We start from the raw sequence: 57,055 nt of genomic DNA, 5'->3' as shown, positions 1-57,055 counted from the left end.
CGGATGATTTTTTAGTAACTGGTGATACCTTGTTTAACGGGACCATAGGCAATTGTTTTTCTGGTGATCTTAATGCTTTTTTTCAATCCTTGAAACGGCTGATTTCTTTGCCGAAAGATACCAAAGTTTATGGCGGACATGATTATGTGATTGAATCCATGAAAATGGCAAAAATCATTGAAAAAGAGAACCCGCACATTGAGGGGTATATTAAAAAATATAATCCCGGGTTAATTGTGACAACTTTGGACGATGAATTACGGGCTAATCCCTATGTAAGATTTAATGCCCAAAGTATGATACATAATTTACAGAAAAGGAAGATGCTGACAAATACAGAGTTTGCCAGATTTAAATCAATAATGGAAATATATTGATTTAAAGTTTTACATAGATTGTTGCCCTTGATCATTCATTGTTTCGGTCTTATCATTAGGGCCAACATTTTTTTTTGAGAGTCCTGTGGGTTTGCAGGATGTGCCGGATATTTTTTTATTCATTATTGGAGACAGCATTAATGCTTGGTAAAAATATTAAATTTGTTGGTGATTCTAATCAGGATGCATGTTTTGCTCTGGGAAGACAGCTAACTATTGAGTATTATGAATGCGGGAGGAAAGCCCTGTTAGACAAGGACTGGGTTGAAAAAGCGTTGTTGAAAGCTGCAAAAGAGAGTGGCGCAAAGATTATCAGCTCTTCATTTCATAAATTTGAACCCCAGGGAATCAGCGGTGTTGTTGTTATAGCAGAGTCACATTTTACAGTCCACGCATGGCCTGAACATGACTATGCTGCCGTCGATATATTTACTTGCGGAGACAAGATAGACCTGGAAATTGCCATCAATTCCATGAAAGATTCTTTTGAATCTGAAAATGTTGTCATCTCTTCCGATCAAAATAGGGGAATTATTTCCAAACCGTTTGAGCAAAAAAAAGTTGGCCAGATTATTAAAAATTCAAAGATCTATCCGATCTCCTGGAAAAAAGAATATAAAGAAAAAAATCCATGGGGGGTTTTAACCTCTGTTGATATTTATAAAAGTGATCCGAAAATTATCAGGGATGCAAAAAGCATCGAACGATTTGTATGCCAATTGTGTGATTTGATCGGTATGAAGCGGTTTGGGGAATGCCAGATAGTCCATTTTGGAGAAGATGAAAAAGTTGAAGGGTTCAGCATGATGCAGTTCATTGAAACCTCCTTGATTTCAGGCCATTTTGCCAATGCCTCAAATTCAATATACCTGGATATATTCAGTTGCAAATTTTATGAACCCCGTGAGGTTGCAGAATTTGCTATGTCGTTTTTCAAGGGCGATCATTATAAAATGCAGATTGCTTTGAGACAATAAAGTATAGATGGAAAATTATAGTAAAATAAATGATGGCTGGTTTTCGGAAATTTGTCCCATGTGGCCCGGGATATCCTTATCCCTTGAGATAGAAGAGGTCCTTTACAGCAAAAAAAGTAAATTTCAGCAGATCGACATGTATCAGACCAAAAATCATGGGAAAATGCTTGTTCTGGATGGAATTATTCAGTTGACCCAATCAGATGAATTTGTATATCAGGAGATGCTTGCCCATGTCCCCTTATTTGCACACCCCAATCCTGAAAATATTCTGGTTATCGGGGGGGGTGATGGGGGTATATTAAGGGAGGTTGGTCGCCACGACTGTGTAAAGAATATTGATTTTTGTGAAGTTGATGAAGATGTTATCAAGGTATCAAAAGAATTCCTGCCCGATCTTGCCTGCGGATTTAATGATCCCAGGCTCAAGGTTTATATAGCAGATGGCAATGCCTGGGTTCAGGAACAAAAAAATAAATATGATGTGATTATTGTGGATTCATCCGATCCCATCGGCCCGGGTGAAGTTTTGTTTGAACGACCGTTTTACGAAGGATTAAAAGCGGCCCTCCGAAAAAACGGTATTATTGCTACCCAGGGTGAATCTTTTTTCCTCCATAAGGAGTGTGTTACCAATCTTGTGAAGATCACAAAAGATCTGTTTCAGGTTCAGGCATATTCATATTTTTTGGTGCCCACGTATCCGGGTGGTCATCTCGGTATTTGCCTGGGATCTCTGGGGCCGGAACTAAAAAAGCCGTGTCGAGCTATTTCTGAAAATTTTCAAAAAAAATTAAAATATTATTGCCCCGAAATACATGAAGCCTCTTTTGTTTTGCCTTATTTTGCCCAGAAGATGTTTAAATTCATAAAATCGAAAAAAGTGTTTAAAAATGTCGGATGATCCTTCAACACAACTTATCATAAAAACGATTAAATCCGTTTCAATGAACGATTTGATCCTTCTCTACAAGGAAGCTGGATGGTGGGAGTCTTCTTACGACAGCCAGCCTGAATTCTTAAATCATATTGTGAAAAATTCAGCTCTTTTCGTGGGGGCTTTTTTGGGAAAAAAGCTTATCGGGATGGGTCGGGCCCTTTCCGATCTTGCAAGTGATGCTTATATTCAGGATGTTACGGTGTTAAAGGAATTCAGGGGTAAAGGGATCGGTAAAAAAATTATTCAAACGTTAATAGAAAAATTAAAGGAAAGCAATGTTGACTGGATCGGCCTTATCGCCCAGCCGGGAACATCTTCTTTTTATAAAGAACTTGGATTTGAACACCTTAAAGGTCATGTTCCGTTAAGATATAAGGATTGATAAAATGGTTGCGGTAGGAGCGGTTTTACAAGAACCGCAAAAAATAAAATTTTCAAAATTTAATCGATTTGCATTAAAAGACCAGGAACTCATTCAAACATATATTGATACGTTCAAGCCCTTTTCCTGTGAGTATAATTTTTCAAATCTTTATGCCTGGCAGGATGCTTACAAACTGTCATGGACCCTGTACCAGGAACGGCTTTTGATTTATGATGCGATTTCTCAATGTGCATTTATGCCTTTGGGCGAAGACCTTTGTCCTGAAGAACTTGTCATTTTATCATTAAACTTGAAAAATGTGGGCCTTACGCCCGGATTCAGTCTTTTAACATCAGATTATTTAAAAAAATTTCCTGAAATTGGAAATTATTATATCGTCAAAGAAGAACGTGATCATTCAGAATACATTTATGATGTTGACAGTCTGTGTGAACTTACCGGGATAAAACTCCACAAAAAAAGGAACCTGATCTCTCAGTTCAAACGAGACAATCCTGATTTTGAAGTACACTTGTTAAAGGGTGAGTACAGGCAAAAAGCCCTGGAGTTAGCACAGGTTCAACTGAACAGGCGCGAAAGACGATCCAGAACACTCGATCGGGAGTCCCGGGCCATAGAGATATCATTTGATCATTTTGAGGAATTGAGGCTGGAGGGACTTGTCATAACAGTGGGGAACAAGGTGGTTTCTTTTTCTGTTTTCAGTGAGTTGAACCACTCAACTTATGATATCCAGTTTGAGAAATCTGATATGGATTTTAAGGGGGCGGCTCAGGTGATCAACCATGAGACAGCCAAATATCTTAAATATAAATGTCAATATCTGAACCGGGAGCAGGACCTTGGAGTTAAAGGCCTTCGCCAGGCTAAAATGTCATATGATCCTGTGGAATTGATCACCCCGTACAGCCTTACTTTTACCCCGATGAATTAATTTGAAAAGGAGAACCATGTTACAAACCAGTGTTACACGACTACTTGGCATAAAATACCCCATCATCGGCGGCGCTATGATGTCTATTTCAAAGGCTGATTTTGTCGCAGCCATATCCAATGCCGGCGGGCTTGGTATCCTGGCATCGGCCATTTACCAGACAAAAGAGGAATTTGCCCGGGCCATTGACAGGGTCAAGCAACTGACGGACAAGCCGTTTGCAGTGAACCTCAATCTTTTTCCTTCCATGCGGCCTATTGATAACAATGACTATTTGGATGTTCTGATTGAAAAAGGGGTTAAGATTGTTGAGACCTCCGGGCATTCCGCACCCGATGAGTTATGCAGACGGTTCAAGGATGCAGGCATGATCTGGATTCATAAATGTGTGGGCATCCGGTATGCCAGAAAAGTGGAAAAAATGGGAGCAGATATTGTTACTGTGGTGGGATATGAAAATGGAGGTGCCACAGGCAAGCTGGATATCGGAACACTGGTTTTGGTCCCAAGTGTTGTAGATGCGGTCAAGCTTCCGGTGATCGGCGGCGGTGGCATATCAGATGGCAGAGGAATTGTCGCTGTCTTATCCCTTGGTGCAGGCGCTGTGATAATAGGGACCCGTCTCTTGTTGACCAAAGAATGCCCCATTCATGACAATTTAAAACAGGCCCTGTTTGACGCATCTGAGTTGGATACCATGCTTATCATGCGATCTATCGGGGCGACCCACAGGGTCTGGAACAATGCTGCCGCTCAAAAATGTTTTGAAATTGAACAAAATAATGGCAGCTTTGATGAAGTGCTTTCCATAGTGACAGGCGACAAGGCAAGATTGATGTTCAATGAGGGGAAAACGGATGTGGGGGTGATTTCCTGCGGCCAGGGCATTGGCCTGATCCATGATATTCCCAGTGTAAAAGATCTGTTTGATACCCTGATGAAGAATGCAGAACAACAATTGTCAGGGTTGCTGAACCGATGACAATGGAAAATAGAGTATGAACAAAATTAACCTTTTGTGAATTTTTATGAAATCCTCCACAAATAGTTATGATAAGTTAACTCTGTTCCTGAACCCACTTTATTCCAGGTTTTTTTCTTGATGCTGTATTGGCGTGTTTATATGCTGGATACCCCATAATAATGCAGGCATAAATCATACGGCCTTTAGGCAGTTTAACAAGATTTCGGAGTTTTTTATTGTACTTTAACGACAGGTTTAAAAAACCGATATAGCAGGTTCCAAGCCCTAATGAATATGCATAATTCATTATATTGCCTGCTGAAATATTGCAGTTTTCATTAGAGAATACAGCTCCTTTCGGGGCATGGACAAGAAGTAAAGCAGGTGCATTATGAAGGATAAAGTCTCTGCCTTTTTTTGTTTCGTCAATATAATACTGCATTGGGTCTATATATCTTGTGATGGTATCTGATATCGGGAACAGTTTTATTGTTTTATATATGAGGTTGCCGGGGAATTTTTTTGTAAGGTAAAAGATTTTTGTGCTGAAGACAAAAATCGCTTTTGAAATTTTACGTAAAATTTTTTTATCGGAGATAACCAGATACCCAACATTTTGAGAATTGCTTGCAGTGGGCGCATGGTTGACAAGACGGATTATTTTTTCAATTAATTCATTTGGAACATTTTTGTCTTTATACCGTCTTATACTTCTTCTTCCCCTGGCTATGGTTTCATAAATTTCTGGATTAATAAGATTGACGTCTGTTTTTTTTATTTGCATGTGATCAAGACCGTCATGCTCGATAGCCCCCTGAGGGCATACGGCAAGGCAATGACTACAGCGGTTGCAATCATCAGGTGCAACTATTTCAGGAATACCGTCTATGTCTCTCCACACGGCAGAAACGCAGTCTTTTGCACATAACATGCAGTTTGTACAGTTCTCTTGGATTCGTCGTATTTTCATTATTCTGACTGTTAAAAAAGATTTACTCTGTGAATTGACGGGCTATTTTCAATAGCTTCTTTAGTTTTTCTTGTTTCATATCTGCTTCCAAGTCAACCCCGATAATTCCCTCATTGCCTTATAATCTGTGATATCGCATTGAATTGGCGTTATGGAAATATAGTTTTGCGATAATGCATTGACATCTGTATCTGGCTCACCATCCACCTGGTTTATGCTGTCATACCAGTAATAAGACCTGTCCTTTGGATCAATCCGTTTTTCAAATTGTTTTGAAAGGTTATTGGAAGCCTGCCGGGTAATTTTGACGCCACGAACGTCATCCAATGAAATATCCGGCGCATTGATGTTTAAAAATGTGCCGGCCGGAAGTCCATAATCACATACTTTGTCCACCAAGTCACCTATGAATCGGGACATACCCTGAAAATCTACTGTCTTTCCTCGTTTTACCGAAACGGCCATACTTGATAAACCATTTAATGCTGCTTCCCTGGCAGCTCCCACGGTACCCGAATAGTTGATATTGACTCCAGTGTTACTGCCCGGATTAATCCCTGAAATAACCAGATCTGGTGGTGTGGTGCAAAGTTTAAACAGGCCCAGTTTAACACAGTCTGCCGGAGTTCCTGTAACCGCATATCCCTCACCGCCACCATTTAAGTTTATTTTGTCAATCCTTATGGGTTCATTAAGGGTAATACCGTGCCCCACGGCACTTTTCTCTCTATCGGGTGCTGCCAGAATAATTTCATGATACGATCGAAGTGTTTCGTACAATATTTGAATTCCCGGAGCACGGTATCCATCATCGTTTGTAAGAAGGATTTTCATTTAGTAAGAATTTTCCAAATTTTTTTTAAGCCTTTAAAATTTAATGGGATATTTACTTTTATTGCGGTAGATTGTCAAGAACTATGCAATACAGGTAAGTCACATAAAACAATTCTCTTTTAAATATTAAGTTGACATTAAAATTTTTTCAAGATACTTTTTGCCTTGATTCAATTTGTTTTTACAATGGCGTAAAAATAGGTTTTTCCATGACAAAGGTGTCTGCTCCGGGTTCTAACCGGGGAGGATGCCTTTTTGTATTTTTAGGGATTCATTTCAATGAGGAAATGTAAAAAATAACAAGATTTAAAAAAGGAGAGTAAGTTATGGAAATGAGATTTTCAAAAGGAAATGATGCCCTGGGAACAAAAAACCGTGGGAATGTCTGTGAATCTAGCCTTTGTACATTATGCCGTGCAGATTGTAATGGGAAGTGTGAAACATGGCTGTCCAGCATGGTTGGAAGAAAATTATTATATCCAAGAAGCTTTGGACTGGTCACCGCCGGTGCAAACAATACCAACCACGTGGGGGTATCCTATAATTCTCTGAGAATTCAAGGGTATGCATATGGCTCTGCCGGGCTTACGAAAGACATGACCAACAGCCCGGATGACTGTGTTTTTCCAAATGTCAGCCTCGAAACCGAGTTTGGGAGCAAAATTAAGACAAAAAGCAGCATGCCCATGATGACAGGCGCTTTGGGGTCAACTCTTATCGCAGAGAAATATTGGGATTCCTTTGCCATTGGTGGTGCTTTGATTGGTATCCCCGTGGTGATCGGTGAGAATGTGGTGGGCGTGGATAGAAATTCTGAAATCGGCCCACAGGCAGATAAAAAAGGTAAAATTGTTAAAGCACCTGAACTTGACCGGAGAATAGAGACCTATTTAAGGTATTTCCATGGGATGGGTGCCATCATTGTCCAGCTCAATGTTGAGGATACCCGAAATGGTGTGGCAGAGTATGTTGTGGATAAATATGGCAACAAGTGTATCATTGAATTAAAATGGGGTCAGGGTGCAAAGAATATTGGCGGGGAAATACAGGTCAGAAGCCTTGAATATGCCCTGTTTCTGAAAAAACGAGGGTATGTGGTTGATCCGGACCCGTCTCTGCCTGAAGTACAGCAGGGATTTGAGCAGGGTGCAATTAAGTCTTTTGCCCGACACAGCCGTTTGGGTGCCACCAATCTCAATACGGTCAGCAAGGTTCAGGAAGATTTCATGAACACAGTGGAATATCTTCGCGGTATCGGGTTTGAGAGGATTACTTTAAAAACAGGTTCCTATGGCATGGAAGAGCTGGCAATGGCCATTAAGTTTGCAACAGATGCCGAGCTTGATCTTTTAACAATTGACGGTTCCGGCGGGGGGACGGGTATGAGTCCGTGGAATATGATGCAAAGCTGGGGTGTCCCTTCTATTATTCTTCATTCAAAAGCCCATGAATATGCCAGTATTTTATCGGCAAAAGGGAAAAATGTTGTGGACATGTCCTTTGCCGGCGGATTCGCCCTTGAAGATCATCTTTTTAAATCACTTGCATTAGGTGCTCCCTATACAAAACTAATTTGTATGGGAAGAGCGATTATGATTCCTGGATTTTTAGGGGCAAACATAGAGGGAGCCATCAATCCTGAGCAGCGGGCGGCAGTGAGCGGTAACTGGAATGAATTGCCGAAAACGGTTTTGGAAGTTGGGAAAACTGCGGATGAAATTTTTGTAGGGTACCATGATCTTGAGAAAAAAATGGGCAAGGAGGAAATGAAGAATATTCCTTATGGTGCCATTGCATTCTATACACTGGCGGATAAGCTGGGATGTGGCCTGCAGCAGCTCATGGCCGGAGCGAGAAAATTTTCTCTGAATCAAATCACACGCCAGGAGATTTTTTCAGGTAATCGGGAAACAGCAATTGAAACCGGCATTCCTCATGTGTCTGATGTAAATAACGAAAGTGCAAAAAAGATATTGAACGCATAAAAGGGATATTTGTTTGAATTAAAAAGGGCTCATGCACTTATGTGCGAGAGCCCTTTTTAAATTCATCATAGACTGATCCTGACATAGGATTTGAAGCCTAAATCATTTTTTCAATGGTCTCCATTGCAATCAGATAGACTTTTTCATTGAAACGGGACTTTAACGCATACGTTAGCATTGCTTTATTAATAGCTTTTTCTTTTTTTGCCATTACACCAAGGGAAGCCAAAGCCCAATCCTGTTTTTTGATTTTAAATTTCCGGAAGTCGATTTCAACAACATCCGCGTTGGTTTCCGGAATGGTAACGCTTCTTTCTTTTAAGACAAACGTGTCCGGTTTAAGGGTTGCAAATATTTTTTTTCTTCGCTGCACGCCTTCATCACTCAATGCCAGAACAACGGAAGGAGATTCAATGCCGGGATAGCCTATTTTTTCGGGTGAAATCAAGATTTCACTAACAGACTGTCCCCTGAGAACGGTAATATTATAGTCATTTTTCATTGACACATTCATGCCCGCGCAAAGGCCTGCATAACAGACAATGTCACCAGCTGTTACGATTCTCATTCCCGCACTGCCTAAGATAACCACCTCTTGCTGTTGGTAATTTTTAAGATCGGTTTGTTTTTCTATGGTAACCGCTTCGGGGAAGGTCTTTCTCTCTTTGGCAAGTGCCCTGTAACGGTCACCGTATTCAGGCCTTTTGTTTTTTTCTATGATACCGTTTTTGGCAGGAAGATCGGTTATCATTTGATCAAGGGCTTTTGGGGTCAGCGGGTTTTTTTTGGTATAACGACCAGTGCACATACCAAGGGTTTCAATGATTGAAAACCCTTTATGCTCAATGGCGCTGGCAATTTTTCCGGGCAGGCGCTCATCATGGCCTGAGCATCGATCAATATAAGTAGCACCGGCACTTTGGGCAATGGCGCAGATATCAAGGGGAATTTCAGCATGATTGAGAAATTCCGATCCCACTATTGCATCTGTTGGTGTAGTGGCAGAGTATTGTCCGCCGGTCATGCCAAAGTTGAAATTATTGAGAATAATCAGTGTAAGATCAAGATTCTTTCTGCAGGAAGCCAATACATGGGCGCCACCGATACCCAAGCCCCCGTCTCCCATTGTAACAATCACGTTCAGTTCGGGATTAGCAAGTTTGAGACCCGATGCATAGGTCAGAGCCCGGCCGTGAATTCCATGGAGAGCGTGTACGTTGAAGAAGGTGTCAAAAAGGCCGGAGCATCCAATATCAGTAACAATGACGGTTTTGTCCGCCGGAAGGTTCAATTTGACGAGGGCTTTATCAAGGCCTTTGGTGATTTTTTCATGGGTGCATCCGGGGCAATAGACAGAGGGCCTGGTTTTATTCAAATAACTATTCATTTTCAATGACCTCCATAATCTTTGCAGGCGTGATCAACACACCGTTCATCTGTCCATAAAACATTATTTTTTTATCACAAAGCACCCGCTTTATTTCATTGACGTATTGACCCAGGTTCATTTCGATGACAACAATGCGCTTAAAAGGTTTTGCTGTTTCTATCAAAAGTTCTTCCGGTACCGGCCACAGGGTTTTAAGGGTTAAGGTGGAGACCGGTTTCCCTTTACTTTCAAGTGTTTTGCCGGCATCTTCAACTGCACGGGCGGTGACACCATAACTGATGATCAGTGTATCACTATTCTCTTTGATATCTTTTTCAAAAAGTGTAATTCTTTTCCGGGCACTATGGATTTTTTCTCTCAGCCTTGCCTGGTTTTGCGCAATTACGTCAGGATCAATGGTGATATAGCCGTCCGGTCCATGGGTTGATGATGTCTGTCTGACAAGGGTTTCTCCGCCAATGGGAAGAAATGGCGGGGCTGCATTTGGCTCTGCTTCAAACGGAAGATACGAATCTCCTGAAAACATTTTCCTTTCAACAATCGGGGGAAGGGTGACAGAATCAAGATCAAAGCTTTCCCTGGTCATCCCGATTTCTTTATTGGAAGCAATAAAAACGGGGCACCTGAATTCTTCAGCATAGTTAAAGGCATGGACAGCAAGGACATAGCAGTCAAGAGCATCTTTAGGGGCAAGCACGATCACCGGAACACCGCTTGTGCTGCCCCATCTTAAAAATTGGATATCACTGTCAGCGCCTCTGGTTGCTGAACCGGTTGAAGGCCCCAGGCGTTGCACATCTGCAATCACCAGAGGGATTTCACTGCCTATGGCAAAGGAAAGCTGTTCGCTGTAAAGACTGATGCCGGGGCCGGATGTTGCGGTTAGTGCTTTTTTGCCTGCCATGGATGCCCCGATGCAATATCCCATGGATGCAATTTCATCTTCTCCCTGAATACAAATACCGCCTTTGGGTGGCAGCATATTTAGCATATTGTTAAAAATAGTTGTTGCCGGTGTGATGGGATAGCCTGCAAAAAAATCACAGCCCGCAGCAATTGCCCCCCTGGCAAGTGCCTCATTCCCTTCCATAAATGACAAAGCCATCTCGTTTTCTCCTTGGGTTTAATAAAAGCTTTTGTTAACTTAAATTATAAATCTGATCAAATATTTGATCAGATTTATAATTATATAACTCTTTTCGGTTTGTATGTCAAGAATAAAATGACCGATATTCAAGTAGATAGAGCGATTATTAGATTTTGAAATTATCTGTTTTTATAATTGATTTTATAAAAGGCTTGGTATATTTATTTTGTTTATGGAGAAAAAAATAAAAAAGAAGAAAAAGAGCAAAGATGATTTTACTCAGGAAGCCTATATGGGTATTCGCCGGATGTTTTTTTTGAATGAAATTATACCGGGGCAGAAAATATCCTATGGAGATCTTGCAAAGCGCCTTGAAATGAGTACGACACCGGTTATCCAGGCATTGAAACGGCTGGAGTATCAAGGTCTTGTCCGGCATGAACCCAATCGCGGGTATTATACTGAAAACATCAGTCTAAAAGAAATTACAGAGATATATGAATTCAGGGAATTAATCGAAACCTCACTTTTACCAAAAACCATATCCCAAATTGATAAAAAAGGGCTGAAAATACTGAAAAAAGCCCTGGACTGCCATCTTGACGCTGTTCGAGACATTTATTTAAAAGAACGACTTTTAAAGGATATGGAATTTCACCTTATCCTTGCAAAGCTTTCAGGATGCACGATACAAATCAATACCTTAAAATCGCTTTTTGATCTTTTATACCTTAAATACCGGGGCAATATCCTTTTTGTAACACCTATGGATACCGTTGATTCGGAACACATTAAATTATATGAATATGTTACTGATTCTGATCTTGATGGTGCGGTCAGAATTTTAAAACAACATATTTCAAATGTCAAAGAGCATGCCATCATCAGTATTGAGAAAATTAATAAGGAAAAAAGTATTAAAACGATTTAACAATTTTAATTCAAGAGTGTTGCCAATATTCATTATATAAATTTTCGAGGGAGTAAAAAAATGCAAAAAGAAAACAGACCGGAATCCTTTGAAGCGTTCATCAAGTCTTTTTTTTACGGTAAACGCTCGGATCTGTCTTTTAAATTTATATCCGAGCTGACTCCGGAAAATGCCTCAATATTTATTCAAGGCCTGTTCAAAGACCTGATGGACTCGTTTGATGACGATGACCTGGAACGAGTGAGGCAAAGACTGCTGCAGGGCCAGGTAGAGGGATATAAAGAGCAAAAAAATTTTGAATACGATGACGGACCGTTCCATCCTTTACAAAAACCATTGTCTTCCATAAAACTAACTCTTCTGACATCAAGCGGTCATTTTTTAAAAGGGCGTGATTCAAAACCACTGGGGGTTGAGAATATGACTCAGGAAGAAGCAGAACGTCGAATTTTTGATTCTTTAAAGGAGGCGCCTCAGCTTTCTGAGATTCCATTTGATTCAAAGTCCGAAGATTTGGTGGTTCGCCACGGTGGATATGATATCAGAGCAGCACTGAAAGATCCTAATGTTTCTTTCCCATATCAGAGGATGGTAAATTTAAAAGATCAGGGGGTATTCGCTGATTTAACGGTTAATGCATATTCATTTGTTGGTGCGTGTTCTCAGAAAAGACTGCTGAAAAAAACACTGCCGGATTGGGTGGATAAATTTGTAAACCTGGGAGTTGACGCCGCGGTACTGGTTCCGGTCTGACCTGTTTGTCACATGTCCGTGGGACATGTCGCAAGGGTATTGGAAGAAGCTAAAATCGCCACGATTGTTATTGCGGTCAAATCTTTTGAAACCCGGATGAGAATGATGTCTTTGCCAAGAGTATTACTCACGCCACAACTTTTGGGACGGCCTTTGGGAAATCCGTTTAACGAAAAATTACAGATAACTATTTTAAACAGAGCAATACAATTACTTGAAAGAGCAGACCGGAACGGAACCATCCAGGATTATTATTGATCCAGAAAAACCACAGCCGTACTGGTTTTTATATCCGGATGAAATTGATTTTTAACCGCACACCCATTCATGGCTTTTATAATCGGTTTGATATATTTTTCAGGGAAGTGTTGATTGACATGGAGAGTGATATTCACCTGATCCATGAGCTTTTTTCCTTCGTTGAACAAGACGTCAACAAAAATATGCATATTGCTTGTAGGAAGTTTCCTTACATCACAAAATGATTTTGCATAGATTCCGGCGCAGGCTCCCAGGGAAGAGATGAAAACATCAAATGGCTCGGGTGCAGTCTCATCCCCTCCATTCTCTTTGGACTGGTCGGTTTTAATTTTAAAATTGTTAAATTCGACATCTATCTTTTTATTGTTGGGAAATGTTACTTTAAATCCACCCATTTTTTCTCCATTCTTTGTTAAGTTCAAGCCATTCAACCCCGATGGGATAATTTTTCTTATACCACGTCAGGATGTTTCGCAACCCATCTTTTCAAATATCGTTTTTTATGACCGTTATTATTCACAGTAATCAAGTTGGGTGATTTATATGATAAAAATTGAAAATGACAGTCATAACCTCTTGCTTTTATAAATCAAAAAGATTATTTCAAATTAAAGACCGGGTTAAAAATTTATCCTGGAGGTTCATCATGCGATATATCCTTTTAATATGTATCCTGTTTTATCCTTTAACAGTATCAGGGTTTGATACTGATTTTTCAAAAGAAGAAAAGGTGGTAATGACAAATATTGCAGGATTGGCTGCTGTTACAGCCTGGGGTGTCGCAAACTGGGATTATTTTGGGAATTCGCCTTCCAAAGCAAATGAAGGTTGGTTTTCTGAGAACACTAAAGAAGGGGGTGCAGATAAACTGGCTCATTTTTATCTTAGCTACACATTGTCACATGCTCTTGGCAGTCTCTATGAAAATTGGGGGTATTCCCATAAGAAAGGGGCATTATTAGGCTCATGGTCTTCTTTTGGCCTTATGAGCTTTATGGAGATGGGGGATTCATTTTCCAGTTATGGTTTTTCTTCAGAAGATTTTATTATGAATTGTATCGGCAGTATTGCCGGCTATGTTCTTTACACAAATCCTGAATTATCAAGAAAAATTGACTTCAGGGTTGAATATATTCCAAACTTTGATTCTGTGGATTTTTTTACAGATTATGAGCATTCAAAATATCTTATGGCATTGAAGCTTGACGGGTTTGATTGTGTTAAAAAAAAGTATTTAAAATATCTTGAATTGCATGTTGGATATTACACACGGGGATATTCAAATGGTATAAATAAAAAAAGAAATATATATGTTGGAGTTGGCATAAACCTCTCGAAAATTTTTAATGACCTTTCAATGAAAAAAACATCAAAAATCGCAAACTATATTCAATTACCCTATACATATCTAAGCGTTAAAAAAGATTTGAATTAACCGGAAGCCTTTATTAGGAGAAATACATGACCCCATTCAATATTCTTCTTGTCGATGGCGAAAAGCTGTTTATTGAAACTCTGGCGCAACGACTTCGTCAGAGAGGGTTTACGGTGGATTGTTCTTTTTCCGGGATACCGTCTTCCTGGGATATCTGAGGAATGCTCTTATTGTTTGGGGGCATCATTTTTTTTAAAACAGTTTCTTTCGTTTTTTACTGTAGTGCATTTGGTCCTCCATTTCCGCCGTGTTTCGATGATTAAAACATTTTTGCGGCTAATGGACAACTATCCTGACACATAGGGAGGTCAAAGACCCGTTGGCCAAAAGACTTGCTAAAACAAATAATTGATGAGATCCGGAAATACTCTGACTGTAAAATTATTCTTTTTAAAGAATTTGATAGAGTTTGGAACGATACAGGGCTTGAGCTTTCAAAGTGTAGCTGTGTTTGCCAACTTGATTATGCTGATATGAGTGCTTAATATAAATTTTTAATTTCAACTTGGAATTGGTATATTGATATACTTTTTTAATTCTTAAAAAATTAGCGGTTTTTTATTCAGGAGGATAAAATATTTTAATGGAATATTTAGATACAGCTAATCTTGAAAAAATACATAATCGAAATTTGGATATATCCAGCTATATTGTTGATGGCGAGCACATATTAATTACAGGTGAGTTCAAAGAAAAAAATCTCATAACAGTTTATGAGAGATCTGGTGAACCTATTGAACCTAATGTATTTCATCATATGCAAATTCAATTACTTGTCAAAATTTCTGAATTAAAAATAGTGGATATTCATGCGAAAATTCCATGCGCTCCCCATGATAATGTTTGCAGAGAAATGGAAAACAGTCTTGATAAAATAAAGGGACTTAACATTGCCCCGGGATTCACATCCAAAGTCAAAAAGATTGCGGGTGGTATAAAAGGATGTGTCCATTTGACAACATTGCTTTTATCTATGGCGCCAGCAGCACTTCAGGGGTACTGGATATTCGGAGCACGTGATAAGGACAGAATAGAGAATTCTGAGTTTGACATAGGGAAATACTTAATAGATACCTGTTGGGCATGGCGTAGGAGTGGTCCAATAGCCGAAAGTTTTATTAAACAGAATAATAAAGAATAGCAAACAATAAAAATGACAAATCAAAGAACCGCAGAACACTTTAAGGGTTGCATCCTTGGTGGTGCCATAGGCGATGCTTTAGGCGCACCCATTGAATTCATGTCAATTGATCAGATCAGATCCGAATTTGGAGAAATGGGTTTGACTGATTATTCGGAAGCTTATGGTCGAAACGGTGCCATTACCGATGATACTCAGATGACCCTATTCACAGCAGAAGGATTGATTTTATCAAAAGTACGACAAGAATATGAACGAGATAAAGGTGTCATCTCTGCTGGGTATCATGCTCTTTTGAGATGGTTATATACTCAAGAAATAAATCTCCAGGATAATCTTATTCGGAATCACGGCACCTGCTCAATCGTCGATGGCGTATTGACGGGTCATAAGGAACTTTTTTCATCAAGAGCACCTGGGAACAGTTGTTTGTCTCCTTTGAAATCTGGAAAAATAAGTACCATTGGAGATCCTATTAATAACAGTAAAGGTTGTGGTGGTGTAATGCGTATGGCACCGGTGGGACTTGCATATGATGATCCAGACAAAGCATTTCATTTTGGTTGTAAATTAGCTGCTCTTACACATGGACATCCAACAGGATATTTAGCTGCTGGCACTTTTGCAGCTCTGACTTCTTTGATAATTTCTGGTAATTCTTTGACTGAAGCAATCGAAGGTTCTACTCTGATTTTAAAAGCTGATAAAAACCATGAAGAGACTCTAAGAGCAATTGGTGATGCGGTTGATATAGTTGGCAAAGAAATTCCTGAACCTGAAGTGATTGAGAAAATTGGCGCCGGATGGATTGCAGAAGAAGCATTAGCGATAAGTTTTTATTGTAGTTTGGTAGCCGATGATGATTTCAAAAAAGGTGTTCTTTTATCGGTTAACCATTCTGGAGATAGTGATTCAACCGGATCTATTACAGGGAATATTTTGGGTGCTTTATATGGAATTGATATTTTCCCTGAAAATTGGCTGTCTGAACTTGAGTTGAAAGAGCTAATTGAAGAAGTTGCTGACGATCTGTATGATCAATTTGGATAAAAAAGGATTAACATGGGACAAAATTATATTAACAGGTCGAATCAAATTAATAAATAAAGGAAACGCCAATGAAAGATCCAATTAAGAATTTTTGGAAACTAAAGATTGAGAATGTGAAAGAGGCACTTGAATCAAATAACTTTGAAGTATTTATTGCTGACAATTCAGCCGACGCTTCAAAAATCGTTTTAGAAAATATCATACCGGCATTGGATATCAAAAGTATATCATGGGGAGGCTCCATGACTTTTATAAACACAGGTCTTTATGATAACCTTAAAAACCAAAAGAATTTTAAGGTCCTTGATATACATGACAAATTTTTGTCAAATGATGAAAAGACAGAGATGAGAAGGGCGGCGCTTTTAACTGACCTTTTTATAACTGGAACCAATGCTGTAACTGAAGATGGATATCTGGTTAATCTCGATATGGTTGGTAACAGGGTTGGTGCCCTTACGTTCGGTCCAAAAAATGTTCTGGTTCTCACTGGAAGAAACAAGATTGTTCCTGATATAGAATTTGCCATGGAACGGATTAAAAATTATGTCGCTCCTGCAAATGCCATGCGTCTTGATATGAAAACACCATGTATTAAAACCGGAGAATGTTCCGAATGTAAAAGCAGTGCCAGAATCTGTAATACATGGACAATCACACAAAAATCTTTCCCAAAAAAGAGAACTAAAATTGTATTAATAAATGAAGATCTGGGATTATAAAAACCGACTCTCTTATTGGGAGATTGGGTAGACGTCTGCAAATATGATTAGACTTCTACCAACTCTCCGAAAGAGGTGTTAAAAATGACTATGCTTGGGACTATGAGGATCTGAAACCTTAAACAAAAACTGAAAGACAGAGTCATCTGAAATGTTTCAAGACAAATAGGTTGTCGAACAAGCAGGAGATTTAAAATGAAGATAGTTTATGTCAATAAAAAACATCAGTGCCGAATGGTAACTCTTGATGAAGCCGAAAATCGCTTCTGGGTAAAGCCAAATATCAAAGAACGACTCATTGAGAAAAGAATGGTTGGTTTTGATTTAGATCAGCTTGAATCGATAAAAGAAATGCCGACTATTGCCAAAAAAGTCTCTTCAGATCTTCCTTTGGTTTATCTATTAATGATTTTTAAAGACAAAAGACAAGTAGCGGTCGGAGTTGATGAAAAGGGTCTATATGCCATTACGGCTGCATTAAAAATAGCCGGGCAAAGAAACAACGATGTTTCAAATTCTTTGGTTTACACATCTCTCTAAATAGATATTTTGCTTTAATTTTTTCGATCACAATTCCACATAAAATCGCCATCAAGATGAATAGTTGATCAGCCCCACCCTTCGCCGCCTCAAGGAATAAGGTGCCACTTTTTGCGATTAAAACAACAACCCCAGTGTACCAAACCAGTGCTGCCAGTTTTATTAAGGTATTTGAGGTGGTATTTAACATAGGGTCTCAATACCAAACTCTTATAAAATAATAAACTTTTCAATTGAAGTTTTGTTTTTTTACCATAAACTTTTATAAGCTGATGGATCTCCAGCATAGAAAAAATTCGCGGCATAACTTGCATAATCATTGCCCCCCTGGTTCCTTAACTATAATTAAGGTATCTTTTATAAATTCAGACAACTCACTTAAAATAATTACAAGTGACTCATTAAGATTTAATGGACATGATCTTTTAGAAAATCAAATCCGCTTTTTCAAATAATATACAAAAATTTTTTGTCATGGTGTCCTTGCCTTTGTACATAAATCCAAAAAATACATCCCGGATTGAAAAATCGATCTGAAAAAAAAATGTACTCCAATTTTGAAAATGGATCTGACTCGTATTTTATAAAGGATTTAATTTTTTAAAATTTCTCGTATTTTTTATATTTTTATGTTTGAATAACGTGCTAAACTTTAAATAAGGAATTCAATCAATGTTGAACTGTAGTTTTCTTCATATTCCATCGATAGGACAAAAAACGGAAAGAAAGATCTGGGAAAATGAAATTAGAACCAATGAAGAATTTATAAAATCGCCGACTAATTCTATACCACCAAGAACCAGGGAAAAAATAATAAATCATATCAATACATCCAGATCTAACATGGAAGATCCTCATCAATATTATGACAATTTGCCATCGAGTGAACAATGGAGAATCTTCAAAAGGTTTCAGAAAAATACAGCTTATATTGATATAGAAACAACTGGTCTCGATACATATCGGGATAAAATCACAACCATTGCTTTGTATGATGGTGAAAATATTAAGCACTATGTGAATGGGATCAATTTGGATGAATTCAAAAAAGACATTTGTGATTATAATGTCATAGTAACCTACAACGGTAAAACCTTTGACGTCCCATTTATTGAAAGTTTTTTTAATATCGAGATATCTCATTGTCACTTGGATTTAAGATATATTTTGAAAAGTTTGGGTTATTCTGGCGGTTTAAAATCCTGTGAAAAACAATTGGGTATCGGTAGAGGCGATGACCTGGATGGTGTTGATGGTTTTATGGCGGTTCTAATATGGAATCATTATCGGCGCCGGAAAGATAAAAAAGCTTTGGAAACGCTGCTTGCCTATAACATAGAGGATGTTTTAAATCTTGAATATCTGATGATCACAGCATATAACAAAAAAATTCAGGGTCTTCCTCTTGAATTGGGTGGGTTGGAGATACCGCCCAAAAAGGACAATCCATTTGAAGTTGATGAGTCAATTGTTAATATGTACCTACCATTTTCATATTAAGAATGAACGGCTTTAAAATAAAGGTGAAGTGTTACTCTGGTTACAGAGGAGAAGAAACACCCCAATCCATTTTTCTGGATGACAAAGAAATAAAGGTGAAGAAGGTTTTAGAAATGTGGTTGGCACCCACCCATCGGTACTTCAAAATTTTGGGGTCTGATGAAGAAATTTATATTATTAGATATGATGAAGAAAAAAGTATATGGGAATTAACTTTTTATAAAAAAAATGATTAATTTTATTGTCTCGGATATTTTTGGAAAAACTCCTGCATTAGATAAATTATGCCGTTCTTTATTGACTGGCACAAGGATAATTGATCCATATTATGGTAAATTTATGGATTTCCAAAATGAACAGGAAGCGTATAATTATTTTATGAAGCAAGTTGGAGTAAATGAATATTGTCAGGTAGTGAAATCTATTTTGAACAAAGAAATTTCTTCTTTAAATTTAATCGGTTTTAGTGTTGGGGGGACTGCCCTATGGAAAATTTCTGAATCTGTTAACACCAAACAAATAAATCATATATTTTGCGTCTATAGTTCTCAAATAAGGCACTTCACGACTATCAATCCGAGTGTCAAAGTTGATTTCATACTGCCAGCTTATGAACCAGAATTTTCCATTGAGGAACTATCTGAGAAATTGACAACAAAAAAGAATGTAACACTCCATAACACTTCATATTTACATGGGTTTATGAATAAATATTCAAAAAATTTTAACTACAACGGCTACAATAAATATGTTGATTGGCTTCGAAAAAGAATTAGCTAAGGTAGATAGATCTATGTACTCAGAAAAAAGGGCAATCCATGGCACTAAGTGAATTTGAAATAAAAAGAATCGAAAAACTGGTTGGTAAATATATTGAGCAAAGAAGACCCAAACTCAGTTTAAGAGATGACTTTGATATTTCTTTCAGAATTTCAGGTCAAAGTTTTGAAATTTTTGAAATTCGTTCAAGATGGGATGATCCAAGCAAAAAAATTGAGGGTTCTGTCGCTAAAGCAACTTATATTAAAAAATCAAAAAATTGGAAACTCTATTGGAAAAGAGCTGATATGAAATGGCACTGGTATGAACCTTTTGGGGAATCTGAATCTTTAGAAGAAGTTTTAGAAGCTATTGACCAGGATCAATACGGTTGCTTTTGGGGTTAGAATGTATGGAATAAGCAATATATATTATAAAGAACATTCTGAAAAAATGTGGGTGATTAAAATTGGCAGGAAATATAGTTGAATTTTAATATGGAAATAACCGGTCTTTCCAATGCATCGTTTTGTTAGAAATAAATATGGTATTCACGGAATTGTTTATATTGAAGTGAAATAAAAGTATTGTTCAGTATTTCGAATTTTGTCCTGTATTGCGAGTGGTATGGTTTTGTTGTGTTTCCCAAAAGATGATAAAATTGATTGTCTTAAATTCTCACCCTCTAATAAGGGGGGAGCATAGGCTATTGTTTGATATTGTTCTTCTTTGTCTTTTAGTGGAACAAGATAGCTATATAAATAATCCCGCTTGGGTGATGAATAGTGCTTAAAAAATTTCAAGAAATCATTTTTATTTAACTTCTCCTCTAATTCTTTTGACACGACACATGCAGACAGTTCCAACATATTGGACAATTTATATGTATCTACTATTGGGAAACCCGCAAAACAATTTTTATTGATATAATAATCTCCAAAATCGACAGCCCCTCTTAAGGGCAATCCATGCATAAACATAGTTACCATTAGTATTTTACATGCCATAAAAAAAATGGCGATTTGATTTCTGGCCTTTCCAATTTCTTCGATTGGCATATTTAATAAAATTGTATCAGAAAAAACTAACCAATCTATTTCTTTGATTTTTTTATCAAAATTAAATTTTAATGAGCCATCTTTTTTTTTATTAAATATTTCTTCAATGATTTTTTGTTTTGTTGATTCATCTATTTTAATTTTATGTTTTTTGTGGAAAACCTCTTCTACGAGAGTTTCAGGGTTGATTTCTGGCATTACCTTATCTAAACATGTCATGAAAAATTTTATAATGGAATTGTCTAAACCTTGCATAATCGGTATTACTGTTTCCGCCACAATTTCTGGTTTATTATTCTCAAGTAAATTTTGATATCCTAGCACGTCAAAAAAACCAATTAATCCTTTTTGTGAAGACATTTTAAGATCCCGTCAATTTTTTATTGTTTTAATAATCTATTTTTTAGTATCTCAGCATTTAGATGGTTTAAGGGCCATATACATCGTTCTGCCTCAGTATTTCTGTCAATTACATTTCCATGAAATATTGTATGTCGGACTATTGCGATTGCTGACACGCCATTTTCAATTATTTCGTTGATATTATTGTTTACTAAAGAATCTTTTAGTTTTGTAGACCAGTTTGTAAGGTTACGTTTATCTACCAAATCTAAAGATGCAAGAAATTCAAAAATAGTTCTATGTTTTCTTACAATATCCTCCTTAACCGGCATTGTTGGGATATTGTTATATATTAGACTACGAATACCATTATGATGTCCTTTAGTATTTGATAAATAACCGTACAAACAGTTTAACGTGATCCAGGCATAGATAAATTTATCGATTGAGTCATTGGATTTGAGTGAACGCATAAACCAATTTATTGCATGATGGAACTCATGATTTTTTTGTAATATTAGAGGTAAATACTTCTCCCAAATCAGTCGTACTTCGTTTGGATTTGTTAAAAGATATGTGCAATGTCCAGTTGCATTTAAATTAATTGAAAGTGAAATGGGGTAAAATTTTTTTAATTCTACTGGGCAATATATTTGACTTGACAGAGAAAATGATGCTTCCAGGCATATTTTTACCTTCTCTTCTGGAATGGCCTGGCAATCAGGATTTTTTATTACAAGCTCTCCCTCAATAAAATCTTCATCTTTTTTTGTTGATGGGAAGTGTGGTGATGAAAAGCATATTTCCTCAGAATCAATCGAGTTTGAGGAATTCAAATGATGGATTACAAATCTATATCGTGTGTGCTCTATATCCATTTAAAATATAACCAGCTATCGTGCAGATCTGGATATTATGTGATTTGAAATGTTATCTGACCTGCAATGATAAAAAAATGATCTGTAAATCAGTACCAGTGTTTCAAATTTATGTAAAGAAATATTCAATTATATAGAAAAAAGCAAAAACGAATAAATCCATTCCCCGTTAAATTTTATTGGAGACTTGACGTAACATATCTTGATATTTCTTGTTAAATCAATCACTTGTGTATCATTGAGCAAACAAGATATTTTGATATTATTTACCACATTTCATAATTGTTTGAAACAACATTATTGTATTCTTTCACCATTTTGCTATTGTGTTTTTACCAGCTCGGAGGACAGGGCTCTGCTGGGAAGCAACCCGAGCACCGAAGCTGGTGACGAAGACATGGGGCAGTACTTCTTGTACTGCCCTTGCTTCATCATGTTTTTGTCGGTAAAGCGTTAAATCCCGGGGTTTGGGGCAGAGCCCCATTATAATCGGGTTAAATTCCTTTTATCTTTGCAGCACACAATCCATTGCCTTGTAATAATCCCTTTGAACCCTTAAATTCGACACCTTGCAATATCTTTGAGTAGTGGTAATTTTGCTATGTCCCAGCAGGTCCTGTATTGTTACAAGATCTGCGCCTGCATTTAACAATTGCGTTGCCATCGTATGCCGTAAATGGTGGCAGGATACTTTTATCCCGCTTTTTTTGGAGTAGTACTCAATACGCTTTTGAATGCCCCGGACTGAAATCGCTTTTCCTTTGTAAGTTCCTTTTTCAACAAGGAAAAGATTTTGAGTCTTTGAAGATTTTCTTTTTTTCATATAGGCCACAAGTGCATCATACGTGTCCTGGCTGAAATAAACGATACGTCCTTTTGCTCCTTTCCCTTTGAATATTAGGATTTGACCTCTTTTCAAATCAATCGCATTCAAAGTAAGATTAACAACTTCTTCCACTCTTAATCCACAGCGCAGCATCAACATAAAAATCGCCCGATCACGAATAGATTTAATGAATTTGAAGATTTCTTGTGCCTGCTCATCTCTCAGGTGCTTTGGTAAGGGTCTGCCTAAACGCAGGCAATAACCTTTTTTTACAGGATTGCTATTAACAGCTTTTTCTTCATTTTGAAGATAATTATAAAAACCGCGTATGCCATCCAAATTATTATTGATTGTCTTTGCACGAAGTCTTTTATCTAAAAGGCAATCGATATACGCCAATATATGCTGATTGGTCACATCTTCAATAGGAAGATCAAGCCAAATGACAAAGTTTTTCAGAGAGTTCATGTAGTTTTTAACTGTTCCTTTGGCACAGTTTCTTCTCTTTAAAAAACGACGAAAATTAATTAAGGAATCTATAATGTCCATCAATTTCTCCCTTTTCAATTATTTCCATTGCTTTAAAATATTCATGTTTCCTGGTGATATCTGTCAACCTGGCATAACGCCTTGTCATTTCAATATCCTTGTGTCCTAAGAGAACTTGCAGACATTCGAGCCGCATTCCAGCATTTAGCAATTCACTGGCAAATGTGTGCCTCAGACAATGCAACGTATACCCTTTGTGAGACAATCCTGCTTTTTGCATATGTTTAACAAACAGAACCCTGGCCATGGGATACGATAGCTTTTCACGGTTTCCACTGCCATAAAAGATGTATTCCTTACCAGGCAACCTTTCTTTTAACCAGTTCTTTAAAGCAGAACAAGCATCATCACCCATGTATACTATCCGACCCTCATAAGTTTTTTGAGCCTGGGGAATCTCAATTTTTTTTTCTGAAAAATCAATATCTATAATTTTTGTTCCCAGTAGCTCTCCTATCCTCATACCCGTTCTTAAAAGGACCAGGATTAATGCTCGTTCCCGGGCAGTATTTATAACAGATAGAAAAAGCTTGAGATCATCCGGATCAATTGCTTTGGGGAGTATATCCGGCATTTTCAATCTGAATTTATTTTTCATGATATCGGAGCTGATCACATTTCTTTCTGCCAAAAATCCAAAAATCGCATATAAGCTTCTTAAGTAACTATTAATGGAAGATGACATCAAATTATCATCTTGCAAATATTCGATGAATGCACCTAAATGTTCTCTATCAACAAATTCAAGCCTGCTCATACCCAATGATTTAAAAAACAAAAAGAATCTCTTCAAAGCATGAAAATATTGCACCAAAGAGCCCATACTCAGATTACGTCTAACTAAAGACTGAAAAAATTTTGATATATATTCAAGCATCGACGACGGCATGCCTGTGGTATCAAATACTTTTAGATAATGTTCAACTGGAAACGGGGATTTAATTCCCTGCCATCCTGAGGGATTTTTTCCCAGCCAATTTCAGGATAAATAACCCGCCATCAATCTAATTCCCTCCATTTCATTCCCTTAAATATCTTTTTTAATTCTATAATTCCCTCTATTTAATTCACCTCGTATTGATATTTGCCTTCAGGAGGGAGTATGGAATCTGTTCCCTGTCCAGCTTGCAGCACTTTTTTCGTTCCAAGAAATAAATCCCAAGGTTTTTGTTCAAAACCGGCTTGCCAGCGGATTCGAAAAGCCCTGTGGCAAAAACAAAAGCTTGCATCTGATCCGGATTACAAGGAAGGCCAACGTCTATCACAAAAAAAATGGCTTCAAAACAACCCTGATTACTGGGAAAAATATCGCCGCAGGAACCCGAAAAAAGCTAACAGAAATCGTGTTCTCCAGAAAATCAGAAACATGAAACAACAGCATCCGCCCAAACCATCAAAAACCTTTGGTATTGCAAAGATGGACTCGAGAAAATCCAGTCTACAAAGCCTTTCCGGGCAATATTGGCTTATACCAACCGTTGCAAAGATGGACGCGGTAAAAATTTTTATCGCTACAGTACCAATCAATCCCTCATAATTGCAAAGATGGACTCGGGGACAAAGGAAGAATGTTTGTGTTACACAGGTCAAAATCCAAATAAATAAGGAGGGCAACATGATAAGAAAAAAAGTGCTTGCTCATGACCGGATTCGCACTACAGGCAAAGGCTTTAGCTTCATCCCCCATCGTTTCTTGACTGATGGTTTTTTACAATCCTTGAGCTGGCAGGAACTTGCTCTTTATCTGTTTTTGGTATTGGCTTCGGACCAAAATGGGCTTTCCTTTTACGGTGACAGAACCATTTGCGCCACCCTGGGACTCAAGGAAGGCGATTATATTTTTGCCCGGAGCAGTCTGATCCATAAAGATCTTATCATGTATGACGGCACCTTGTTCCAGGTCCTTTCATTGCCAAAAAGCACTCATACAGCGTAGGGAGGAAATCCGATGATAGACAGACGAACTGTTTTTGAAATACACCGGCTAAAAGAGATGCTGTTTTCCAAACGACAGATTGCCCAGACTTTAAATCTGGACAGGGGCACGGTTAGCAAATATCTCAAGCATCCGGATACAACTTATAAACCAAGGCAAGGAAGATCTTCAAAACTTGACCCATACCGGGAACTTATCAAAGAGATGATGACGCAATATCCAAAGGTCAAGGCTCCCGTTGTATTGCGGCGGATACACGATAAAGGGTTTGATGGAGAAATAACCATTGTCCGGGATTATCTCAAGCACCTTAGACATAATGTTTATAAAGAAGCCTTTATCCGTTTTGAGTCCGGGCCAGGCCAACAGATACAAATTGACTGGGGCCATTTTGGCAGCCTTGCATATGGGAATAGCTCAAGGAAGCTATATGCCCTGGCCGTAATTGAATCCCACAGCAGAATGCTTTATGTGGTTTTTACCCACAGTCAAAAACAGGAGGCACTCCATCAATCCCTTGTTGAAGCCTTCAATTATTTTGGAGGCACACCCAAAGAAATTGTCGTGGACAATATGCTGACAGCAGTGACTGAACGTGTGGGGTCCATGGTCCGTTTTAACGAATCCTTTTTAAATTTTTTACGACAGTTTAGCATTACCCCTGTGGCTTGCAATATCAGGGCCCCCCATGAAAAAGGAAAGGTCGAAAGCAGTATTAAATATCTACGATACAATTTTTGGCCCCTCAGGACGTTTATAGATTTGGATGATGTCAACCATCAGGTCCTGGCATGGCTTGATACCTCGGCCAATCAAAGGCAGCACCAGACCACTGGAGAGAGGCCCGCCCATCGATTTGTAAAGGATGCCCTAAGGCCGTTGATAGATCCACTGCCTGACTTCCGGGAGACTGAGACACTGAAGGTATACAAAGATTTTGGCATCCGTTTTGACACAAATGTATATACGGTGCCGCCAAGACTGGTTGGCAAATCAATAACCCTTAAAGCGGATGCCAGGACCCTATCTGTCTATTACAAAGAAAAGCTGGTGGCAAGCCATTTGAGAAACTGGGAAAAACGAAAACGCATTGATCTACCGTCCCACAGTGAACAGGTTCGCAAGCTCAGAAAAAAAGTGTTCATGGGTAAACAGATGATGGTGTTCATGTCATTGGGCCAGGAAGCCGTGGATTACCTTGAGAAGCTTGCATATGCATCACAGCCATTAAAAAAGACAGTGGACCGTCTGTTAATCTTAAATGATGACTATGGCACGTCATCGCTGATATATGCCCTGAAAAAGGCTCTAACACATAAACTCTATGGATTTGCTTATATCCAAAATATCCTCTATCAGGAAAGAACTCCGACAATCCGCCACCAGCCAGTGGCCTTAAAAGACGAAAATCTCAACAAAATCCGTCTACTAAAGCCCAATCTTGCTGACTATGATGCCATTGCACTGCAAAGGAGGAAAAAATAATGGAAGCCGTAATTGATAAATTCAAATCACTTCGCCTGAAAAACTGTGCGCTGAATCTGGCCGATATTTTAGATCAAAGTGTCAGGAATAATCTATCGGTCCTTCAGACCATTGATCGACTGCTTGAAATCGAGATTGCCTGTAGGAAACAAGCCAGGATCATTTTAAGGTTCAAACAGTCAAAGCTGGGAGAAAAAACAACCATAGACCAATTTGACTTCACCCACCATGAATCCCGGCAAAAACAAAAAAACCTGATTTTGAACCTGATGGATCTTGGGTTTATCCAGAATAAAAAAGATATTATCCTGATCGGCAATCCAGGCACAGGTAAAACTTTTATAGCCAGATGCATTGCCTATGCCGCCACCCAGGCAGGGATTAAAACCCTTTTTACAACAGCTATGGATATGATCAATCAGCTTGTTGTCGCAAAAACAGACCACACTTTGTTGAAAAAGCTGCAATACTATCAATCACAGGACATTCTTGTATGTGACGAGATCGGTTACCTTCCGTTGGGCAGGCAGGGATCAAACCTGTTTTTCCAAGTCATCAGCGCCCGGCATGAAAAAAAGTCCACTATCATAACGACAAATCTACCGTTTGCCAAATGGGGAGACATCTTTGACGGAACCACTGTTGCCACAGCGATTGCCGACCGCCTCGTTTACAACTCTGATATCCTTATTATGGAAGGAGATAGCTATCGAAAAAAATTATAAAAAAATAACTGAAAACAGATAAGGGCCATCTATCCGGGCCTAAATAGGGACTTTTAACTTTGGTTTATTGCCAGTGCCGCACAGGTACGTTCATGAACTTGGGTGGTTGGTTTTTAAACGGTGATTTTGGCTGGATTTTAAACCGCTGTTTCCAGTTCAACTTTACGTTTTTTAAAAGCTGTCTGATCTTGATAGTGAGTATTTTCTCGAAAAGGAACAAATTTATACTCTGTTTGGTGTAACATTAAGTCAGGGTTCATATCGACCTCCATTTCTATTTTTTGTAGAAATATCAAGCAGATAATCACCCTTTGCCGATCAAAGGTCAATTATGATTTTGTTACGTCAAGTTGGAGACTAACCTGATTTTGTGTCAAACTTGAAAATATTATCCCAAAATAAATTTACTATATAGAGTTTGTTTTGAAAAATGATTTGAAATAATTTTGTCAGAAAATATAGTTGAACGTCCCGCGTCCGAGTTCATTCGGTTGGTAGATACTTTTTTAAAATAAATCGATCATTGTTTCAAATATCTATCAAACCATTCGAAAATTCTTCTGTTTCTTTCAGAGCGATGTGTATTCAACCCATGATCACCTTTTGGAAATACAATTACAGGTGGCTTTGCAGGCTCAGTTTAGGTATCCACCAGGAAATCGCAGCCCACCGCGCTGATCCAGATAGCACCGGGTTTCGACCAACTTTGTGTCAGTCCAATATCCAGGGAGATGCCCACACCAAAATGAACGAGCTTTTTGCCCCATTTTTTCGAATTCCTACCGATATCCGGCCAGGTGACTGTGGTCCAGTCTGTTACAGCATAACCTATCATAGAATTATTTTTATAGGGGTATTGTTTCCCGGTGGGAGTTTGCTGTTTGACACTCCAATCAAATTGTTCGTCCCATATCATGGTCTCGGCGTCCCACACCTTAATACCATAGATCTCTCCCATGGCCCAATCCGCGTCCACTGCATCTTTGGCCCAGGGATTAACGAACCTAACATGGACCTTTACCAGTTCGATGGATAATGGTTGCAAATTCCCGTAAGTGGTTTTGCGCTTATCCTCCTCCTCTTTCACCTGCTTGCACAAAGAGGCGGTGGGTACCTCGAAATGCACCCAATTACGAACAGTCTGCCATTGATAGAATTCGGCATAGTAGGCGGTTTGAAAGGGCGCAGGGGATTGAATAAGTGCGCAACCCGCTTTTCGTTCCAGTGAAAATTCGTGAGGCCTGTCCAGTTTTGCATTGTGTCCGTGTACCCACACCCGGTAGAATTCTTTACCCATAAGTAAATCTCCTTTTTAAAAAAAATTGACTCGCCATTGATTATAGGTTCCTATTAATAGGAACCTGTTTAATGCAGTGCTAACTTCGTTCAGACGCTGAGAAAAATAATTATATGGTTCTGTGTATCTTGTAAATTTGAATGGTATCCGACCAGATAAATAAAAAAATCTGATTCGAGAATTCTATAACAATATTTCAGAAATCAGTAAAGATATTTAAAAAATAAGTTTTAGTAAAAATATAATTGATTCAGAAAGAATCTGCCAGAATAATCTTTATTGGAGACCAAGTTGATTACAGCCTTGGCCAACAAATAAAGCCTTTTTAGTGTTAACTGGCGGGTGGTTATTGTCCCCTGCAAAACAATTCTATCCAATCTCAGGAGCAAAAAAACCCCCAGAGGTGAATGGCCCCCAGGGGTAAAGGGGAACAAAATGAAAGAATCAAAAAAGATTCTTCATTTCATTCAACCGCATCATAGAAATAATAATTTTTATTGTAAAGAAAAAACCTGGTCATGTTTTGGCTGGGTTTTTAAATATTATGGATACATAGAAAGTGAAAACCACATTAAAAACAACATTAAAATAGCCGTATAAAGCAAAAAGGCTTTCAACATAAAAGCCAAAAACCCTTGCTATTAAATGGCTGGGTGATAAGGATTCGAACCTTAATTGACGGAGTCAGAGTCCGTAGTCCTGCCGTTGGACGATCACCCAGCAAAATAATGATGGATTTATATATAGCAAGCCTGTTGTTTAGTCAAGAATTATCTTGGATGCCGGGTTTGTTAAAGGCAGGTGGATTGTGGTATATAGGACATTCGGTGTTCCGTATTTTTTCATAAAAACTATGATATATGGGAGGGGAAAATGACGGTTACAGTATTGATTAAAAGAAAGTTTATGCCTGGAAACGAAAGCTTGCTGGAAGAGCTGTACCGGGAGATGAGAGGGGCAGCTTTGCATCAGAAAGGCTATATCGGGGCTGAAACCTTAAAACGGGTAGATATAAAAGGCGAACTTCTTGTCATCAGTAAATGGCAGCATATTGATGACTGGTCAAAATGGCTTGTCAGTAAAGAAAGAAGAGTATACCAGGAACAGATTGATACCCTTACCAGTGCTGAAACCAAATTTGAGGTTTATATCCATCAATAAGGATGAAATGAATTACAATAAAAAACTTAAGGATTTTGAAAAAAAATTAACAAAATTGTCCGCAGTTGCAGTGGCTTTTTCTGGCGGTGTTGACAGTACCTTTCTTCTGGCAGCGGCAAAAAAAATAAATCCGAAAAAGTTACTTGCCATTACTGTTTCTTCACAGTTTGTGCCGGAAAGGGAAATTGAGTTTGCAAAGAGAATCGCCCGTTCAATTGGGGTTCAACATATCTGTCTTGATGTGGATATCCTTGAAAATGAAGAGGTGGTTCGCAATACTTTGGAGCGGTGTTATTATTGTAAAAAACAAATGTTTTCACTGATAAAAGAGACGGCTGAAAATCTGGGTGTTAAATCTTTGGTTCATGCTGTTAACCTGGATGATTTAAAAGACTTTCGGCCGGGATTAAAGGCGGCTAAAGAGCTTGGCTTTTATTCTCCTCTGGTAGATGCAAAGTATACAAAAGCTGATATCAGGAAGCTTTCAAGGAAATTAGGGCTCGAAACATGGGATAAGCCTTCCCAATCCTGTCTGGCGACAAGGATTCCATATCATGAAAAGATAACGGCTAAAAATATTATTATGGTTGATAAAGCAGAATTTTTTCTACAGGAGTTGGGATTTGCCCAGGTGCGGGTGAGATGCCATGGGAAAATAGCGAGGGTTGAAGTTGAACCTGGGCTGGTAGACAGGATATTGAATAGTGATATCAGACAAAAGATATCAAAGGAATTTCGAAAAATAGGATTTGAGCATACCAGTATTGATATTGATGGTTATAAAACAGGGAAGATGAATTATGAAATTTCAGACAATAAAAATCCGCAGCCATAAAATTTAATTACAGACTGCGGATTTTGGTTTATTAATGGTGTGGATTATTTTTTCTGGATTTCAAGATCATTGAAAAAATATCCAATTTCAAAAGCGGCTGTTTCAGGCGCATCAGAACCATGAACAACATTTTTTTCTATATTTGTTGCATACTCTTTTCTGATAGTGCCTTCTTCAGCCTCTTCAAAATTGGTAGCCCCCATGAGCTCCCTGTTTTTTGCAATTACATTTTCGCCTTCAAGAACCATGACAACAATAGGGCCGGAAGTCATAAAATCTGTCAGGCTGTTAAAAAACGGACGTTCTTTATGAACGGCATAAAATCCTTGCGCCTGTGTTTTTGTAAGCCGGATCATTTTTATAGCGGCAATTTGAATACCATTGGTTTCAAATCGTTTGATCACTTCACCGATCAGGTTTTTTGCAACCCCATCGGGTTTGATTATTGATAAAGTTCTTTCCACAATCTTTAGTCCTTTCAATTATTATTAAAAACGGGCTTGAAAATTATCATAAAACCGTATTATAAGTCAATATCTATGCAGCCGGGTTAAAACAATACACAGAACATCAAAGTTTTAAATGATATGAAAATTTTAAGGATTGCAGTCACAGGATCGGCAGGCTCAGGAAAGAGTCTTGTATGTCAGAGATTTAGAGAGATAGGCTGGGTCACTTTGGATTGTGATATAATTGCAAGACAGGTTGTGGAGCCCGGAGAGGAGGCCTTTAAAAAAATAGTTGAATCGTTTGGCCAAAAGGTGGTCCGAAAAGAGGGAACTCTGGACAGAGAAAGGCTGCGAAATATCATTGTGAATGATTCATTACTTCGACAAAAAATGGAGAATATTTTACATCCTCAAATTCTCAAAGAAATGGTTTTTCAGATAGAAAAGGCAGAAGGTAAGGGCAAAAAAGCGGTGGTCGTTGAGGTGCCCTTATTGTTTGAATTGGGTATGGAGAAACAATTTGATGTCACGATTGCCGTCATGGCAAAGGATATGGATCTTGTCAAAAGGATTTCTGATCGGGACAATGTTACAAAGAAAGATGCCCAAAAGATACTGGATCTTCAAATGTCCCAGGAAAATAAAATGACAAGAGCGGACCATGTTATCCTCAACAAGGGGAAAAGGTCTGAACTCTTTGAATCTGTTGACAATCTCTTTAATAAAATCCAAAAAGAATTCTTGACAATGTGATATTTTTGCCTTATTAATCAAACGTTAAATAAGGAATTTCAGAATACCTGACAATTTTTCCATGTCATTTTTGGTTTTCAGACTTCAAAAAGGTGTATTTCAATAACAAACTTTAGCCTGTAAAAAATAATAAACAAATTTGGGAGAATGAATGAACCTTGTCGATTTAAATAAGATGAAGATTAGTGAGTTGACCAAGCTTGCTAAGGAATACAAAATTAAAGGAATCAGTGGCCTTAAAAAGCAGGAGTTAATTTTTGCCTTGCTCCAGGCAAACATTGAAGAGAGCGGCCAGGTTTATGGTGAAGGTACGCTTGAAATCCTTCCTGATGGTTTTGGATTTTTAAGAGCGCCTGGATATAATTATCTTCCCGGCCCTGATGATATCTATGTATCCCCTTCACAGATCAGAAGGTTTAATTTGAGAACCGGTGATACAATTTCCGGTCAGGTTCGGCAACCCAAAGATTCTGAAAGATATTTTGCATTGCTTAAGGTTGAGGCTGTTAATTTTCGAAATCCTGAACTTGCTGCTGAAACTATTTTTTTTGATAATTTATTACCTCTCTATCCTGAGCAGAAAATGAATCTTGAGGCTGAATCAGATAATTATTCCATGCGGGTGATAGATTTGATGTCACCCATAGGTTTTGGCCAGCGCGGGTTGATTGTGTCTCCGCCAAAAGCCGGTAAAACCATGTTGCTTCAGAATATTGCCAATAGCATGGTTAAAGCCCATCCAGACATTGTTACAATGATTGTTCTGATTGATGAGCGCCCCGAAGAAGTGACCGATATGGCACGAAATGTTGATGCCGAAGTGGTAAGCTCAACCTTTGATGAACCGTCGGAACGCCATGTTCAGGTGGCTGAGATGGTCATTGAAAAGGCTAAAAGAATTGTTGAGCAGGGCCAGGATGTCGTGATTTTGCTTGACAGTATTACAAGGCTTGCAAGGGCATATAATTCTGTAATGCCGCCATCCGGCAAAATTCTGTCTGGCGGTGTGGATTCAAACGCCCTTGACAGGCCCAAAAGATTTTTCGGTGCGGCAAGAAATATCGAAGATGGCGGCAGTCTGACCATTATCGCAACCGCTTTGGTTGATACGGGCAGCCGTATGGATGAAGTTATATTTGAAGAGTTTAAGGGTACGGGAAACATGGAGCTTGTCCTGGATAGAAAGCTTTCTGACAAAAGGGTTTTCCCTGCCATTGATATGAATAAATCAGGTACGAGAAAAGAAGAATTGCTGCTTGATCCAACGGTTTTGAACCGTGTGTGGATCTTAAGAAAATTGCTGTCAAGTTTAAATTCTGTGGACAGCATGCAATTTTTACTTGAAAAAATGCAAGGAACAAAGGATAATAAAGAGTTTCTTGATTTGATGAATTCATAAAGGTAAGAATTAAATAATTGCCAGGGATATGGCATGGTAAGGAGTTTTAAGGAAAATGAAAAAAAAGATACATCCAAAATACACAAGATCTACGGCTTCTTGTGCTTGCGGCGCAACGTTTGAAGTTGGCTCAACAAAAGAGAATATCAAAGTGGAAATCTGTTCCCAGTGTCACCCTTTCTTCACTGGAAAACAAAAGCTGGTTGATACTGCCGGAAGAATCGATCGTTTCAAGAAGAAATATGCAGGGTTTGACGCGACAAAACTTATTTAACACTTTTTAGTAAGTTGTAATCAAAAAGGGGTCTTAACAAAAGAACCCCTTTTGAGTTTCTGAATTATGATAGAAAAATTAAAAGGCATTGAAGAAAGATTTATTAAGCTTGAGCAGCTTTTGAGTGATCCGGTCGTCATCAGCGATCAAAAAAAGTATCAGAGCTATCTGATAGAACATGGGGAGCTCAATAAAATTGTTCCAATGTTCAGGAAATATGAAGAACTTTTGGAGGAGCACAAAGAGGCAAAGGAACTTTTAAAGGACATTGACCTCGAAATACGGGCCATGGCCAAAGAAGAGATTCCGGGTCTTGACTCAAAAATTGAAGCAGTAAAATCACAACTCAATATCCTTTTGATGCCAAAAGATCCCAGAGATGATAAAAATGTTCTCCTTGAGATCCGGGCTGGAACCGGTGGAGAAGAGGCAGGTATTTTTACCGGCGACTTGTTTAGAATGTATTCAAGGTATACTGAATCCAAAAACTGGACCCTGGAGATTGTTGAGAAGAATGATTCCAGCTCGGGCGGGTTTAAGGAGATTGTATTCCTGGTGAGAGGGAAGGGTGCATTCAGCAGTTTTAAATATGAAAGCGGCACGCATCGTGTCCAGCGAGTCCCAGAAACGGAGACCCAGGGAAGGGTTCACACATCTGCTGTTACCGTAGCTGTTCTTCCCGAGGCTGAAGATATTGATATTGATATTAATCCTGCAGATCTTAAAATTGATGTGTTCAGATCTTCGGGGCCTGGGGGCCAGTCGGTAAACACAACAGATTCTGCGGTCAGGATTACCCATGTCCCAACCGGTGTTACGGCCACATGTCAGGATGAGAAATCCCAGCATAAAAACAAAGCCAAAGCCATGAATGTTCTTAAGTCCCGTATCCTTGACGCCAAAGTCAGGGAAGAGGAAGGGAAAAGAGCAGCTGAGAGAAAAGGGCAGGTGGGAACAGGTGACCGAAGCGGCAGGATCAGGACGTACAATTTTCCGCAAGGGCGGATGACAGATCACCGAATCGGTCTTACACTTTACAAACTGGACAGTATTATGGAAGGTAATATCCAGGAAATCATTGATGAGCTTAAAACATATAACCAGGCCCAGGCATTAAAGGAAATTGCCTAAAAAAATTGAATGATTGGACAATCATTAAGATTCTTGCCTGGACTGAATCCTATTTTAAAGACCATTCCATTGACAGTCCCAGGTTGACTGCCCAAATGCTGCTTGCCCATAGCCTTGGCATAAAGCGGCTTGATCTTTATCTTCAGCATGACCGTCCCCTTCAAAAAAATGAGCTGTCCGATTTTAAAGCTTTAATCAGAAGAAGAATTCAAAACGAGCCCGCAGCATATATCATCGGGGAAAAAGGGTTCTTTGAATCTGATTTTAAGGTGGCAAGCGAGGTTTTGATTCCCCGGCCCGATACGGAAACCATTGTTGAAGAAGCATTAAACGTATTAAATGCCTGTCAAGGCAACTTAAAACCCAAAACCGTTCTTGAGCTGGGGACAGGTTCCGGGGCGATTATTGTTTCTTTGGCAAAAGCGGCTCCGGATCATCTCTATTTTGCCAGCGATATTTCTGTAATGGCACTTTCGATTGCAAAAAAAAATGCGGAAAAGATAGCCCCAAAAATAATTAATGAAAAGATTCATTTTTTTGCCGGTGACTGGTTTTCATCATTAAAAGAAATTCCACAATTTGATCTGATTGTTTCAAACCCACCTTATATTCCGACCAGGGATATTCAAAATCTGCAGCCTGAAATAAGGCAGTTTGAACCCAGTATTGCTCTTGATGGCGGCAGGGACGGGCTTGCCTGTTTGAGATCCATTTTAGATGGCGCTCATCGCTATCTTGTCCCGGGTGGAATAATTTTGCTTGAAATGGGCTTTGATCAGAAAGAGAGTGTTCAAAATATTTCAAAACAATATCTTCAGTATCAATCCATTGAATTCATAAGGGATTTGGCCAGGCATATCAGGGTGGTTTTAATTAAAAAATCAATTGATTAACTTTTTTTTTTTTGATATATAAATTAGGATTTTTGTTGGATAGTAAAAAACTCACATTCAGGGACTTGAAAATCAGGTGCTTTGGGAAAAGTCGAATTTCAGGAATGATCTGAATGGTGGATAAAACCATTAATTAATTTGGAGAACAAATGGCTTACATTACAATTAGAGAACTTTTGGAAGCTGGTGTGCATTTCGGGCATCAGACCAAACGCTGGAACCCAAAGATGAAAAAGTATATCTTTGGAGCGAGAAACGGAATTTACATCATTGATCTGCAGCAGACCGTAAAACTATTCAAAGAGGCCCATGATTTTATTAAAAGTGTGGCTGCCAAAGGTCAGGATGTCCTTTTTGTCGGTACAAAAAAACAGGCATCCGAGGCGATCTATGAAGAAGCAAACCGTGCTGAAGGATTTTATGTTCAAAATCGATGGCTTGGCGGCATGCTGACCAACTTTCAGACTATTAAGAATAATATCACCCGGTTTCATTTTTTAAATTCAATTGAAAATGATGGAACCCTTGAAAATTATCCGAAAAAAGAGCAGGCAAAAATGCTCAAAGAAAAAACCAAGCTGGAGTTTGCCATTGGCGGTATCAGCCATATGAAAAGATTACCAGGGGCAATTTTTGTTATTGATCCTAAGAATGAAACCATTGCAGTGAAAGAGGGTAAAAGGCTTGGGATTCCAATTATTGCTGTTGTTGATACAAACTGTGATCCTGATGATATTGATTACGTGATTCCTGGAAATGATGATGCCATCAGAGCTATCCGCCTTTTTGCTTCCCGTATTGCCGATGCCTGCATCGAGGGAAGGGCATCTTATGATGAAAAACAAAAGGCTGAATCCGATAAAAAAGGCGCAGGAGAAAGCAAAGATTCTTCCGATGAAAAAGTGTTGATTGAGGTTGTTTCCGATGGTACTGATGGCCCTGTCGTTGAAAAGATTAAAAGAAGAACAACACCCGTTGAAGAGACAAAAGAGAGCGGCAAAGTCAAAGATGAAGGAGTAGAATAAAATGGTGCAAATTTCCGCAGCAATGGTAAAAGAGCTTCGTGAGGCAACAGGCTCAGGTATAATGGATTGTAAAAGAGTCCTTGCCGAAGCAGAAGGTGATATGGAAAAAGCAATAGTGCTTTTGAGAAAAAAAGGGCTTGCAAAGGCTGCTAAAAGAGCCGGACGTTCAACCACTGAGGGTATTATTTATTCTTATATTCATACGGGTGCCAAACTGGGTGTTCTTCTTGAGGTGGACTGTGAGTCTGATTTTGTTGCCAAGACAGAAAATTTCAAAGCCTTTGTAAAAAATATTGCCATGCATATTGCAGCAACAAATCCTGCTGGCCTGAATCCTGAGGATGTTGATCCGGCAGTGGTTGAAAAGGAAAAAGAGATTTTTCGGGCACAAATGCTTGAACAAGGCAAACCCGAAAACATTATTGATAAAATTGTCGAGGGTAAAGTGGAAAAATTTTACAAAGATATCTGCCTGATGAGTCAGCAGTATGTAAAAGATCCTCAGAAAACCATTACGGATTTATTAAAAGAGACCATTGGTAAAATTGGTGAAAATATTCAGATAAAAAGATTTGTACGTTTCCAGATAGGAGAATAGAATCTTGAACAAAGAGCCGGAGTTTGAACGGGTTTTAATTAAGCTGAGCGGAGAAGCCCTGATGGGAAATCAGGGCTTTGGTATTACCCCTGAAATGATTCATTATGTTGCAGAGGAAATTGCAAAAGTTTACCGTCTTAACGTGCAAATTTGTGTTGTTGTAGGCGGTGGAAATATATTCAGAGGTGTTGCAGGAAGTTCTGCCGGTATGGACAGAACCTCTGCAGATAATATGGGAATGCTGGCCACGGTTATAAACAGTCTGGCTCTTTGTGATGCCCTTGAAAAGTGTGATGTTCCAACAAGGGTTCAGTCTGCCATTCAAATGGACAGGATTGCAGAGCCGTTTATCCGCAGAAAAGCTATTCGACATCTTGAAAAGGATCGGGTGGTTATTTTTGCAGCAGGTACGGGGAATCCGTATTTTACAACGGATACGGCAGCTGTGTTACGGGCCCATGAAACCCGTTCCCAGATTCTTTTTAAAGCCACCCAGGTTGATGGTGTCTATGATAAAGACCCGGTGGTTCATGATGATGCTGTCATGTTTGATGAATTGTCTTATATGAGGGTCATTGAAAAACAACTTCACGTAATGGACATGACCGCAATTTCCCTTGCAATGGAACATGATTTGCCAGTGCAGGTGTTTGATCTTCATAAGGAAGATAATATTTCTAAGGCTGTAAGGGGCCAGGCTATTGGTACTCGGATTTATAACAAATAAGTAACCATTAACTGAGGATGGATTGTTATGATAAATGAAGTGCTTCAAGAAACCAAAGAAAGAATGGGTAAATCTGAAAATGCTTTTGAAAAGGAATTATCAAAAGTTCGTACCGGCAGGGCATCCCAGGCAATACTTGATGGTATTAAAGTTGATTACTACGGGACTCAGACACCTTTGCCGCAAATGGCAACCGTATCCATCCCTGAAAGTAGACTTATTGCTGTAAAACCATGGGATGTCAGTGTGATAAATGAAGTCGAAAAGGCGATCTTGAAAGCCAACCTTGGCCTGACACCTTCTAACGATGGTAAATTAATCAGAATTTCAATACCGCCTTTGACAGAAGAGAGACGAAAAGAGATTGTAAAAAGTGCGGCCAAGGTCTGCGAAGATTATAAAGTGGCTATTCGAAATATCCGGAGAGATTCCAACGAAATGTTAAAAGAACTTCAAAAGGAGGGGGATATTTCAGAGGATGACAGTTTTAAGGCTCAAAAGCAGGTCCAGGAAGCCACTGATGAATATATTAAGCGATTAGACGAAATCTTTTCAAAAAAAGAAAAGGAAATTCTTGAAGTCTAACTCAACACAAAATGTGATCCTTAATCCTGAAACACTTCCACCCCATGTGGCCATTATCATGGATGGCAACGGCAGATGGGCTAAAAAAAAAATGATGAACCGTATCAAAGGGCATAAACAGGGTTCACAAATCGTTCGCTCCATCGTGACCGCCTGTAGGGAACTGGGGATTGATACGCTTACATTATACGCATTCTCCACGGAAAATTGGGCAAGACCGGAACTCGAAGTAAAAGCTTTAATGATGCTTTTAAAAAAGTTCATTGTGTCGGAAAGAGAAGAACTTTCAAAGCACAATATTCGTCTCAATATCATCGGCCAGAAATACAAGCTTCCTCTGGATGTTCAAAAAGAAGTGGAGGCCACAATGGAGTTGACAAAAGACAACAACAAAATGCTGTTGAATCTCGCATTGAGTTATGGTTCACGAGAAGAGATCACAACTGCTGTTAAACAGATTGCTGAAAAGATAGAATCAAAAGACTTGGATTCCAATGATGTTACCCAGGATCTTATTTCAGACCATCTTTATACAAAAGCAATGCCTGATCCCGACTTGATTATCCGCACAGGCGGGGAGTATAGATTGAGTAATTTTTTGTTGTGGCAGGCCGCATATTCTGAAATTTATATTTGTGATACCTTGTGGCCGGATTTTACCAAAAATGAATTTATTAAAATTTTAAAAAATTATCAGGAAAGGGACCGACGTTTCGGTAAGGTGGCATGCAGCACATCAAACGATGGATAACCGCACTTATACTCGTCCCCATACTTTTATGGATTCTCATCAAGGGCAGTACATTATTGTTTGCTGTACTGGTTTCGGTTGTTGCCATATTTGCCATTCGGGAATATTTGAGAATCATTTTCCGGAATGATGAAGGATCTATCTCCAATACCCTTAATATCATCTCCTATACCGTTTCAATGACATTGATTATCAGTGCCTGCCTGGGATCCTGGGAGGTTTTATTTTTAATTCTTGCCATGAACCTTTTGGCTTTATCCATTTTTGTATTGTCACGGTTTGCCGATAATCATGCCATATTCGACATTGCCGCAAAGCAAGTCCTGGGGATTGTTTATATCCCGGTCTCCTTATCCCTGCTGGTTTTTATTAAGGAATTTAATGGTGGCACATTTTGGATTATCTGGCTGTTGTTTGTTGTTTTCGCGAATGATACCGGTGCATTTTATACGGGTACATTCTTTGGGAAAAGGGCGCTTTCTCCTAACATCAGTCCCAATAAAACTATTGAAGGATCGTTGGGCGGCATGGCCGCTGCCATGGTGATAGGATTCATTTTTTGTCAGATTTTTTTTGATGATCTGTCATTGGCATTTCTTACCGTACCGGCGTCTTTCCTGATTGCCATTTCCGGGCAGATAGGGGATTTGTTTGAGTCTGCCATGAAACGGGCATCAAACATTAAAGATTCAGGCCGGATTCTTCCGGGACACGGTGGGATGCTCGATCGAATAGACGGGTTGCTTTTAGCCATTCCTGTTTTGTATGTCTATCTGGTGTTTATTTTATGAAACGCTTGTCAATTTTAGGGTCAACAGGCTCCATCGGCACCAGTGCTTTGAATATTGTCAGGATGCATCCTGACCGGTTCCAGGTAAAGGCATTGACAGCCGCCAATAATATAGATTTTTTTTCTAAACAGATTGATGAATTTAAGCCTGAACTGGTCGCGGTGTTTGATGAAAAAAAAGCCCTGGAACTTTCCAGAGCCTTAAAGGGAAGTAACAGGCCTGAAATTCTGTTTGGCGAGACAGGTTTTAACGAAGCAGCCTCTTATGGGGATTGTGATATGGTTCTTTTGGCCATGGTAGGCGCGGCAGGCCTAAAACCGGCCCTTTGCGCCATTGAGGCAAAAAAACAGATCGCCCTTGCCAATAAGGAGACCCTGGTCATGGCCGGTGAAATAATAATGGCCAAAGCATTGGAAAATAATGTTTCGATCCTGCCTGTGGACAGCGAGCACAGTGCCATTTTTCAATGCCTTAAAGGAAACCGGAAGAAAGATTTGAAAACAATATTTTTGACTGCCTCAGGCGGGCCTTTTAGAGAAAGGCCATTTGATGAATTTAAAAATATTACCCTGAAAGATGCACTTCATCATCCCACCTGGAATATGGGACATAAAATCACTATAGATTCAGCCACTTTGATGAACAAAGGCCTTGAGATCATTGAAGCTGTCCATTTGTTTGATGTCACCCATGAAGAAATTAAGGTGCTTGTTCATCCCCAGAGTATTGTCCATTCCATGGTAGGATATAAAGACGGCAGTATCATGGCACAAATGGGACAGCCTGATATGAAAGGGGCTATTTCCTATGCCCTATCAGAGCCTGATCGGATTGATCTGCAGATGGATTTTCCTGATTTTACAAGCCTTCATTCTCTGACATTTGAAAATCCGGATACCCAAAAGTTTCCTTCCCTCTTATTTGCAGTTGAGGCCTGTAAGCAAAAAGGGACACTTCCGGCGGTCATGAATGCCGCCAATGAGGTGGCAGTTAAGGCATTCCTTGAAAAGCGCATCAATTTTTTAAATATTTTTAATCTTATTTCCAGAACAATGGAACTTCATACACGGATTGACAATCCCGATCTTTCAGGTATTATTGAAGCGGATTGTTGGGCACGTGACAAAGCGCAATCTCTGATATAAAAGTGAGGTTTTATGGGGCATTCTGCTATTGCATTCATAATTGTTATTGGTGTTCTTGTTTTTATTCATGAATTTGGACACTTTATTGCGGCAAGATTATGTGGGGTGGGAGTTGACGTATTCTCCCTCGGGTTTGGGCCGAAAATTTTTAAAAAAAAATATGGTCGTACCCAGTATTGTCTGTCCGCCATACCCCTTGGCGGGTATGTTAAAATGGTGGGAGAAGAACCGGGAACTGCCATCGACCCTGAAGATATTAAGTTATCTTTTACTCATAAATCATTGTTGCAAAGAAGCATCATCGTTGCTGCAGGACCTTTGTTTAATTTTTTTCTTACTATTTTTATTTTTTATGTCCTTTACCAGTTTTCAGGAATTTATCTGGCTAAACCGGTTGTGGGTAAAGTCATGGAAGATACCCCAGCCTTAACAGCAGGAATAAAACCGGGAGATGTGATCAAAGAGATCAACCAAAACAAGATCGAATCATTTGAAGATATTGCCCGGATTATTGGTGAGGGTAATGGCGAACAATTAGATATTATTGTAGAGCGTGACACAGGACTCAAAGGGATTGTTCTTTCTCCAGCTCTAAGACCCGGCAAAAATCTGTTTGGCGAAGAAATTGAAAAATATGTCATTGGTATCGTTGGTACCGGAGAGTCTTTTAACAAAACTCTTAACCCTTTTCAGGCTATGTGGCGTTCTGTTAAGGATACTTACGGACTTGTAAAGTTAACCGTACTCTCTGTTGGGAAAATGCTCAGTGGGAGTATCTCGGCAAACAATCTGGGCGGTCCTTTGATGATTGCCCAAATAGCGGGCGAACAGGCAAAAGAAGGAATTATGAATTTTGTCTGGTTTATTGCACTGCTTTCCGTAAATCTTGGTATCATCAATCTTTTTCCGATTCCGGTATTAGATGGTGGTCATCTGTTATTTTTCGGTATTGAAGCAGTTACAGGCAAAGCTGTCAGTGATAAATTACGCGAAAAATTGATTCAATTCGGCGCAGCAGTGCTTGTAGCACTCATGGTTTTTGTTTTTTATAATGACATTCTTAGAATGTTCAATGGTGGGTAATATGATTTATTGTATTGAAATTGCTCTTAGAAAAGAGCTGAGGGATGCCGAAGGCACTTCTCTGATAAAAAAGGCGGATTCTTATTTTGGAATTAACATTCAAGAGGCGCGATGCATCAATATCGTGACCATTGAGTCAGGTCTTGATCATTCGCAGCTTCAAGTGGTAAAAGACGAAATTCTCACCAATCCTGTGACCCAGGTTTCAAGCTTAAAACCCCTGAGTATCGGCTTTCACTGGTGTATCTGGATTGGATTCAGACCGGGGGTAAAAGATAACCCCGGTGCAACGGCAATGGAAGCCGTTGCAGACCATTTGGGGAAAAGCTTTGGACCTGATGAGGGCATATATACGTCAAAACGATATTGTCTGAAAGGGGATACGCTTGTCCGTAAAGATGTAGAAAAACTGGCTTCCGAACTTTTATCAAACACTATTATTCAACAGTTCAAAGTTTTTTCCATTGATGAATGGAATAAGGATATCGGGGCTGATGTTAAACCTGCCAAGGTTATCCTTGATCATACTCCCTGTTTTGAAGTTATCAATATTGAGTCGGATGAACAGCTTGCAAAAATTTCAGATGAAAGAAACCTGGCATTGAATCCAAGGGATATTCCTGTGATTCGAGAGTATTTTCTGGATTCGAAAGTAATGGATTCCAGAAAAAAAGTGGGCCTTTGTGAACCGACTGATTTGGAACTGGAATACATTTCCCAGGCCAGAAGCGATCACTGCAATCATAATACCTTCCAGGGAATCTTCAGGTACAAGGATGCCTCGAACAATGAAGAAGTGATCGAAAACAGCCTGTTTAAAACCTATATTCAGGACCCAACGTTAAAGCTTAAAGATAAAAAAGAGTGGGTGGTCTCTGTATTGTGGGACAATGCAGGAGTTGGCAGGTTTGATGGTGAAAATAATTATGTGGTCACCGGAGAAACCCATAATTCACCCTCCAATATGGAAGCCTATGGCGGTGCGATAACAGGTATTGTAGGTGTTTACCGTGATCCCATGGGAACGGGACTTGGGTCCAAATTGTTCATGGGCAGTTTTGGGTATTGTGTGGGAGACATAAATTATAATGGCCCGTTAAAACCCCCGCTTCACCCCAGACGGCTTCTTGACGGCGTAATAGAAGGTGTAAAGGACGGGGGGAATAAAAGCGGTGTTCCCACTACCCTTGGCCAGACATTGTTCAATCCCGGATACATGGGCAAGAGCCTTGTATTTGTTACAGCTCTGGGAATAATGCCCAACCAGGTCAAGGGAAAGCCCAGCCATGAAAAGAAAACATCCCCCGGAGAACTGATTATCATGAGCGGCGGACGAGTTGGAAAAGACGGTATCCATGGGGTTACCGCCTCTTCGGAAAGTTATTCGGAGAATACACCCGCAGGGCATGTCCAGATTGGTGATCCCTATACCCAGAAAAAAATGCATGATTTTCTCTTAATCTGCCGTGATGAAGGGTTGATTCCGTTTATCACTGATAACGGCGGAGGCGGTCTGTCTTCATCCATTGGTGAATCCGCCATGATCTCCAACGGGTGTGTGGTCTGGCTGGATAAAGTGCCCTTGAAATATGAAGGGCTTGATATGTGGGAGATCTGGATTTCAGAGTCCCAGGAACGCATGACCATTGCCGTTAAACCTGAAAATCTGGGCCGGTTTATGGAACTTTCAGCAGAACATGCAGTTGAAAGTACCGTGATCGGAGAATATACGGATACAGGCAAGCTGCATATCAAATATAAGGATGAAACTTGTGCCTATGTGGATATGGATCTTCTGGATAAGGGATTTCCCTCCTGGGAATTTGATGCAACCTGGCTTTCTCCTGAAATCAGGGGTTTGACAGAACCGGTTATCAGTTCGCCATCTGATTTTAATAAATTGTTGCTTAAGCTGCTTGAGCGACCTAATCTATCTTCCAAAGAATGGATCCTCAGGCAGTATGATCACGAAGTTCAGGGCGGTTCCGTGATAAAACCCCTGGTGGGTGTTAAGCATAATATCCCGTCTGATGCCTCTGTGACGCGGCCGGTCCTTACATCCCAAAAGGGACTTGCTTTTTCACAAAGCCTTTTGCCCTGGTACTCAAAGATAGATGCTTATCATATGATGGCCTGCACCATTGACGAAGCTGTGAGAAGGGTGATGGCTGTGGGTGGTAATTTTGATCACATCGGCGGGTTAGATAATTTTTGCTGGCCAAACATACAATTTGATCCCAGGAAAAATCCGGATGGAACATTTAAGGCAGCCCAGCTTGTTCGCGCATGCCGGGCGTTGAAGGAGACGTGTGAAAAATACGAAATCCCTCTGTTATCCGGCAAAGACAGCATGTATGTGGACGGCCATCTTGTGGGTGAGTTTGGTGAAAGAGTTAAAGTCTCTGCGCTTGAAACCGTTCAGTTTTCAGCAACCTCTGTTATTGATGATATTTCAAAATGTGTGACCATGGACCCGAAGGTTTCGGGGGACCTTGTTTATGTATTGGGTGTTACCACCAATGAACTGGGAGCATCAGAATATTATGAGGCGTTTGATAAGACGGGCTTAAATGTTCCTCATGTTGATTTTGATAAATTTAAAGTGGTGTATAAGGCAGTTCAGACCGCCATTGAAAATGAACTTGTGGCATCCTGTCATGCGGTTGCAAGAGGCGGCCTTGGTGCTCATTTGTCTTACATAACAATGGCAGGGGGGCTTGGCCTTGAAGTTAATTTATCAGACCTTCCAATGGATGCGAGCCGTGGCGAGCTTTCTAACGAAACCGTATTGTTTTCAGAATCCGCCGGCAGGTTTATTGTTACGGTTTCTCCGGAAAACAAAAACTTTTTTGAAAAATTGTTCAAAGGGATGGCGGCAAGTTGCATAGGTTTCGTAACAGATCTGCATGATCGTTTGAAAATTTCAGCCTTGAACAAGGAAACACTGATAGACCTTTCAATGGAAGAACTTGAGAAAGCATTCAACAAAACCTTTGGAGACATGATATGAAAAAGGTTAACGCACTGATATTAACAGGGTTTGGATTAAATTGTGATAATGAAACAGCCCATGTGTTTGAGCTTGCCGGCGCTAATGCCCAAAAAATACATATAAATGCATTGGTGTCCGGGAAAATCAAACTGGAAGATTTCCATATCCTTGCCTTTGGCGGGGGGTTTTCATGGGGGGATGATCATGGTGCCGGCGTGATTCAGGCATTAAAGCTTAAAGATCATATTGGCAGCGATCTCTTGTCCTTTGTGGCTCAGGGGAAGCTTATCATCGGTATCTGTAACGGATTCCAGGCCCTGGTTAATTTAGGGTTGTTACCTGGGCTGGATAATGACTATACAAAGAGAACGGTTTGTCTTACATTTAATGACTGCGGGAACTTCAGGGATCAATGGGTCCATCTGGCTGCAAATCTTCAAAGCCCCTGTGTGTTTACAAAGGATATTCAAACGGCTGATTATCCGGTTCGTCATGGAGAGGGGAAATTTATTGCAGACCAGGAAGTGATTGATACCCTTTTGGCCAACAACCAGGTGGTGTTCAAGTATGCCGACATCCAGGGGGTACCGGCAAAGGGGGCCTTCCCATTAAATCCAAACGGTTCCATGGAGGATATCGCAGGTATCTGTGACCCTACAGGAAGAATTTTCGGTTTGATGCCACATCCCGAGGCCTATAATCATTTTACAAATCATCCGGATTGGACACGTAAGACTCAATTTCTTAAGAGAGAGGGCAAAACCCTTGATCAGGAGATGACCATAGGTGTCAACCTGTTTAAAAACGGGGTTGATTATATTAAAGAATATTTCTTTTAGAACCGGAGACGTGGGGAAAACTTGTGCTGGGAACAATTGTAAATTGCCTGACAATTATTGCAGGCAGCCTTGTCGGAATCCTGTTTAGAAATGGAATCCCGGAAAAATATAACCAGACGATAATGCAGGCCATCGGTCTTGCTGTTATTTTGGTTGGCATGAAAAGTGCTCTTGGGTGTAATGATCTTTTGATTATTATTATCAGTCTTGCCACAGGGTCTCTGATTGGAGAATGGATTGGCATTGAAAATTACCTTGAAGGGCTGGGAAAGTATCTTGAAACCAAATTTTCAAAAACATCCTCCAGTTTTTCAGCAGGATTTGTCACTGCCTCATTAATGTATTGTGTGGGTTCCATGGCTATTGTGGGATCACTTGAAAGTGGTCTTACCGGAAACCATGCCACCTTGTTTGCCAAAGCAACCCTTGATGGTATTGTCAGCATTATTTTAAGTTCATCCTTAGGCATCGGTGTGCTTTTTTCTGTAGTTCCGGTGCTGTTGTATCAAGGCTCCATTACCTTGATGGCAGGACTTATCAAACCATTGCTGATCCCGGCCGTTATCAGCCAGATGTCTGCAATCGGAGGCCTTTTAATCGTGGCGATTGGATTAAATATGATAAGGGAAAAGAAACTTAGAGTGGGGAATATGCTCCCGGCTATTTTTATTCCTTTAATCTATTTTCTTATTAAATCAGGATTAACGACGGGTATATAAGGCGACGAGAAGAACGAATAGAAAGCAAGAGTAAAATGAGAAATATTACACTCTATATTATTACTGTTCTAGTATGGGGTTCAACCTGGCTTGCCATTAAATATCAACTGGGTTCTGTGGATCCCATGGTATCTGTTATTTACAGGTTCGGGCTTGCAACAGCGCTGTTGATGATTTTTTGTTATGTGAAAGGGTTAAATCTTAAATTTTCCTTGAAAGAACATTTGTTTATGGCTCTTTTAGGCGTTTTGCTGTTCTCTGTTAACTACTGGCTTGTCTATGTAGCGGAGTTATATCTGACAAGCGGCCTTGTGGCTGTTCTGTTTTCCTCAATTGTATTTATGAATATTGCCAACGGATCTATCTTTCTTGGCACGGCAGTTGAAAGGAAAATGATTGCCGGGGCAGTCCTGGGGATTATCGGGATTATTATGATTTTTATGCCTGAAATAGAGGCTTTTGATTTATCCGATAAAGGGGTTTTTGGACTTTCTATTGGATTTATAAGTGTTCTTCTTGCCTCATTCGGTAATATTACATCAGCCAGGAATACCAAAAATAATATCCCGGTAATCCAGGCAAATGCATTTGGAATGGGATATGGGACCATCCTGCTGGCGTTGATTGCCTTAATTTTAGGCAAAGAGTTTTCCTTTACGGTCTCTATTCCTTATATCAGTTCGCTGTTCTATTTGTCCGTCTTCGGATCAATCATTGCATTTGGAAGTTATCTGACCCTTATCGGTTCCATAGGGGCTGACAAGGCATCTTATACTATTATGCTGGTTCCGTTGGTGGCATTGATCCTTTCAACGTTTTTTGAAGGGTATTCCTGGAATTTCTCATCAATTCTGGGCTTGTTACTCGTTGTTGGCGGCAATTTTCTGGCCTTGAGCAAACCACGGCTTTCTTCTGCCTGAGCCTTTAATTTATGATCAACACCCTTGCATATCGCAATGGATGTGTGTTAATTAGATTCGTTATGAAGCAGTATTTAATAGATGGGTTGGGGCTTGAAGATTACCGTAAATTAAAGACTTATCTGGATAAATATCTGGAATCCTCGCCCCTTGGTGGAATTTACTGGCTTGAACTGGACAAAGAATTATTAACACCCATTCAAAAAAATCATGAAGAGTGTTATCCCCATGTTTTTGCCTTGATGCTGGAAGAAACGTATCTATCTTGTGAATTTCTTGTAAGAATTAAAAAAAATATAAAATGCGATTGCATGGATTATGCAACAAGGGAGCAGCGTGACTGGCTCATCGACCAGGCGGATGCAATTCTTGAAAAACTTGATATTCGCATTTAATCATATTCCGGGGTACTCAAATGCTTAAAATTATTCCTCTCGGCGGGCTTGGCGAAATCGGTCTTAACATGATGGTGGTTGAATACGATGATGTCATATTCATCATTGATGCGGGACTTATGTTTCCTGAAGAATATATGCTGGGTGTGGATATTGTGATCCCGGCAATGGATTATATCAGGGAAAACCGTGATAAGATTCAGGCCATCATCCTCACCCATGCCCATGAAGATCATATCGGGGCTTTGCCTTACCTGTTAAAAGAAATCAGACTTCCTGTATATGGCACGGCTTTTACCTTGAGGATTATCAGAAATAAACTTGTTGAGTTTGATCTCAATAAATATATTGATTTAAACCTGGTCAATCCAGGGGAAACCCTTTCAATAGATCCCTTTGAAATAGAATTTATCCGTGTCAGTCACAGTACGGTTGATGGTGTCGGGCTTGCCATAAAAACCCCTGAAGGTGTGATTATTCATACCGGTGATTTTAGAATCAGCCATAATGCAGATAAGATGAAGAATACGGATATATCAAGGTTTGCAAGATTTGGTGAAGAAGGTGTTCTGGCATTGTTGTCGGATTCCACCAATGTAGAAGTCAAAGGGTATACAATGTCTGAGCAGGAGGTGTCAAAAAATCTTGAGAAACAGATTGCTGCTGCCGATGGCAGGGTGATTGTTGCCCTGTTTGCATCAAATGTATTCAGAATACAAGAGGTGATTGATATAGCCGTCCGTAATCATCGTAAGGTCATTTTCAATGGTCGGAGTATGGAGCAAATTGTTGCTGTGGCCACCGAACTTGGGCACATCCGGTGTCCTCCCAATACCACCCTGGATATAAAACAAATGGGTAAATACGGGGAAGATGGACTTATTATTATCACCACCGGCAGCCAGGGGGAGCCTATGTCGGCTCTGGTAAGGATGGCCTCGGGCATACACAAGCACGTTAAGGTTAAAAAGGGTGACACTGTGATTCTGTCATCCAAAGATATTCCGGGAAATGAAAAAGCCATTGCTAATATGATCAACAAGCTGTACCGCAGGGGTGCGGATGTGGTGTATTCAAAAATCGCACAGATCCATACATCCGGTCATGCCCATCAGGAAGAGCTTAAATTGATGCTGAATTTAACCAAACCCGAATATTTTATTCCTATTCACGGGGAATACCGCCATTTGGTAGTTCATGCCAGGCTGGCCGAAAAAATGGGTATGCCCCGGGAAAAGGTCATTGTGGCCGAGGATGGCAAGATCATTGCCTTTGATAAGAATGGCGGCGGGATAGAGGGCCGTGTCCGTACCGGCAGAGTCCTTGTTGACGGTAAAGGGATCGGTGATGTGGGAAGAAGTGTTTTAAAGGAGAGAAGAGAACTTTCAGAAGGCGGGCTTGTTGTGGTCACCATGGTTATTGATGAGGAGACCGGCGTTGTCCTTTACGGGCCGGAATTAATTTCAAAAGGGTTTGTCTTTGATTCTGCCACCGGATACCTGGTTGATGATGCCCAGTGTGTTATTCTTGAAATTGTAGAAGAGATAGAGGCAGGCCTTGAATCCCGAGTTGACCTGATCAGAAAAAAACTGCGAAAAGCCCTGAAACAATATTTTGCATTTACCATAAACCGCAGACCCTTAATTGTACCGGTAATTATTGAAGTATGAAAAAAGAACTCTACGGTATACTCCTTTTTTTCCTTATTGTCTTAACTGCGGTCAGCCTTTTTTCCTATCATATTTCAGATCCCTGTGTGGGGAATAATTTTTTCACCATTCCTGATCATATTCACAACGCTTTCGGACTTTTAGGCGCCCATCTTGCCGGTTCTTTTATCTTCGGGTTCGGGTTGGGTGCGTTTTGGATTCCGGTTATCCTGGGCTTTATCAGTGTCTGGTTATTAAAGGGAAGGTCGTTAAAAATAATCTGGCTGACACTGCTGGGCGGTCTTTTTTTAATGATTTGCACCGGCGGTATGTTTTTCCTTTTTAAAGACGACTATTCGGTTTTGAGTACAATTATCTCATCCGGTGGTGTCGTTGGAATCGCCTTTACTTCATTTTTGTTAAAATATACCAATATCACCGGCTGTATTATTATCCTGACGTTTTTCCTGATCATCGGCCTTATCCTTGCCACAGGGATATCCGTCATCTCTCTGGGACTGTTTTTAAGGCAGAAAACCATTGAACTTTTAAAAAGTATGAGAGAGAATTTTCAGGACGTTATTAATTTTTTCAAGGAAAAGTATAAGAAATGGCAGGAAAAAAGAGAGCAGGCCCAAAAAGAAATTGATATCACCCCTGTTTCCTTTAAGGGAGAGACCCTTATTAAAATTCCTGAAAATATTCCTGAAAGAGAAGCATTATCAGACCCTGAAGATATTTTTGACCCGGTCATAGTGGAACTGGAAGAAGACGATTCAGACTTTAAACCGGATGTGGGATTCGTTGATATCCGGGAAAAAGTTGAATTTAACCTGCCATTGATTTCATTTTTGAATGAGCAAAAAAAGGTTGAAAAAAACATTGATATAGACCTGTTGAAAGGGAAAGCCAAAATTCTGGAAAGCAAGCTTAATGATTTCAACGTATTTGGAGAGGTGGTTGAAATTCTGCCGGGTCCTGTGATTACAACCTTTGAGTATAAGCCGGCATCCGGAATCAAGATCAGTAAGATTGCCGGTTTGTCCGATGACCTGGCTCTGGCCTTGAGTGCCATAAGCATTCGAATCGTCGCACCTATCCCGGGCCGGGATGTTGTAGGGATTGAGATCCCCAATAAAGAAAGGGAAGTCGTTAATTTAAGGGAATTGATTGTTTCAAAAGAGTTTGTTCAGTCTTCATCCCTGCTGACCCTGGGGCTGGGAAAAGACCTTCTGGGCAGACCCCTGGTGACAAAAATGGATTCCATGCCCCATCTGTTGATCGCCGGCGCCACGGGAACAGGTAAGAGCGTGGGGCTAAACTCAATGATTATCAGCCTGCTGTACAAAGGCACACCCGATGATGTTAAAATGATCATGATCGATCCCAAAAGGATTGAGCTTTCCGTGTATAATGATATTCCTCATTTGATTTCCCCTGTGGTAACAGATATGAAAAAGGCAACCAATGCCCTTTTCTGGGCGGTCAGGGAGATGGAACGGCGGTATGAACTGCTGGAACAGGTAGGATTGAGAAATATTGTTCAGTATAACAATATGGTGATATCGAAAGATAACGCAAAGGGTGAAGACCCGGATGAAACCAATGAAGACCAGCTTAAAAAACTCCCCTATATCGTCGTGATCGTGGATGAGCTGGCAGATCTCATGATGGTGGCATCAAAAGACGTTGAGTTTGCATTGACCCGGCTTGCCCAGATGGCGAGGGCGGCAGGAATACATCTGATCGTAGCCACCCAGAGACCTTCTGTTGACGTGCTTACAGGAAGTATTAAAGCCAATTTTCCCACCCGGATTTCATTTCAGGTATCTTCCAAGGTTGATGCCAGAACTATCTTTGACGGCGGGGGACCTGAGAGCCTCTTAGGAAACGGGGATATGTTGTTCTGCCCGCCTGGGACAGGAAAGCTTGTCAGGATTCAGGGTGCCTATATTTCTGAAAAAGAGATCGCCAGGATTACAAAGTTTTTAAGAGCCCAGAAAGAGCCGGATTATATTGAAGAGATTACCATCGGTAACAGTGATGATGATGCCAAAAACTTTGATGCGTCTGACTATGATGAAAAATATGATGAAGCTGTTTCCCTGATCACCAAGACCCGTCAGGCATCCATCTCTTTTGTACAGCGTCGTCTTCGTATTGGTTATAACCGGGCGGCACGGCTGGTTGAAATGATGGAGTACGAAGGGATAGTAGGCCCTCAGATCGGTTCCAAACCCAGAGAAATACTTGTCAGAAGTTATGATGAAGATTGATTTTGATGTATGGGACAGTATTAAGGGCTTTATGGATGACGATGAAGCCAAAAGGCTTTACAGCATTGCTCTTAAAGCGGCAGTTAACGGCCCTGTCCTTGAAATAGGGAGTTATTGCGGCAAATCCGCCTATATTATTGGAGCCGCATGTAAAGAAAAAGACTCCATCCTCTTCTCCATTGACCATCATAAGGGATCCGAAGAGCAGCAGCCCGGAGAAGAATATTTTGACCCGGATCTGTTTGACCCGAAACTGTCAAGAGTGAATACATTCCCTTTTTTCCGGGAAACAATCACCCAGACATTCCTTGAAAATACAGTGGTGCCCATTGTTGCCACTTCACGTACAGCCGGGAAAATGTGGCAGACACCTGTTTCAATGCTGTTTATAGATGGGGGGCATTCCTTTGAGGCAGTCCACAATGATTATTTGACCTGGGCCTGCCATATTAAATCTAATGGGTTTCTGGTGATTCATGATATTTTCAAGAACCCGGAAAAAGGGGGACAGGCCCCATGGCAGGTCTATAAAATTGCTCTTGAATCAGGGCGGTATGAAGCGCTAGAAATGACAAAAACCTTAGGCGTTTTGAAAAAAAAATAAGGAATACTTCATTATGATCGAATCTGTTCTTGAAAAAATTAAAACATATTATCTTGAGATGCTCCCGTTTAACAAAGTTCTGGGCATAGACATTGATTTTCTTGATTATGAAACCGGCGAAGCCGTCACAAGTTTTAATATGACAAAAGATCTCATCGGAAATCCAACCGCTGGTATCCTGCACGGTGGGGTGACAGCATCTGTCATTGATTTAACCGGGGGACTCTCCGCATTCATCTCCTGTGCAAAATTTCATGAAGGCGAATCTCTTGATATCGTTGGGAAAAAACTGACATCCTCAGCTACCATAGATATGCGCGTGGATTATTTAAGGCCTGGCAAAGGAAAATCATTTCAATGCAAAAGCCGGATTATCAGAGCGGGTTCCAGAATTGTTGTTGCCAAAATAGACCTGTATAATGAGAAAGAAACCCGGATAGCCACCGGCACCGCAACCTATCTCATTGGTTGAAGCTTTTCTCAAATTCTAAGGAAACACCCTATGGAAAACAAACCAGTACGCTATGAAAAAAATAATAAAATCGGTCAGATTTCGTTCAATCGCCCTGATAACCTGAACAGCATGAATCAAGAAACGGTTTCGGCTTTCCAGAAAGTAATAGATCACATCAAGAATGACAGGGAATTGCGCTGTCTGATTATTACAGGGAGCGGTACAACATTTTGCGGTGGTGCTGATTTCAGGAGCGGGTTTGAAAAAAATGGCGGCCCCCGTTTAAATGAAGTTCTCATGGATTTCTACAGACCCTTTCTTGATATCGGAAATCTTAAAGTACCGGTTATTGCGGCAATCAACGGGCATGCAATTGGCGGAGGACTTGGAATTGCACTCATGTGTGATATCCGGGTCGCAAACAGAAAGGCAAAACTGGGTGCTACGTTTGCCCGCCTTGGGTTACATTCAGGCATGGCAGTATCTTATATTTTACCACGGCTGGTGGGCCTGGCAAAAGCCAACGAACTGCTGTTTACCGGCAAACTGATAACCGGTGAAGAGGCAGCTTTAACAGGTCTTGTAAATTATGCTGTCGACAAAGATAAGGTAATGGAAAAAGCAATGGCGCTTGCAGATGAAATTGCAAAGAGTGCCCCTGCCGCAGTTCAGATGATGAAACACTCCATATACAGAGGGCTTGACTGGGATCCTGTAAAAGCGGCTGAGATGGAAGCCCTTTATCAGGCCCGGACATTTGAAATGGAAGATGCAAAAGAAGGGATAAACGCGCTGTTTGAAAAACGAAACCCGAATTTTCAAGGCAAGTAGCTGACAGACTGAATAAAGATCTGCTGTCCGTGGAAATAAATCTTTTAATCCTAAAGTTCACAACTGTATCATGAATAAAATTTGTATTGTTGATAATTGGAGAGCTAAAGAAAAGTTACGTACAGGGATAATTATACTTGAGTTTGAGCTTGTTCAGATAGATCAAAATTTTATTTTAATAAAAACCATAATTTATTGATGACTTTAAAGTGAAAAAAAGATTTATTTTGATGATAAGTTTTCCTTAAAAGAAATGACATGATTTTTGACGCCAAATGAAATTATCTAAATGGGTAAGCAGCACTGAATAGATTGATGCAATATTTCTTTTAATTCATCGTTTCTAAATAGTCTTGGAATTAGTTGAGCCTTTAGCGAATTCTTACTTGTTACTGGACTATAAGCTTTCTTTTTTTGTTCATTACATAAATTTTTTAAATATCGATGAAATGATTCAAATAGAATTTTTCCAGGGAAATTGATACTTGCTTCCCATTGAGAGCACCATGAATTTTCGAACACCTCTTTACAAGTTTGAAAATCGACTCCCATTTCGGTTAATAATTGAGTTTGAAAAGCTTCTATTTTACTCTTAGATAATTGCCAATATCCATGATTTTGATTGATAAAAACTGAAGACCACTTATTCCTATTCCCGGCATATATTTTTTGGTAATAATATAATACAGGCATTAATTCCGTAAGGTTTTCAAGCCAATGTGTTTTTAATTCATCTAAAGAAAAAAGAGCTTCAATATCATTAATATTTAATTTTAACAAATTCGCTAAAAGTGGTATTACAACAGACTCGTTAAAAAAATAATTTTCAATAGAATATCGTTTTAATGGAAAAATGATAGGGTTATTTAAATCGTTGTTAAAATCGTCAAAATCCATGTCGAGAATAACTGATACATTTGTCGGACTCTCTGTTTCAATCCAATCTAAAATTTTGGGTTTTCCACCACCAAATACAGTAATAACCTTTTTATCAAATTCTATATTGTAGAATATTAAATCCATCAATTCAGAAAAAATTGACATGTCTGAGGCACCTTCTACAACCAAATATTGGTTGTTTTTATCCATCAAAACGCTAATCAAGTTTTCTTCAGGTGTTAATTGTGGGAATCTATGCATTTGTATAACACTTTTCAATATCAATTTTATTTGATTTCATCGCTATAATAGCAGGTGCATGAGTTGCAACTATTACTTGTGTGTTAGGTGACAAACGCCTAATTGATGACAGGATTTCTCTTTGCCATTCTAAATGCAAGGATAATTCTGGTTCATCGGCAATAAACGTTGAAATATCGCTTGGTGAAAAGCAAACCTTTCCTAAAATAGCGAATAAATGTTTTTCTCCTGATGATAATTTAGATATACCGATTTTACGTCTGTTATGGTAGAATTCGAACTCTCCTGAATCGTTGAAAGTAAATGTTTTGTTGTTAGCTAGAAAATTATTAATTTCATACTTAAATTTATCAAATGGATTCATTATACGCTGCTTTTGCGTATGAACATTTTGAATTTCTCTGATGGCTTCTTGAAATCTCATATTTATTCTTGCCGATGCTAATAAGTTAAAATATGCGGATGTATATTCGGCATTTGCATCGTCATATTTTTTTGCATCAGAATCCTTGTTCAATCCGCCAAGGTTCGCTTTTGATTCTATTAATCTCAATTTAAGATCTGTCCATGCTTTCTGACTTTCTCTTATTTTCCACTCAGGGATATTAAGATTCAAATCAGTAATTTGTGCTATCACAGAATCAACCTTTAAATCTTTCTCTTCAATGCCCCTTTCATTAAGAACCTTGTATACTATTGAAGTGGCAGCAGAGGTAGAACGACCTACTATCGTTTTGTCCAATAATAGCTTTTCGAAAATTACTGAACTTAACGATTCAAGCTGTCTAGCAATCTCTGATTGGGCAGATGCATATTGTCTAGAAAAATCTAATTGTAGTATTTCTAAAACTTTTATTGTTGGATCTGGAAAACTATCGTCTTTTTTATCAGAAGATTGCCATTGAGTATCCAATACATCACCCAGCAAGCCACTCGATGTAGAATGTCTCCATAATGGCACGTAAGTTAAGGAAACATGTTGATCTATAAAGTATTGCAATATCCATTTCGGTAGCATTTCTTTCTCAGGCCCATAAAGTGCCTGGGGACTTTCATTAGTGATAGAGTAGTTTTTATTTGCTTCCACTACATAGTGAATTTTGGGTGTATCGAGCTTAATTTCAAAGCGTTTGAAAAACAAATAATTAATTTTATGACCATCAAAAGAAACATTTAGGAATTTTTCAGGCTGTTTTTTACCATCGGGTGCAGTCAAAATAGATATAGAGGAAAAAGGTGTTTTGAATAGATCCTGAGAATTAATGAAGAGTGCATTAACAATTAGGTTAATCAACACCGTTTTCCCAGTGCCATTAACACCGAAGATACAATTGATAGATTGATCAAAGTCTATAACCAAGTCATTCTGTTGATCAAATAAATCTGTGACCCTTACTCGCCGGATATAATTTTTCAATTTTAATCCCCCAGTGAATGATGGATAATAGAAAATAAATATATAAATTCATGAATACTCTAATAATTAATAGTTAACAACCACCCCTAAAAAGGGTGGCATAATGGAGACCCTAAAAGGGTCAAGTTATTATTTCCAGAGACTCATTTGAGTCATCCTTTTTTCTTTATGATTTTGAAGCCTAACAT

63 protein-coding genes and 1 tRNA gene (1 of these 64 cut by a window edge) are annotated in these 57,055 nt (G+C 39.5%); 49 read left to right on the top strand and 15 right to left on the bottom strand.

Features of this window, described 5'->3' with window-relative positions; genetic code table 11:
- From HGJ91_RS03280 to HGJ91_RS03255, 6 genes are all read left to right on the top strand, one after another.
- Positions 1 to 377 carry the 3' portion of a hydroxyacylglutathione hydrolase family protein gene (locus HGJ91_RS03280; RefSeq protein WP_291346268.1) on the top strand. 322 nt of this gene lie to the left of the window's left edge, so 377 of the gene's 699 nt are visible here — the last part of the coding sequence; its start codon lies beyond the left edge, outside the window; it ends in the stop codon at positions 375 to 377.
- A gap of 140 nt (positions 378 to 517) precedes the next feature.
- On the top strand, positions 518 to 1,354 hold the full coding sequence (speD, locus tag HGJ91_RS03275) for an adenosylmethionine decarboxylase (protein ID WP_291346267.1): 837 nt from the start codon (positions 518 to 520) through the stop codon (positions 1,352 to 1,354).
- 7 nt (positions 1,355 to 1,361) lie between these two features.
- A complete protein-coding gene (gene speE / locus HGJ91_RS03270; RefSeq protein ID WP_291346266.1) occupies positions 1,362 to 2,258 on the top strand; it encodes a spermidine synthase in 897 nt (298 codons plus the stop codon).
- Positions 2,248 to 2,676: a GNAT family N-acetyltransferase gene (locus HGJ91_RS03265; protein WP_291346265.1), complete on the top strand. Its 429-nt coding sequence runs from the start codon at positions 2,248 to 2,250 to the stop codon at positions 2,674 to 2,676. Before speE ends, HGJ91_RS03265 begins: the two co-directional genes overlap by 11 nt.
- Positions 2,677 to 2,680: 4 nt before the next feature.
- Entirely contained in the window at positions 2,681 to 3,613 is a 933-nt protein-coding gene (locus tag HGJ91_RS03260; protein WP_291346264.1) for a phosphatidylglycerol lysyltransferase domain-containing protein, read from the top strand.
- Between the two features lie 16 nt (positions 3,614 to 3,629).
- Positions 3,630 to 4,595 carry a nitronate monooxygenase gene (locus tag HGJ91_RS03255; RefSeq protein ID WP_291346263.1) on the top strand — a complete coding sequence of 322 codons (966 nt, stop codon included), beginning with the start codon at positions 3,630 to 3,632 and terminating at the stop codon, positions 4,593 to 4,595.
- 76 nt (positions 4,596 to 4,671) lie between these two features.
- Here the strand turns inward: HGJ91_RS03255 and HGJ91_RS03250 are convergent, their stop codons facing one another.
- Complete coding sequence (locus HGJ91_RS03250; RefSeq protein WP_291346262.1) at positions 4,672 to 5,547, bottom strand: nitroreductase family protein; 876 nt, start codon at positions 5,545 to 5,547, stop codon at positions 4,672 to 4,674.
- A 75-nt stretch (positions 5,548 to 5,622) separates the two neighbouring features.
- The gene (surE, locus tag HGJ91_RS03245; RefSeq protein WP_291346261.1) at positions 5,623 to 6,381 is read right to left on the bottom strand and encodes a 5'/3'-nucleotidase SurE; all 759 of its coding nucleotides are present in this window, start codon (positions 6,379 to 6,381) and stop codon (positions 5,623 to 5,625) included.
- Positions 6,382 to 6,707: 326 nt separating this feature from the next.
- On the opposite strand from surE, the gene HGJ91_RS03240 reads away from it, so the two are divergent.
- The gene (locus tag HGJ91_RS03240) at positions 6,708 to 8,366 is read left to right on the top strand and encodes a glutamate synthase-related protein (RefSeq protein WP_291346260.1); all 1,659 of its coding nucleotides are present in this window, start codon (positions 6,708 to 6,710) and stop codon (positions 8,364 to 8,366) included.
- 97 nt (positions 8,367 to 8,463) lie between these two features.
- On the opposite strand, the gene HGJ91_RS03235 is transcribed toward HGJ91_RS03240, so the two are convergent.
- Positions 8,464 to 9,753 carry a thiamine pyrophosphate-dependent enzyme gene (locus HGJ91_RS03235; RefSeq protein ID WP_291346259.1) on the bottom strand — a complete coding sequence of 430 codons (1,290 nt, stop codon included), beginning with the start codon at positions 9,751 to 9,753 and terminating at the stop codon, positions 8,464 to 8,466.
- Positions 9,746 to 10,861, bottom strand: a complete 1,116-nt coding sequence (locus tag HGJ91_RS03230; RefSeq protein ID WP_291346258.1) for a transketolase C-terminal domain-containing protein — start codon at positions 10,859 to 10,861, stop codon at positions 9,746 to 9,748. The genes HGJ91_RS03235 and HGJ91_RS03230 overlap by 8 nt, the downstream gene beginning before the upstream one ends.
- 214 nt (positions 10,862 to 11,075) lie before the next feature.
- Between HGJ91_RS03230 and HGJ91_RS03225 the strand changes: the two genes are divergently transcribed.
- The 3 genes from HGJ91_RS03225 to HGJ91_RS03215 are packed head-to-tail and all read left to right on the top strand — an operon-like array spanning position 11,076 to position 12,785.
- Positions 11,076 to 11,774: a GntR family transcriptional regulator gene (locus HGJ91_RS03225; protein WP_291346257.1), complete on the top strand. Its 699-nt coding sequence runs from the start codon at positions 11,076 to 11,078 to the stop codon at positions 11,772 to 11,774.
- Positions 11,775 to 11,834: 60 nt separating this feature from the next.
- The gene (locus tag HGJ91_RS03220) at positions 11,835 to 12,527 is read left to right on the top strand and encodes a glycine/sarcosine/betaine reductase selenoprotein B family protein (protein ID WP_291346256.1); all 693 of its coding nucleotides are present in this window, start codon (positions 11,835 to 11,837) and stop codon (positions 12,525 to 12,527) included.
- A gap of 12 nt (positions 12,528 to 12,539) precedes the next feature.
- Positions 12,540 to 12,785, top strand: a complete 246-nt coding sequence (locus tag HGJ91_RS03215) for a hypothetical protein (protein WP_291346255.1) — start codon at positions 12,540 to 12,542, stop codon at positions 12,783 to 12,785.
- Here HGJ91_RS03215 and HGJ91_RS03210 read toward each other — a convergent pair.
- The gene (locus HGJ91_RS03210; protein ID WP_291346254.1) at positions 12,779 to 13,183 is read right to left on the bottom strand and encodes an OsmC family protein; all 405 of its coding nucleotides are present in this window, start codon (positions 13,181 to 13,183) and stop codon (positions 12,779 to 12,781) included. The genes HGJ91_RS03215 and HGJ91_RS03210 overlap by 7 nt on opposite strands.
- Positions 13,184 to 13,434: 251 nt before the next feature.
- Between HGJ91_RS03210 and HGJ91_RS03205 the strand changes: the two genes are divergently transcribed.
- The 9 genes from HGJ91_RS03205 to HGJ91_RS03165 all read left to right on the top strand — a co-directional run bounded on the left by HGJ91_RS03205 (position 13,435) and on the right by HGJ91_RS03165 (position 20,342).
- Complete coding sequence (locus HGJ91_RS03205) at positions 13,435 to 14,223, top strand: DUF2279 domain-containing protein (RefSeq protein WP_291346253.1); 789 nt, start codon at positions 13,435 to 13,437, stop codon at positions 14,221 to 14,223.
- A 26-nt stretch (positions 14,224 to 14,249) separates the two neighbouring features.
- On the top strand, positions 14,250 to 14,381 hold the full coding sequence (locus HGJ91_RS03200; protein WP_291346252.1) for a hypothetical protein: 132 nt from the start codon (positions 14,250 to 14,252) through the stop codon (positions 14,379 to 14,381).
- A gap of 425 nt (positions 14,382 to 14,806) precedes the next feature.
- Positions 14,807 to 15,364 (top strand): DUF2889 domain-containing protein, encoded by a 558-nt coding sequence (locus HGJ91_RS03195; protein ID WP_291346251.1) that lies wholly within the window; start codon positions 14,807 to 14,809, stop codon positions 15,362 to 15,364.
- A 12-nt stretch (positions 15,365 to 15,376) separates the two neighbouring features.
- Positions 15,377 to 16,414: an ADP-ribosylglycohydrolase family protein gene (locus tag HGJ91_RS03190; protein WP_291346250.1), complete on the top strand. Its 1,038-nt coding sequence runs from the start codon at positions 15,377 to 15,379 to the stop codon at positions 16,412 to 16,414.
- Between the two features lie 68 nt (positions 16,415 to 16,482).
- Positions 16,483 to 17,136 (top strand): lactate utilization protein, encoded by a 654-nt coding sequence (locus HGJ91_RS03185; RefSeq protein WP_291346249.1) that lies wholly within the window; start codon positions 16,483 to 16,485, stop codon positions 17,134 to 17,136.
- Positions 17,137 to 17,331: 195 nt separating this feature from the next.
- Positions 17,332 to 17,676 (top strand): hypothetical protein, encoded by a 345-nt coding sequence (locus tag HGJ91_RS03180; protein ID WP_291346248.1) that lies wholly within the window; start codon positions 17,332 to 17,334, stop codon positions 17,674 to 17,676.
- Positions 17,677 to 18,351: 675 nt separating this feature from the next.
- Complete coding sequence (locus HGJ91_RS03175; RefSeq protein WP_291346247.1) at positions 18,352 to 19,176, top strand: ribonuclease H-like domain-containing protein; 825 nt, start codon at positions 18,352 to 18,354, stop codon at positions 19,174 to 19,176.
- A 228-nt stretch (positions 19,177 to 19,404) separates the two neighbouring features.
- A complete protein-coding gene (locus HGJ91_RS03170) occupies positions 19,405 to 19,956 on the top strand; it encodes a hypothetical protein (RefSeq protein ID WP_291346246.1) in 552 nt (183 codons plus the stop codon).
- Between the two features lie 38 nt (positions 19,957 to 19,994).
- Positions 19,995 to 20,342, top strand: coding sequence for a DUF3024 domain-containing protein (locus tag HGJ91_RS03165; protein WP_291346245.1), 348 nt, complete (start codon positions 19,995 to 19,997; stop codon positions 20,340 to 20,342).
- Between the two features lie 156 nt (positions 20,343 to 20,498).
- Here HGJ91_RS03165 and HGJ91_RS03160 read toward each other — a convergent pair whose 3' ends face one another.
- From HGJ91_RS03160 to HGJ91_RS03145, 4 genes are all read right to left on the bottom strand, one after another.
- Positions 20,499 to 21,353, bottom strand: a complete 855-nt coding sequence (locus HGJ91_RS03160) for a hypothetical protein (RefSeq protein WP_291346244.1) — start codon at positions 21,351 to 21,353, stop codon at positions 20,499 to 20,501.
- A gap of 20 nt (positions 21,354 to 21,373) precedes the next feature.
- On the bottom strand, positions 21,374 to 22,213 hold the full coding sequence (locus HGJ91_RS03155; protein WP_291346243.1) for a HEPN domain-containing protein: 840 nt from the start codon (positions 22,211 to 22,213) through the stop codon (positions 21,374 to 21,376).
- 505 nt (positions 22,214 to 22,718) lie between these two features.
- Complete coding sequence (locus tag HGJ91_RS03150) at positions 22,719 to 23,588, bottom strand: tyrosine-type recombinase/integrase (RefSeq protein ID WP_291346242.1); 870 nt, start codon at positions 23,586 to 23,588, stop codon at positions 22,719 to 22,721.
- A complete protein-coding gene (locus tag HGJ91_RS03145; protein ID WP_291346241.1) occupies positions 23,563 to 24,465 on the bottom strand; it encodes a tyrosine-type recombinase/integrase in 903 nt (300 codons plus the stop codon). Before HGJ91_RS03145 ends, HGJ91_RS03150 begins: the two co-directional genes overlap by 26 nt.
- A gap of 225 nt (positions 24,466 to 24,690) precedes the next feature.
- On the opposite strand from HGJ91_RS03145, the gene HGJ91_RS03140 reads away from it, so the two are divergent.
- The 4 genes from HGJ91_RS03140 (at position 24,691) to istB (ending at position 27,734) form a co-directional block, all read left to right on the top strand.
- Positions 24,691 to 25,125, top strand: a complete 435-nt coding sequence (locus HGJ91_RS03140; RefSeq protein WP_291346240.1) for a hypothetical protein — start codon at positions 24,691 to 24,693, stop codon at positions 25,123 to 25,125.
- 78 nt (positions 25,126 to 25,203) lie between these two features.
- Positions 25,204 to 25,524: a hypothetical protein gene (locus tag HGJ91_RS03135; protein WP_291346239.1), complete on the top strand. Its 321-nt coding sequence runs from the start codon at positions 25,204 to 25,206 to the stop codon at positions 25,522 to 25,524.
- Positions 25,525 to 25,536: 12 nt separating this feature from the next.
- On the top strand, positions 25,537 to 27,009 hold the full coding sequence (gene istA / locus HGJ91_RS03130) for an IS21 family transposase (RefSeq protein WP_291346238.1): 1,473 nt from the start codon (positions 25,537 to 25,539) through the stop codon (positions 27,007 to 27,009).
- Complete coding sequence (gene istB, locus HGJ91_RS03125) at positions 27,009 to 27,734, top strand: IS21-like element helper ATPase IstB (protein ID WP_291346237.1); 726 nt, start codon at positions 27,009 to 27,011, stop codon at positions 27,732 to 27,734. The genes istA and istB overlap by 1 nt, the downstream gene beginning before the upstream one ends.
- A gap of 137 nt (positions 27,735 to 27,871) precedes the next feature.
- Here the strand turns inward: istB and HGJ91_RS03120 are convergent, their stop codons facing one another.
- Complete coding sequence (locus tag HGJ91_RS03120; RefSeq protein WP_291346236.1) at positions 27,872 to 27,994, bottom strand: hypothetical protein; 123 nt, start codon at positions 27,992 to 27,994, stop codon at positions 27,872 to 27,874.
- 380 nt (positions 27,995 to 28,374) lie between these two features.
- A complete protein-coding gene (locus HGJ91_RS03115; RefSeq protein WP_291346235.1) occupies positions 28,375 to 29,010 on the bottom strand; it encodes a hypothetical protein in 636 nt (211 codons plus the stop codon).
- 456 nt (positions 29,011 to 29,466) lie between these two features.
- Between HGJ91_RS03115 and HGJ91_RS03110 the strand changes: the two genes are divergently transcribed.
- The gene (locus HGJ91_RS03110) at positions 29,467 to 29,631 is read left to right on the top strand and encodes a hypothetical protein (protein ID WP_291346234.1); all 165 of its coding nucleotides are present in this window, start codon (positions 29,467 to 29,469) and stop codon (positions 29,629 to 29,631) included.
- Between the two features lie 46 nt (positions 29,632 to 29,677).
- Here the strand turns inward: HGJ91_RS03110 and HGJ91_RS03105 are convergent.
- Positions 29,678 to 29,751 (bottom strand) — tRNA-Gln (locus HGJ91_RS03105).
- A 153-nt stretch (positions 29,752 to 29,904) separates the two neighbouring features.
- On the opposite strand from HGJ91_RS03105, the gene HGJ91_RS03100 reads away from it, so the two are divergent.
- Positions 29,905 to 30,192, top strand: a complete 288-nt coding sequence (locus HGJ91_RS03100; protein WP_291346233.1) for an antibiotic biosynthesis monooxygenase — start codon at positions 29,905 to 29,907, stop codon at positions 30,190 to 30,192.
- Between the two features lie 7 nt (positions 30,193 to 30,199).
- A complete protein-coding gene (gene larE, locus HGJ91_RS03095; RefSeq protein WP_291346232.1) occupies positions 30,200 to 31,027 on the top strand; it encodes an ATP-dependent sacrificial sulfur transferase LarE in 828 nt (275 codons plus the stop codon).
- Positions 31,028 to 31,071: 44 nt separating this feature from the next.
- Here larE and ndk read toward each other — a convergent pair whose 3' ends face one another.
- Positions 31,072 to 31,491, bottom strand: a complete 420-nt coding sequence (ndk, locus tag HGJ91_RS03090; RefSeq protein WP_291346231.1) for a nucleoside-diphosphate kinase — start codon at positions 31,489 to 31,491, stop codon at positions 31,072 to 31,074.
- A gap of 123 nt (positions 31,492 to 31,614) precedes the next feature.
- Here ndk and coaE point away from each other — a divergent pair, with 123 nt between their 5' ends.
- The 23 genes from coaE to HGJ91_RS02975 all read left to right on the top strand — a co-directional run bounded on the left by coaE (position 31,615) and on the right by HGJ91_RS02975 (position 54,310).
- On the top strand, positions 31,615 to 32,229 hold the full coding sequence (gene coaE, locus HGJ91_RS03085; protein ID WP_291346230.1) for a dephospho-CoA kinase: 615 nt from the start codon (positions 31,615 to 31,617) through the stop codon (positions 32,227 to 32,229).
- A 151-nt stretch (positions 32,230 to 32,380) separates the two neighbouring features.
- On the top strand, positions 32,381 to 33,628 hold the full coding sequence (gene rho / locus HGJ91_RS03080; protein WP_291346229.1) for a transcription termination factor Rho: 1,248 nt from the start codon (positions 32,381 to 32,383) through the stop codon (positions 33,626 to 33,628).
- A 55-nt stretch (positions 33,629 to 33,683) separates the two neighbouring features.
- Positions 33,684 to 33,902, top strand: coding sequence for a 50S ribosomal protein L31 (gene rpmE / locus HGJ91_RS03075; RefSeq protein ID WP_291346228.1), 219 nt, complete (start codon positions 33,684 to 33,686; stop codon positions 33,900 to 33,902).
- Positions 33,903 to 33,968: 66 nt separating this feature from the next.
- On the top strand, positions 33,969 to 35,033 hold the full coding sequence (gene prfA / locus HGJ91_RS03070) for a peptide chain release factor 1 (protein ID WP_291346227.1): 1,065 nt from the start codon (positions 33,969 to 33,971) through the stop codon (positions 35,031 to 35,033).
- A gap of 5 nt (positions 35,034 to 35,038) precedes the next feature.
- Entirely contained in the window at positions 35,039 to 35,926 is an 888-nt protein-coding gene (gene prmC, locus HGJ91_RS03065; RefSeq protein WP_291346226.1) for a peptide chain release factor N(5)-glutamine methyltransferase, read from the top strand.
- Between the two features lie 149 nt (positions 35,927 to 36,075).
- On the top strand, positions 36,076 to 36,951 hold the full coding sequence (gene rpsB / locus HGJ91_RS03060; protein WP_291346225.1) for a 30S ribosomal protein S2: 876 nt from the start codon (positions 36,076 to 36,078) through the stop codon (positions 36,949 to 36,951).
- A gap of 1 nt (position 36,952) precedes the next feature.
- The gene (tsf, locus tag HGJ91_RS03055; protein WP_291346224.1) at positions 36,953 to 37,549 is read left to right on the top strand and encodes a translation elongation factor Ts; all 597 of its coding nucleotides are present in this window, start codon (positions 36,953 to 36,955) and stop codon (positions 37,547 to 37,549) included.
- A 4-nt stretch (positions 37,550 to 37,553) separates the two neighbouring features.
- Positions 37,554 to 38,276, top strand: a complete 723-nt coding sequence (gene pyrH, locus HGJ91_RS03050; RefSeq protein WP_291346223.1) for a UMP kinase — start codon at positions 37,554 to 37,556, stop codon at positions 38,274 to 38,276.
- 27 nt (positions 38,277 to 38,303) lie between these two features.
- Positions 38,304 to 38,861, top strand: a complete 558-nt coding sequence (frr, locus tag HGJ91_RS03045; protein ID WP_291346222.1) for a ribosome recycling factor — start codon at positions 38,304 to 38,306, stop codon at positions 38,859 to 38,861.
- The gene (locus HGJ91_RS03040; RefSeq protein ID WP_291346221.1) at positions 38,851 to 39,612 is read left to right on the top strand and encodes an isoprenyl transferase; all 762 of its coding nucleotides are present in this window, start codon (positions 38,851 to 38,853) and stop codon (positions 39,610 to 39,612) included. The genes frr and HGJ91_RS03040 overlap by 11 nt, the downstream gene beginning before the upstream one ends.
- On the top strand, positions 39,588 to 40,403 hold the full coding sequence (locus HGJ91_RS03035) for a phosphatidate cytidylyltransferase (RefSeq protein ID WP_291346220.1): 816 nt from the start codon (positions 39,588 to 39,590) through the stop codon (positions 40,401 to 40,403). Before HGJ91_RS03040 ends, HGJ91_RS03035 begins: the two co-directional genes overlap by 25 nt.
- On the top strand, positions 40,400 to 41,548 hold the full coding sequence (locus HGJ91_RS03030; RefSeq protein ID WP_291346219.1) for a 1-deoxy-D-xylulose-5-phosphate reductoisomerase: 1,149 nt from the start codon (positions 40,400 to 40,402) through the stop codon (positions 41,546 to 41,548). Before HGJ91_RS03035 ends, HGJ91_RS03030 begins: the two co-directional genes overlap by 4 nt.
- A gap of 12 nt (positions 41,549 to 41,560) precedes the next feature.
- The gene (rseP, locus tag HGJ91_RS03025) at positions 41,561 to 42,631 is read left to right on the top strand and encodes an RIP metalloprotease RseP (protein ID WP_291346218.1); all 1,071 of its coding nucleotides are present in this window, start codon (positions 41,561 to 41,563) and stop codon (positions 42,629 to 42,631) included.
- Between the two features lies 1 nt (position 42,632).
- Positions 42,633 to 45,641 (top strand): AIR synthase-related protein, encoded by a 3,009-nt coding sequence (locus tag HGJ91_RS03020; RefSeq protein ID WP_291346217.1) that lies wholly within the window; start codon positions 42,633 to 42,635, stop codon positions 45,639 to 45,641.
- Positions 45,638 to 46,462 carry a phosphoribosylformylglycinamidine synthase subunit PurQ gene (locus tag HGJ91_RS03015; protein WP_291346216.1) on the top strand — a complete coding sequence of 275 codons (825 nt, stop codon included), beginning with the start codon at positions 45,638 to 45,640 and terminating at the stop codon, positions 46,460 to 46,462. Before HGJ91_RS03020 ends, HGJ91_RS03015 begins: the two co-directional genes overlap by 4 nt.
- Before the next feature lie 23 nt (positions 46,463 to 46,485).
- Entirely contained in the window at positions 46,486 to 47,181 is a 696-nt protein-coding gene (locus tag HGJ91_RS03010; RefSeq protein WP_291346215.1) for a DUF554 domain-containing protein, read from the top strand.
- 35 nt (positions 47,182 to 47,216) lie between these two features.
- Positions 47,217 to 48,101, top strand: a complete 885-nt coding sequence (locus HGJ91_RS03005; RefSeq protein ID WP_291346214.1) for a DMT family transporter — start codon at positions 47,217 to 47,219, stop codon at positions 48,099 to 48,101.
- Between the two features lie 62 nt (positions 48,102 to 48,163).
- Positions 48,164 to 48,496 carry a hypothetical protein gene (locus HGJ91_RS03000; protein ID WP_291346213.1) on the top strand — a complete coding sequence of 111 codons (333 nt, stop codon included), beginning with the start codon at positions 48,164 to 48,166 and terminating at the stop codon, positions 48,494 to 48,496.
- 20 nt (positions 48,497 to 48,516) lie between these two features.
- Positions 48,517 to 50,166 carry a ribonuclease J gene (locus tag HGJ91_RS02995; protein ID WP_291346212.1) on the top strand — a complete coding sequence of 550 codons (1,650 nt, stop codon included), beginning with the start codon at positions 48,517 to 48,519 and terminating at the stop codon, positions 50,164 to 50,166.
- Positions 50,163 to 52,421 (top strand): DNA translocase FtsK, encoded by a 2,259-nt coding sequence (locus HGJ91_RS02990; RefSeq protein ID WP_291346211.1) that lies wholly within the window; start codon positions 50,163 to 50,165, stop codon positions 52,419 to 52,421. The genes HGJ91_RS02995 and HGJ91_RS02990 overlap by 4 nt, the downstream gene beginning before the upstream one ends.
- Positions 52,411 to 53,025, top strand: a complete 615-nt coding sequence (locus HGJ91_RS02985) for a class I SAM-dependent methyltransferase (protein WP_291346210.1) — start codon at positions 52,411 to 52,413, stop codon at positions 53,023 to 53,025. Before HGJ91_RS02990 ends, HGJ91_RS02985 begins: the two co-directional genes overlap by 11 nt.
- Before the next feature lie 13 nt (positions 53,026 to 53,038).
- Positions 53,039 to 53,497 carry a thioesterase family protein gene (locus tag HGJ91_RS02980; protein ID WP_291346209.1) on the top strand — a complete coding sequence of 153 codons (459 nt, stop codon included), beginning with the start codon at positions 53,039 to 53,041 and terminating at the stop codon, positions 53,495 to 53,497.
- A gap of 30 nt (positions 53,498 to 53,527) precedes the next feature.
- Positions 53,528 to 54,310: an enoyl-CoA hydratase/isomerase family protein gene (locus HGJ91_RS02975; RefSeq protein WP_291346208.1), complete on the top strand. Its 783-nt coding sequence runs from the start codon at positions 53,528 to 53,530 to the stop codon at positions 54,308 to 54,310.
- 285 nt (positions 54,311 to 54,595) lie between these two features.
- On the opposite strand, the gene HGJ91_RS02970 is transcribed toward HGJ91_RS02975, so the two are convergent.
- Both HGJ91_RS02970 and HGJ91_RS02965 read right to left on the bottom strand, forming a co-directional pair.
- Positions 54,596 to 55,450: a DUF4435 domain-containing protein gene (locus HGJ91_RS02970; RefSeq protein ID WP_291346207.1), complete on the bottom strand. Its 855-nt coding sequence runs from the start codon at positions 55,448 to 55,450 to the stop codon at positions 54,596 to 54,598.
- Positions 55,443 to 56,867: an AAA family ATPase gene (locus HGJ91_RS02965; RefSeq protein ID WP_291346206.1), complete on the bottom strand. Its 1,425-nt coding sequence runs from the start codon at positions 56,865 to 56,867 to the stop codon at positions 55,443 to 55,445. The genes HGJ91_RS02970 and HGJ91_RS02965 overlap by 8 nt, the downstream gene beginning before the upstream one ends.
- Positions 56,868 to 57,055 lie beyond the last annotated feature (188 nt).

Origin of the sequence: Desulfobacula sp., assembly GCF_014237455.1 — a bacterium.
Taxonomy (GTDB): Bacteria; Desulfobacterota; Desulfobacteria; order Desulfobacterales; family Desulfobacteraceae; genus Desulfobacula.
The sequence above is the reverse complement of the archived record's forward strand: the minus strand, read 5'-3'. Positions and strand labels throughout refer to the sequence as shown.

Coding starts and splice junctions, on each gene's coding strand:
- HGJ91_RS03200 (WP_291346252.1), top strand. CDS start 14,250: ATGACCCCATTCAATATTCTTCTTGTCGATGGCGAAAAGCTGTTTATT.
- HGJ91_RS03135 (WP_291346239.1), top strand. CDS start 25,204: ATGATAAGAAAAAAAGTGCTTGCTCATGACCGGATTCGCACTACAGGC.
- prfA (WP_291346227.1), top strand. CDS start 33,969: ATGATAGAAAAATTAAAAGGCATTGAAGAAAGATTTATTAAGCTTGAG.
- tsf (WP_291346224.1), top strand. CDS start 36,953: ATGGTGCAAATTTCCGCAGCAATGGTAAAAGAGCTTCGTGAGGCAACA.
- HGJ91_RS02975 (WP_291346208.1), top strand. CDS start 53,528: ATGGAAAACAAACCAGTACGCTATGAAAAAAATAATAAAATCGGTCAG.
- HGJ91_RS03160 (WP_291346244.1), bottom strand. CDS start 21,353: ATGTCTTCACAAAAAGGATTAATTGGTTTTTTTGACGTGCTAGGATAT.
- HGJ91_RS03210 (WP_291346254.1), bottom strand. CDS start 13,183: ATGGGTGGATTTAAAGTAACATTTCCCAACAATAAAAAGATAGATGTC.
- rpmE (WP_291346228.1), top strand. CDS start 33,684: ATGAAAAAAAAGATACATCCAAAATACACAAGATCTACGGCTTCTTGT.
- frr (WP_291346222.1), top strand. CDS start 38,304: ATGATAAATGAAGTGCTTCAAGAAACCAAAGAAAGAATGGGTAAATCT.
- HGJ91_RS03240 (WP_291346260.1), top strand. CDS start 6,708: ATGGAAATGAGATTTTCAAAAGGAAATGATGCCCTGGGAACAAAAAAC.
- HGJ91_RS03150 (WP_291346242.1), bottom strand. CDS start 23,588: ATGGACATTATAGATTCCTTAATTAATTTTCGTCGTTTTTTAAAGAGA.
- HGJ91_RS03120 (WP_291346236.1), bottom strand. CDS start 27,994: ATGAACCCTGACTTAATGTTACACCAAACAGAGTATAAATTTGTTCCT.
- HGJ91_RS03100 (WP_291346233.1), top strand. CDS start 29,905: ATGACGGTTACAGTATTGATTAAAAGAAAGTTTATGCCTGGAAACGAA.
- HGJ91_RS03215 (WP_291346255.1), top strand. CDS start 12,540: ATGTCCGTGGGACATGTCGCAAGGGTATTGGAAGAAGCTAAAATCGCC.
- HGJ91_RS03020 (WP_291346217.1), top strand. CDS start 42,633: ATGATTTATTGTATTGAAATTGCTCTTAGAAAAGAGCTGAGGGATGCC.
- HGJ91_RS03220 (WP_291346256.1), top strand. CDS start 11,835: ATGCAAAAAGAAAACAGACCGGAATCCTTTGAAGCGTTCATCAAGTCT.
- HGJ91_RS03140 (WP_291346240.1), top strand. CDS start 24,691: ATGGAATCTGTTCCCTGTCCAGCTTGCAGCACTTTTTTCGTTCCAAGA.
- HGJ91_RS02980 (WP_291346209.1), top strand. CDS start 53,039: ATGATCGAATCTGTTCTTGAAAAAATTAAAACATATTATCTTGAGATG.
- HGJ91_RS03205 (WP_291346253.1), top strand. CDS start 13,435: ATGCGATATATCCTTTTAATATGTATCCTGTTTTATCCTTTAACAGTA.
- HGJ91_RS03015 (WP_291346216.1), top strand. CDS start 45,638: ATGAAAAAGGTTAACGCACTGATATTAACAGGGTTTGGATTAAATTGT.
- HGJ91_RS03225 (WP_291346257.1), top strand. CDS start 11,076: ATGGAGAAAAAAATAAAAAAGAAGAAAAAGAGCAAAGATGATTTTACT.
- HGJ91_RS03145 (WP_291346241.1), bottom strand. CDS start 24,465: ATGCTTGAATATATATCAAAATTTTTTCAGTCTTTAGTTAGACGTAAT.
- HGJ91_RS02990 (WP_291346211.1), top strand. CDS start 50,163: ATGAAAAAAGAACTCTACGGTATACTCCTTTTTTTCCTTATTGTCTTA.
- HGJ91_RS03265 (WP_291346265.1), top strand. CDS start 2,248: ATGTCGGATGATCCTTCAACACAACTTATCATAAAAACGATTAAATCC.
- HGJ91_RS03170 (WP_291346246.1), top strand. CDS start 19,405: ATGATTAATTTTATTGTCTCGGATATTTTTGGAAAAACTCCTGCATTA.
- HGJ91_RS03260 (WP_291346264.1), top strand. CDS start 2,681: ATGGTTGCGGTAGGAGCGGTTTTACAAGAACCGCAAAAAATAAAATTT.
- HGJ91_RS03035 (WP_291346220.1), top strand. CDS start 39,588: ATGCAGCACATCAAACGATGGATAACCGCACTTATACTCGTCCCCATA.
- larE (WP_291346232.1), top strand. CDS start 30,200: ATGAATTACAATAAAAAACTTAAGGATTTTGAAAAAAAATTAACAAAA.
- rho (WP_291346229.1), top strand. CDS start 32,381: ATGAACCTTGTCGATTTAAATAAGATGAAGATTAGTGAGTTGACCAAG.
- HGJ91_RS03250 (WP_291346262.1), bottom strand. CDS start 5,547: ATGAAAATACGACGAATCCAAGAGAACTGTACAAACTGCATGTTATGT.
- istB (WP_291346237.1), top strand. CDS start 27,009: ATGGAAGCCGTAATTGATAAATTCAAATCACTTCGCCTGAAAAACTGT.
- HGJ91_RS03180 (WP_291346248.1), top strand. CDS start 17,332: ATGAAGATAGTTTATGTCAATAAAAAACATCAGTGCCGAATGGTAACT.
- rpsB (WP_291346225.1), top strand. CDS start 36,076: ATGGCTTACATTACAATTAGAGAACTTTTGGAAGCTGGTGTGCATTTC.
- HGJ91_RS03185 (WP_291346249.1), top strand. CDS start 16,483: ATGAAAGATCCAATTAAGAATTTTTGGAAACTAAAGATTGAGAATGTG.
- HGJ91_RS03195 (WP_291346251.1), top strand. CDS start 14,807: ATGGAATATTTAGATACAGCTAATCTTGAAAAAATACATAATCGAAAT.
- speD (WP_291346267.1), top strand. CDS start 518: ATGCTTGGTAAAAATATTAAATTTGTTGGTGATTCTAATCAGGATGCA.
- HGJ91_RS03190 (WP_291346250.1), top strand. CDS start 15,377: ATGACAAATCAAAGAACCGCAGAACACTTTAAGGGTTGCATCCTTGGT.
- HGJ91_RS03230 (WP_291346258.1), bottom strand. CDS start 10,861: ATGGCTTTGTCATTTATGGAAGGGAATGAGGCACTTGCCAGGGGGGCA.
- istA (WP_291346238.1), top strand. CDS start 25,537: ATGATAGACAGACGAACTGTTTTTGAAATACACCGGCTAAAAGAGATG.
- HGJ91_RS02985 (WP_291346210.1), top strand. CDS start 52,411: ATGAAGATTGATTTTGATGTATGGGACAGTATTAAGGGCTTTATGGAT.
- HGJ91_RS03155 (WP_291346243.1), bottom strand. CDS start 22,213: ATGGATATAGAGCACACACGATATAGATTTGTAATCCATCATTTGAAT.
- HGJ91_RS02970 (WP_291346207.1), bottom strand. CDS start 55,450: ATGCATAGATTCCCACAATTAACACCTGAAGAAAACTTGATTAGCGTT.
- HGJ91_RS03235 (WP_291346259.1), bottom strand. CDS start 9,753: ATGAATAGTTATTTGAATAAAACCAGGCCCTCTGTCTATTGCCCCGGA.
- HGJ91_RS03030 (WP_291346219.1), top strand. CDS start 40,400: ATGAAACGCTTGTCAATTTTAGGGTCAACAGGCTCCATCGGCACCAGT.
- HGJ91_RS03165 (WP_291346245.1), top strand. CDS start 19,995: ATGGCACTAAGTGAATTTGAAATAAAAAGAATCGAAAAACTGGTTGGT.
- coaE (WP_291346230.1), top strand. CDS start 31,615: ATGAAAATTTTAAGGATTGCAGTCACAGGATCGGCAGGCTCAGGAAAG.
- HGJ91_RS03005 (WP_291346214.1), top strand. CDS start 47,217: ATGAGAAATATTACACTCTATATTATTACTGTTCTAGTATGGGGTTCA.
- rseP (WP_291346218.1), top strand. CDS start 41,561: ATGGGGCATTCTGCTATTGCATTCATAATTGTTATTGGTGTTCTTGTT.
- HGJ91_RS03110 (WP_291346234.1), top strand. CDS start 29,467: ATGAAAGAATCAAAAAAGATTCTTCATTTCATTCAACCGCATCATAGA.
- HGJ91_RS02995 (WP_291346212.1), top strand. CDS start 48,517: ATGCTTAAAATTATTCCTCTCGGCGGGCTTGGCGAAATCGGTCTTAAC.
- surE (WP_291346261.1), bottom strand. CDS start 6,381: ATGAAAATCCTTCTTACAAACGATGATGGATACCGTGCTCCGGGAATT.
- HGJ91_RS03000 (WP_291346213.1), top strand. CDS start 48,164: ATGAAGCAGTATTTAATAGATGGGTTGGGGCTTGAAGATTACCGTAAA.
- speE (WP_291346266.1), top strand. CDS start 1,362: ATGGAAAATTATAGTAAAATAAATGATGGCTGGTTTTCGGAAATTTGT.
- HGJ91_RS03255 (WP_291346263.1), top strand. CDS start 3,630: ATGTTACAAACCAGTGTTACACGACTACTTGGCATAAAATACCCCATC.